The organism is Paenibacillus sp. GM2 (assembly GCF_900069005.2).
GTDB lineage: Bacteria > Bacillota > Bacilli > Paenibacillales > Paenibacillaceae > Fontibacillus.
Genome location: NZ_LN831272.1, coordinates 104226 through 161896, shown reverse-complemented (window position 1 = coordinate 161896; position 57671 = coordinate 104226). Strand labels below are relative to the sequence as shown.

Below are 57671 nucleotides of genomic sequence, written 5' to 3'. Positions count from 1 at the left end.
GAGGCGATCCATTTTATTAATGAACAGCATCGACGGGATTCCCAGATCGGTCAATGTGTTCATCAGCACTTTGGTCTGCGACTGTACCCCTTCAACCGCGGAGATGACGAGAATTACCCCGTCCAGGATACTGAGCGAGTGCTCTACTTCGGATATAAAATCGGCATGACCCGGTGTATCGATCAGGTTGATTTTTACGTCGCCGACCCAGAAGGATACCGCAGAAGCTTTGATGGTGATTCCCCTTTTCCGTTCAAGTTCCAGGGAATCCGTTATTGTGTTCCCTTTATCTACGGAGCCAACCGCATTAATAATGCCGGTTTCAAGCAGAATACGTTCCGTTAAAGTCGTCTTTCCAGCGTCAACATGGGCCAGTACCCCTATATTTATCGTTTTCATGATATAACCTCACTATTATATTCATTGGATAGAATGTTCCTTTCGTCATATCATTTTTGAATTGCCGCATGTACAACGCCTCCATTTATTTAGGTTGAATTTAGTGTAGCATCATTTCTAATATTTTAATTGCATAGCATGTGAATTAATGTAAATTATGAATGGAAACTTTAGTTATAGTTGTTTTCGGAATGTGAGAACACGTAGAATAAGGAAATAGAACTTAGAGGAAGGCAGGTGGACGGATTGATCATCAGCGCCAGCAGAAGGACGGATATTCCCGCTTTTTTTGGAGATTGGTTCATGAAAAGGATAGAAGAAGGTTATTTCTACAGGGTGAATCCGTTCAATACCAAGCAGGTCAGCGGCTTTAGCCTGAAGCCAGAGGATGTGGACATAATCGTGTTCTGGACGAAAAATCCGCGGCCTTTTCTGAAGCATCTGCCTACACTGGATGACAAGGGTTATAGCTATTACTTTCAATTCACGTTAAATGATTATCCGTCTGAATTCGAGCCTAATCTTCCGACGCTGGACAACAGGGTGGAGGTATTCAAACGGCTAAGCCAGCAAATTGGTTCCAACCGGGTAATATGGCGTTATGACCCCATTATTATTAGCAGCTTAACGCCAGTGGAATATCATCTGCAGCGGATTGAAGCTCTGGCCCGGCAACTGAACTCGTATACTCATCGCCTAGTAATCAGCTTTATGGATTTCTATGGGAAGACGGAGAATAAAATCAAGAAGCAGCCCGGCCTAAATGATGTTTCTTTTACGGATATAACGAAACCCGAATATCAAGGGCAGCTTGAAGAGATAGCACAGCAGATCAGCCGCATTGGTAATGCTAACGGAATGCAGGTCGAGACCTGCGCTGAGGCTGTTGAACTGGCGCATTGCGGTATTCAGCATGGGAGTTGTGTAGATGGAGAATTGATTTCCGGACTGCTTGGTAGCGATATTCAGGCCAGGAAGGACAAAAACCAACGGGGAGCCTGTCAATGTGTCGAATCGGTGGACGTTGGAGTATACAACACCTGCAAATTTAATTGTATTTACTGTTATGCGGTGCAAAGCGAACAAGCGGTGGATAAGACGTTGAAGCACCATAATCCCGACAGTCCGTCCCTAATTTATCAGTATGATCAAGAGATTGATATCAGAAAATCTTAATTCGATAATTCCTTCAAGGCTGCTTGTCAAGTGTCCAGCATCACCGTACAAATTTTTTCGTTATGTTATACTCTCTGGGCATATTCGAAAATCGTTGGTTTGGCCCCTTAGCAGGAGGGTTTTACAAAAAAAATTGTATGAAGGATGAACGAAATGCTAGTAATTAAGCGAGATGGTTCAGAGGTTGCGTTCAATCAACAGAAAATTATTGATGCGATTTGCGCAGCTATGAACAATACGGAGAAGAAGGTAGATTTGGAGCTTGCACATAAATTAGCGGACAAGGTGACGCACAAGATCTCCAAACTCGATAAAGTAGACATTGAGCATATTCAGGATGAAGTTCAGTCTGCACTTATGAATAGTAGAAGAAAAGACGTCGCTGAGGCATATATCGCCTATCGTGAGGTCAGAACCTTGAAGCGGCGCGAGCGCAGCAGCCTGGATCGGAAGGTGCTGGGATTGCTCGAGCTGACGAATGAAGAGGTGCTGAAGGAGAATTCCAATAAAGACGGGGCGACGATTCCGACGCAACGCGATTTGTTGGCCGGAATTATGGCCAAGGATTTCGCTCAGACCTACATGATTCCTAAACGGGTGGTTGAAGCTCATAATAGCGGTGATCTGCATTTTCATGATCAGGACTACAGCCCGTATTTTCCAATCTACAATTGTATGCTGATCGATCTGAAGGGGATGCTTGAGAATGGCTTCAAGCTCGGCAACGCTCAGATCGAGACGCCAAAATCAATTACTACAGCGACTGCGATTACTGCGCAGATTATTGCCCAGGTAGCCAGCCACATCTATGGTGGGAATACGATTAATGAAATCGATAAAATTCTGGCGCCTTATGTCCTGGAATCCTTCAAGAAGCACTATCGCAAGGGATTGGAATGGCTATATATGCTGGAGGAGTCCGAGATCAACGAGCTCGATATCTCTTGGGAGAATGAAAAATTGCACGAGAAATACCCTCGATGCCTGGACTATGCGAAGAAGCTGACGGAAAAAGAGACCTTTGATGCCTTTCAATCTCTTGAATATGAGATTAATACGCTCGTGAGCGCTAATGGGCAGACCCCGTTCAGCACGTTTGGCTTTGGCCGCGGCTTGTCTTGGGCTGAGCGTCAGATTCAGATTTCTATTCTACAGAACCGGATCCGCGGTCTGGGCAGGGACGGGAAGACGGCTATTTTCCCGAAACTGATTTTTGCTATCGAGGATGGCGTTAATTTGAAGCCCAGCGATCCTAACTACGATATTAAGCAGCTGGCTTTGAAATGCAGCACGCTGCGCATGTATCCGGATATTATATCTGTTCCGAAAGTGAAGGAGATTACGGGTTCCTTCAAATTTCCAATGGGCTGTCGTTCTTTCCTGGGGGTATATGAGGAGAATGGAGAGCTGCTGCATGACGGACGCTTCAATATGGGGGTTGTGACCGCTAATCTACCTCGTATTGCCATCCGTGCTCAAGGTTCGGAGGAGAAATTCTATCGGCTTCTGGACGAGCTGCTGGAGGCTTGTAAAGAAGGGCTGCTCTATCGGATTGAGCGGCTAAAAGGGGTTAAGGCCAAGGTGGCTCCGATTCTGTACATGGAGGGGGCGGCGGGCAGCCGGCTTCATGCGGAAGATACGATCGATCACTTGCTAGAGAATGGCCGGGCTAGCATTTCGCTTGGTTATATCGGTATTCATGAGACGATGATGGCCCTATACGGCAGATCTATCTTTGAAGATGAAGTGCTCCGTGCCAAAGGTTTGGAGATCGTCAAATATTTAAGTCGTAAAACAGCGGAGTGGAAGGAAGAGACGGGGTACGGCTTCAGCTTGTATTCAACCCCTGCGGAATCCTTATGCTATCGCTTCTGCAAGCTGGATGAGGAGAACTTCGGTGTAATTCCTGGCGTGACGGATAAAGGGTATTACACGAATTCCTTCCATCTTGACGTAAATAAGAAAGTGACTCCGTTCGAGAAGATTGAATTCGAGCGGGTATATCCGCAGCATGCAAACGGCGGCTTTATCACTTACTGCGAGTTCGATTCCCTGGTGAATAATCCGGAAGCATTGGAGGCCGTATGGGATTACGCCTATGAAAGAGTGCCTTATTTCGGGACCAATACACCAACGGACAAATGTCTCGAATGCGGCTATGAGGGGGAGTTCGAAGCGACTAACAGCGGATTCAAATGTCCGAACTGCGGCAATAGCAACCCGAAAACTTCATCCGTCATCCGGCGCTGCTGCGGTTATTTATCGGAGCCAAGCCAACGCCCGTTCAACGTCGGTAAACAGAAGGAAGTTCTGTCCCGTGTTAAGCATATGTGATGGCTATGTATATTGCTGATTATAAGAAGTTTGATGTCATTAATGGAAAAGGGCTGCGCCATTCGCTGTTTACTTCGGGATGTACGCATCACTGCAAGGGTTGCTTCAACGCGGCTACCTGGAATTTTAACTACGGGACGCCTTATACCAAGGAGCTGGAGGATCGGATCATCGCCGATTTGAATATGCCGGATGTGAGGATAGCGGGGCTATCCATATTAGGAGGCGAGCCCTTCCAGAATGTGGAAGGCCTGTCCCCGTTAATCTCAAGGGTCCGCCGCGAATGCCCGGGTAAGGATATTTGGATCTGGTCCGGGTATACCTTCGAGGAGATTGTTGCGGATGCCCCTAAGCTAAAGCTGCTGTCAGACTGCGATGTTCTGGTCGACGGCAAATTTATACTGGAAGAGCGAAATTTGAAGCTGAAGTGGCGTGGTTCAAACAATCAGCGAGTCATTCATATTCAGGAAAGCCTGAAGGCGGGGCAAGCTATTTCATATGAATAAATAAGGAGAAGCCGCTCTTTCCGTGATCAATGGAGAGAGCGGCTTCTTAATTAGCTTTTGATCGTGATTTCACTATGGGGATCGCAATTTTTGACAATGGATTTGAGACGGTTGAGCTCCCAGCGATGGCATTTGCAATGGAGCGCAGCCTCCTGACCCGAGGACGGTTCCTCATAGCTTGGGTCGCGGTTCAAATAAAGTGCGATCTCTTGCCGAATTTCTTCGCTTTTACGGCTGCTGATCATTACAGAGACATGCAGCCTGATACCGCGGAGCGATAGTTTGACCGATTCAAATACAAAAATATAAGCGATAACGGAATGCGTTGCCTGTTCAAAGCCAAGCAGCCAAATGGCACTGATGAATATAAGGCAGTTGAACAACCAGATCATTGCCTCTGTCGAGATTGGCAATTTGCAGTGTAGCCAATCGAATAGCTTCTCCGAAGCATCCAGAGCCCCACCGAAGCGAATGGCGATTCCGACCCCAAAGCCCAATGATAATCCGCCAGCGAGTGCAGCCGGAACGGGGTTACTGGTAAGCGCAGGGAAGGGATGGAGCATAAATGATCCGAGCGAGAGCACAAGCAGCCCGAGGATGGATAGAGATGTGAAGCCGCCGATTCGCTTCCAGCGCTGCAGCATAAGCAGCGGCAGATTAAGCAGAAATAAGAACAGGCCAAGCCTCATCTCTGTGTAAAAGGCGAGTAATGCCGATAGTCCGGTCATTCCGCCTACGATGATTCCGTGTGGCATCAGGAATAGCTCCAGGCCGATAGAAGCGAGCAACGCTCCGGCAATGACACCCAATACCCTCGTAAGCCGCCGGGAGTCGGGAACTCTGGTGTGAAGCTGTCGCTTCACAGGAGAGAATAACGTGAATTTGCCGTTCAAGTTCATTTCCCCTTTCCAAACCGTATTGCCTGGCGAGATAGTGATAAAATGCTATCCGAAAAGCAGCGGTTTAGGAAGGAAGGTTCTCTTCCTGAAGTATGCTTTGTTAGACCAGGCGTTGGTGATAGGGTACATCAAGTCTGTGAACATATTGCCCATGGAAAATATTAATCGATAAAAGAACGCCGCAGAGCGACGAGGAAACGCTGAGGACAAGGACAAGGACAAGGACAAGGGCCGGACAGAACGGAAACAAGCGCGAGGATAATATCTTCAAACATGACATGCCAAGCACTTTCTCCGTTGCCGGATGGACGGTCCGTTTGAGATCTGCTACAACTTTTATAGTAATGGAACTGGAGGAAAATGTTGATACGGATTGATCTGCCGGATGAACTTCAGGCTGGCGATAGCCCAAGGTTCTCTATACGCCAACCTGACTTTAAATCCGCTATATGCTCTAAATCATGAAATTCCACTCAATAATATCTGTCTAATCTGCTGCTGGTGAAGACGCTCGCCAAGAACGACTACCAATGCGTCCGAAGTAAGCAGTAAATCCGGGCCTGGATTGATGTGCTTGGAGTGGTTCTTCTCAATCACCGCGATAATAGTGGCTCCGGAGCGCTGGCGAATGCGCAGGTCACCGATCGTCTTGCCGATCGCTTTATATTGAGGATCAAGTCTGTACCATTCAATAATAAGATCACCAAGAGCAACTTCGATATTTTCGAGAGCGGTCGGTTTATAGGTTATTCCACCAATAATGGCTGATACATATCTTGCCTCATCATCGTTAAGCGTAACCAGCGAGTTAATCTCGTCATGGTCATCTCTGTCATAATGGAACACTTCACGTCTGCCGTCATCATGAATAATAATGGCAAGCTTATCACCGCTTTTGGTTTCGACTACGAATTTTTTACCGATTCCGGGCAAATCCGTTTCTTTGAGATTCATTTTACTTCAGGCCTCCAGTTATAAAAATGACAAATAAGGAAAAGCATATAGCCATAAATCCCTCGGAATTGTTACAGGCAACAAATCGGCAAGGATTCTTGTGCTTAAGCTACAAACTTGCTGGTAAATTTAATTGGTGCTAACAGGGTGCGCTTGAGACGCAGAGAGAAAAGCGGTCGAAAGGAATCTCTAGGTATGGTCAGCAAATAATATGCCGCAATTGACAGTACCAGGAGAAATTGAACAAATGCCTTCTCGAGAGGAAGTTTATTCGGGAAAAAAGTACTGGCTCTTACAAAATGTCGGGTAGGATGGTTCGTCTTATAAATATGCTTATAGACCGACTTTTGATGCTGCCCCTGTTCGGGGGCCGTTTCTCCCGAGTAATTAACAAGAGAGACAGACATGATCAAGGCGAGACAAATCAGAAAAATGATTGCGACATTTCCTCTATTGCTCCTCGTCACGGCTGCCCCCCCTTTTTGATAGCTAGGTACTTTAAAGATAGCATAAAACGCCTGATATCACAAAAGAAAAGAGTAGCTAAAAATACCTCAGCAGGATGTAAACGCTCGATATCACGATTGACAACAGCATAAACGGAAAACCGTACTTCAAGAACTTCATAAAGCTGATGGGCTCATGCTCTTTGGCTGACATTCCGGCTGCGATCAAGTTAGCGCTGGCCCCGATTAGTGAGCCGTTGCCGCCAAGGCATGCTCCCAGCGAAAGACTCCACCATAATGGTTCAAGATTGGAAATCCCCATGTTGCCCATATCCTGAATCATCGGGATCATCGTGGCTACAAATGGAATATTGTCGAGAAAAGCGGAAGCGATCGCGCTGAGCCACAGAATTAACATAGAGCTAAGCAGCGGATCTCCACCTGTCAGATTTACGGTACGCTCTGCAAGCAGCTTGATGGTTCCCGTCTCAACCAGCCCGCCAACAAGCACAAATAACCCAATGAAGAAGAAGATCGTCGGCCATTCCACAGACTGGAACGCTCTTTCCATGACCTGTTCTCCGGTTAGAAGCAGGAGCAGAAAAGCACCGGTTAAGGCTACTGTTGCTGACTCAAGATGCAAGCTCTGATGCAAGAAGAAACCTAATAAGGTCAGGCCCAGGACAATTAGTGATTTTATCATGAGCCTGGAATCCGTAATGAGGTCGTCCAGCTTCATATTCATGATAGCTTTGCGGTTCTCCTCAGAGGTCGTCATCCCCTTCTTGAAAATAACAGTAATTAATGGAATCGTGGCGGCCATGATAAAGATGACTACCGGTGTAAGATTCATTATGAAGGAAATAAACGTCAATTCTTTAGCTGCGCTTCCGATCATAATATTAGGCGGGTCACCGATTAAGGTCGCTGTTCCCCCGATATTGGATGCAATAATCATCGAGAACACATAAGGGAATGCCCTAATCTCGAGCTTGCGGGTCATGCTGAAGGCGATCGGTACCATAAGAATGATAGTCGTGACATTATCAAGAAAAGCAGAGCCCACGGCTGTTATAATCATTAATAAGCACAGTATCATTACGGGTTTGCCCTTAGCCTTTTTGGCCGTCCAGATTCCTATATAATTGAAAAGCCCTGTCTCGGCCATCGTATTGACGATAATCATCATGCCGATCAATAGCCCAAGTGTATTGAAATCGATGTGATGAATCGCCATATCCTGATTAATAATACCGAGAATGAGCATAAGTGCGGCGCCGATCATGGCGATTACGGTACGGTGAACCTTCTCTGAAATGATGAGCGCATAGGTGAGCAAGAATATACCGATGGCCCATATAGCTTGATGTTCCATATTTTCCTCCTAAACGATGACAGATAGGATTGCCGTTATTTTTCCACATGAAGGATGTATTATCCAGAGAATGGATTTCAAAGACAAAAAAAGAGCCCGCAACATGGCAGGCTCCTCCGTTAACTGTCGTCTTAAGTTGTAATGAATCCTTTGTGCAAATTGCACTGCTGTTTATTCTATTATAAATCGTTTTGGATGTAAATATGGAATTTGCAGAATTTCGAATCATGTTGGAGACTGTGAATTCATAACTGTGCGTTCCCCGCGATCCAAAGCGAGCTTGTTGAGCTGCCTCTCTAAGGTCTGATTGAGTCCCCGACTTAGGTCTAGTATAAAGAACCGTCCGCGGTCCGTTTTGAGAAAGCTTGATTCCACCTACAATATAGACATAAGGTTAATCAATTTGAAAGGCGGTGAATATGAAATGAGAACCAACCGGTCAAATGGTTTTGCGGTAATACTTATTGCTCTGGGCGCTTTGATCCTGCTCGGCAAGTTGTCTCCGCTTCTGGGAAGTGTGCTTGGCGGCTTGTTCGGAATATTGTTCGCAGTAGCGATGATTGCACTAGGGTATTATGGAATCCGCCGTGGAAATGCATTTTTTGGATGGATCGTCCTGTTCTTCGGGATCCTGTCCTTGATCTCTAAATTAGCCTGGTTGATCGTACCGGCAATCGGTATCGGTATTATCATCTACGGTGTCTCCTTACTTAGAGGGAACCATGGATATTGATATGAATAACGAATTTACTTACGAACGAATGACCGATCGTATAGGAGGGATGGAAAGCCATGAGCGTGTTTCGTAGAGTGCGGGATATTACATTAGCGAATTTGAATGAATGGTTGGAGGAGTCACAGGATCCGGTCAGATTGATCGATCAGTTTCTGATTGAGACTCGCCAGGAGATAGCTGAGGCAGAGAAATTGCATTATCAATATGCCGGCCACACCAAACAATTGAAGCAGCAGGTTGATCAAGCTAAAGTGATGCGCGATAAACGCGAAGAACAAGCGCTGCTTGCCCTCAAGGCTGAGGAGGAACATCTGGCTAAGCTCGCATTGCAGGAGAAGATGCTGTATGAAGAGAAAATTACCCAGTACGCCGACCTGTATGAACAAAGCCGGCAGTCCCTGCAAGATCTTGAGAGTCAGTTGAATGAATTAAAGACCGAATATCAGGTAGTCTATAGCAAGAGACAATATTATTTTGCAAGAATGGAAACACTTCGCTTGCAGCAGCGCATGAATCAGCGGATGAATGGCTTCGGAACACAGGATGTGCCCAAGATGTTCAATCGCTTGGAGGATCGGGTGTCCGATATGGAATGGGAAGCCCGCAGTCTTCGCGAACTCCGCAAGACAGGACAAGATTTCGTAAGCCAAGCGAACTCTACGCTGGATGAAGAGCTCTCCCGTCTGAAGCAGAAGCTGCAAGACAAGGGAGAGGAGTGAGACGTATGGATAGATTGTACCGCTCAAGACGTGACAGATGGTTCACCGGTCTGCTTGGCGGATTAGGTGAAAAATTTGGAATAAGTCCTGCTCTACTTAGAGTAATAATGATCTTCAGTGTATTCTTTACGGGCGGGACGACGATCATGATCTATCTGATTGCTTCCCTGGTCATATCGAAAGAACCTTATATTCCTCATGACCCGTATTTTAACGGCGGGTGGCAGCAGCGTGGTGGTTACGGCAACGGCGGCTTCGGCGGTCCGGGTGGAGGAGCACCAGGCGGCCCAGGAGGGTATGGAGGCAGCTTTGGCGGGAATTGCCGGCCTAACGGCGGCAACTTTTATAACGGTCCATCCGGACAGTTCAGCGGTCCAGGAGTGAACTCCGCGAACCGCGGCAATTCGGATCTGGACTCCATGATGGAAGACATTGAGATGAAGGCAATGAAAAAAGAAATCGAGGAGCTTCGCAAGAAGGTCTCCAAATATGAGAAGGGAGATTTGTAAAATGGGAGTTTTTAAAAGAATTAAGGATATCACAAAGGCGTCGGTTAACGATATGCTCGATAAGGTGGAAGATCCAATTGTCATGTTGAATCAGTATTTGCGTGACATGGAGAAGGAAATCCGTGATGCTGAGGTGACAGTAGCCAAGCAAATGGCTGATGAACGCAGAATGAAACAGCGCTTGGAAGAAGCTGTACGCATCTCTGCACAGAGAGAAGCTCAAGCGGAAGCTGCCCTGAAGAATGGTCAAGAGGAAGTTGCCCGCAGATTGCTGGAAGAGAAGCTTCATTATGATCAGAAGCAAGTGGAATTCAGCCAACTGCATGCCAGCTCTGAAGCGCACGCTGCTGAATTGAAAGAACAGCTTCATGAAATGAAGGATGAGTTCTACAAGCTGCGCAACAAACGCAATGAGCTTGTAAGCCGTGCTCAAATGGCTAAAGCAAGAAAGCAAATGTCACAGGTCAGCAGCTTGCATTCGATCGACAGCGGCGGCGCATCGCTTGGTTTCCAACGTATGGAAGAGAAGATCATGCAGTTGGAAGCAGAAGCTGAAGTCGCTGGCGTAGTATACCGCAGAGATCCATCCTCGACTTATGTAAATCCTGCAGATGCTGAGAAGCAATTGAAGGTAGATGCTCAATTGGAAGCCTTGAAAGCTAAACTCAACACAACCCCAGCGGGTAAGGATAGCGCTGAATAATAGCTACAAGTCTTATGGACAATATGTTATGCTAGACGTGGTGAAGCCATACGGTAGAATATACCTTATGGCTTTTCCAACTCTTAGAACGGCAGGAGGTGCGACATGGATAAGCGAAAAAGACTCTTAGCCGCGGGATTGATTGTGCTCGGCGTCATGATGATATTCGGGAAAGGGCTAAGCTTCTTTACCATTGTTGCGCTCTTCTTATTGGGATACGGCATCTATAAGGTCCGTCAAGGAGAAGAAACGAAAACAGGATATATCCTGCTTGCCATTGGTGTCGGTTTGATCCTGCTCAACAATTTCATGCTGGTCGTTGCCATCCTGATGATCTCACTTGGTCTTTATTATGCGAAGGTACGTAAGGTTCAGCCGCATGGCAGCTATACGCAAAGACAGAATATCACTTCTTCCGTCCATTGGGATCGTGATCCCTGGGTATTACAAAATACAAGCATGTGGCATATTCTTGGCGAATTGGATATTGATCTGTCGCTGGCCATTGTGGAAGGTTCTCATAACGTATTGATGTTCCAAGGGGTTGTTGGGGACATTGATATGAGCTTGTTTGAGGGATATGGAATCGAGATCGAAGCTTTTGTACTGTTCGGACAAATCGAATTGGGACAGGAGCGTCGCACAGGTATATTTAATCGGGTGAACTGGAGATCGCCGAACTATGATGTCTGTGAACAAAAAGTGAAAATAATGATTTCCTACATTATAGGAGATATTGATATACGTCTATCTTAAAGAGGTTGCATTAAATTTCGAAAGAGAGGATCTACGCCGCATGAAGAGAAAAAAGCCTGTCAGTATGGTCTCACGCAGTATGCGCGGAGGGATCCTCTTCTGTTTTATTTTATTAGCGGTCATTCTATATGTTCTGTATACATATGGTTATTTCCAACTGACCGATTCCTGGAAGAAAGCGATTATGGCAGGGCTTACTCTGCTGACGCTATTGATCAGCCTGGGTTCGGTATACGGCTTCTGGCAAGGCTACAAGTATAAGAAAAAAGTAGATACGATGCGCAATGCGCTGCTGCAATGGGAGAAGGGGAACCAGACCGGGACCGTTCCGGAGTTAGGTGAGGATGAGATCGGACAGTTGGGCGAGCAGCTTGTACGAATCGGCAAGCGCTGGGAGGAGCAGGTATCCTCCTTGCAGCGTCTCTCGACCCATAATGCGCAGCTTGCCGAGCAAGCCCGTGTATCAGCGATCGTCGAGGAGCGCCAGCGTCTGGCTCGTGAGCTTCATGACGCAGTCTCTCAGCAGTTATTCGCCATATCTATGACCGCTACGGCAGTAGGACGGACCATGGATAGGGATTTCGAAAAAGCCAGGCGTCAGGTGGAGCTGATTGAGGAGATGGCTTCCGTAGCCCAGTCCGAGATGCGGGCATTGCTGCTGCATCTGCGTCCGGTATATCTAGAGGGCAAGCAATTGTCTCAGGGCTTGCTGGAGCTCGTTAGCGAGCTGAAAGCGAAAGTGCCGATTGAGCTGATGCTGGAGATGGACGAAGGGCTTAATCTCGGGAAAGGGATCGAAAATCATCTGTTCCGCATTATTCAGGAAGCAATGTCGAATACGATGCGCCATGCCAAGGCCGACAAGATGGAAATTCGTATCCATCGGCGGGGGGATGTCGTCAAGGTCACATTAAGGGATAATGGGGCGGGCTTTCAGCTCGATGACAAGAAGCAAGCCTCTTACGGCTTATCAACTATGCAGGAGCGGGTGCTTGAGGTTGGAGGTTCAATCCAGATTATCACCGCTCCGGGCAAAGGTACTCGTATAGAAATCACAATTCCGTTAATGAACGAAGAGAACGGGGAGGATCAGCAGCATGGAGAATGAGATAGACAATGAAAGAGACATCAAGGTACTGCTAGTCGATGACCATGAGATGGTGCGGATCGGGCTGGCCGCCGTGCTGGGAACCGAAGATGGAATCGAAGTTGTCGGAGAAGCAAGCAGCGGGGAAGAAGGTATCCGTCTCGCTCAGGAATATAAGCCCGATGTGGTTCTGATGGATCTTGTGATGGAGGGGATGGATGGAATTGAAGCAACAAGACAACTGCTGAAATTGTATCCGGACTGCAAAGTCATCGTGCTGACGAGTTATCTGGATGATGAGAAGATGTACCCTGTTATTGAAGCGGGAGCCTTCAGCTATTTGCTGAAGACGTCGCGCGCTTCGGAGATTGCCGAAGCGATCCGGGCAGCCGCCAGAGGGCAGTCTGTGTTGGAATCGCAGGTGGCCTCTAAGATGATGAACCGGCTGAGACAACCGAAGGCGGAGACGCCTGCCCATGAAGATCTTACGGATCGGGAGATGGATGTGCTCCGGCTTCTGGCACAGGGCAAGTCCAATCAGGAAATTGCCGATGATCTGATCATTGGTGTGAAGACGGTCAAATTCCATGTTACGAATATTTTGGCCAAGCTCGGTGTAGATGACCGCACTCAGGCGGCAATCTATGCCTACAAGAATGGGCTTGCAGAATAAATAAAACCATCTGTATCCTTGTGAACAAGGACCTGGCATATAGCCGGGTCTTTTTGGTTTGAGGGACAATCTGTATAAAAGAGTGATACATAGAACAGCTTATGCGAGTATAAATCTTTTCTGGCAGGGAATCCTAGATTTATAGATTAGTAGATTCCAGAATCGGGGGATTTAAGATGCCGGGAAGAGAACGAGCAGGACTTGATATTTTGAAGCGTTTTGGCTTCTTTATGATTGGTTTTGCACTTATTATAATGATAATTGGCTTTGCTGGACGGGATGAAAGCAAGGTGAATAAAGTGGATGCGGCGGATCAACAATGGAAGAGCGTACTTGCACTGGCACAGAATTCATCGGAGGGAAAGCTGCAGGCCACTGTGAAATGGCAGGGAACATGGAATTCGCTGCTTGAGCCTGGCGAGGCTGCTTATGCGCTAACCGCCAGGCTTGGATTGTCCATACCGGAGGAGAATGAGGTCCAAGGCCATACCGTTTACAACGCCCAGGGTTCTAATAGCGGCGTCTATTCAAAGTTGTCTGTTATGCCCGAAGAGGGAGGGACCTCCTATTATGTCATCCTGCTCATGGAAGGGGATGCTCGTGCGAATGCTGATGCTTTCCGTGAATTGCAGACCATTTATGGCCATTCGCTTCAGGATGAGGGGGTCGATGTGAACTGGAATGTGGCTCTGCAAGGTTCCGTAGCTTCCGGCTTTACCAAAGGCCTGGGGATGGATGCTCAGTCACCTGAGTATTCAGGCAACTCGATTCAGAAGTTATTGAATAAGATTGAACAGCAGACAGGGTCCACATTCAAGCTTCATAAAGCTGAAGAGTATATTGATGAAGACTCGCAGACGATAAGCCGCTCCTATGAAGCTGGAGGACTGCCGATATCTGTCCGCAGCGGAGATTACAATGTCTCCCTTCAGATGGCAGTGCATTATAATGTGGACACCGGCGAGCAGGAAATCTCCTTTGGATCCCCGCTGCTTACGGTAGAATATTAAAAACGAAGTATAAGATGGACTTAAAATTAATGTTAGATTAATATTAGATGAATTTTCAGGAAACCCAACAATTTTTGATATGAATGTGATGGCAACCTTCGCGTTAATGTGCTAAAATTACATCACTACCTAGTCATGCCTTGTAAGGTGATGGTATTGATAGGAATTGTATAAATATACACTATAATATATAGAAAGAATGAGGAGCCATGACTGAAAATCAAAATCTAGAATCACTTCAGACACCGGGAGCGGTATTTTTTATTTTTGGTGCTACTGGGGACTTGGCGCGTCGTAAGCTCTTTCCTGCTATCTATTCGCTGTATCGCGAAGGGAAGCTGGCTGAGGATTTTGCAGTTATCGGCGTTGCCCGGAGACCACGCACTCATGAAGAATTTCGGGACGATCTATATCGTTCCATTCAAGAGTTCTGCCGTTACAAAGTCAAAGAGGCTGACCTTGAGGCTTGGACGAAGTTTGCGGAGCATTTCTCTTATAAATCGCTGGATATTCACAATATCGATGGGTATCATGAATTGCGGGATTTAACGGAATCCGTGGAAGACCGCTTCAATATACCGGGTAACCGCTTGTTCTATCTCGCGCTCGCTCCTGAATTGTTCGGCAGCGTATCCTTCAATCTGAAGAAGGGCGGCATGCTTGCCAGCGAAGGCTGGCATCGCCTGGTGATCGAGAAGCCGTTCGGCTACGATCTGAGCTCTGCTCAGAAGCTGAACGAAGAATTAAGCCAAGTGTTCAAGGAAGAGGAGATCTTCCGGATTGACCACTATCTCGGCAAAGAGATGGTTCAGAATATCGAAGTTATTCGCTTCGGGAATTCCTTCTTCGAGCCATTATGGAACAATAAACATATTGCCAACGTGCAAATTACGCTGAGTGAGACGGTCGGCGTGGAAGAGCGCGGAGGCTACTACGATCATGCGGGGGCATTGCGTGATATGGGTCAGAACCATATGCTGCAAATGCTGACGATGATTGCTATGGAGGCGCCTAGCCGCCTGTATCCAGAGGATATCCGCGATGAGAAGGTTAAAGTGCTTCGCTCATTGCGTCCATATGAGTCTGAAGAAGATGTGAAGGCTCATGTCGTTCGTGGTCAATACAAGTCCGGAGAGAGCCAAGGCAAAGAGATGCCGGGCTATCGTCAAGAGGACAAAGTAGATCCGGAATCCACTACAGAAACTTACTTTGCGGCTAAGGTATTTGTAGATAACTTCCGCTGGGCTGGGGTGCCGTTTTATATTCGTACCGGCAAGCGTCTGCCAGTGAAGACCACGGAAGTCGTGGTGGAATTCAAACAAATGCCAACGAACGTATACTTGGGCCAGAAGCATAATCTTGAGCCGAATCTGCTCGTCATCCGCGTTAATCCGATGGAAGGCATTTATATTAAGATCAATGCCAAGAAGCCGGGGTCAGAGTCAAAGATCGAGCCATTCGCGATGGAATTCTGCCAGAGCTGTCAGGTAGGCATCAACTCGCCTGAGGCTTATGAACGCCTCATCTATGATGCGGCCAATGGCGATTCCACTTACTTTACCCGTTGGGATGAAGTAGCTGCAGCTTGGTCCTTCGTGGATCGCATCGCTTCCGCTTGGGGTCAGAACCCGTCTGACATCCAAATGTATCCTGCAGGATCATGGGGACCTGAGCAGGCCGATGAGCTGCTTGCTTTGGATGGATTCCACTGGTGGCCGGTGAACGGACAGGAAGAAGACAATGTAATCTGGATCAAGCAGTAAGTATATCTGATCCCGGATTTAACGATAATAAGCTATATAGAGAGTCGCGCCAAACGAAAAACAGTTTGGTGCGTCTTTTTTTGCTAAATGTCCGTGAAGGAATATGCGTACTTGCGTAAAAAAATATGTTAAAATAAAAGGCATGAATTTGTGAAGCGAGAGGAAAGTGAGAATGAGCAAAGCATTGGAGCAAGAGCTGCAGCAGGAAGTGGACAAACGCAGAACGTTTGCTATCATTTCCCACCCGGATGCCGGGAAGACGACCTTAACGGAGAAATTGCTGCTGTTCGGAGGAGCGATCCGTCTAGCCGGCTCGGTTAAGGCGCGTAAGGCAAGCAAGCATGCAACGAGCGACTGGATGGAGATTGAGAAGCAGCGGGGGATATCAGTAACCTCTTCCGTGATGCAATTTGATTATAAAGGACACCGCATTAATATTCTGGATACGCCCGGTCACCAGGATTTTAGTGAGGATACGTATCGGACATTAACGGCTGCCGATAGCGCCGTTATGTTGATCGACGTGGCCAAAGGCGTCGAGGCGCAGACCATCAAGTTGTTCCAGGTCTGTGCCAAGCGGGGAATCCCGATCTTTACATTTATTAATAAGCTGGACCGTGAAGGACGCAGTCCGTTTGATCTGATGGAGGAAATTGAACAGGTTCTAGGTATTCGTTCTGTACCGATGAACTGGCCTATCGGCTCCGGACGCGAGCTGTGCGGTGTATACGACCGGATGAAGAATCAGGTGGAGCTGTTCCAGGGAGACGATCACGATCATATTGAAGTGAAGAAGGTCGAAGGCTACAATGATCCACTCATCCGTGAGATGGCTGGAGAATATTTGCATGATCAGCTATGCCAGGACCTGGAGCTGCTTGATGTAGCAGGAGACCCATTTGATCTGGAGAAGGTTAAGAATGGGCAGCTTACTCCTGTGTTTTTCGGCAGTGCGGTAAATAACTTTGGGGTTCAGACCTTCCTGGAGAATTTCCTGCAGCTGGCACCTAAGCCTGAGCCGCGTCGCAGCACGGATGGATCCGTTGAGCCTACAAATGAGAAGTTCTCGGGTTATGTATTCAAGATCCAGGCGAATATGAACCCGGCTCACCGTGACCGGATTGCCTTCTTGCGTATTGTATCCGGCAAATTCGAACGAGGTATGTCGGTGAAGCAAATGAGAACCGGCAAGGACATTAAGCTCTCTCAGCCACAGCAATTTTTAGCTCAGGACCGGGATATTGTGAGCGAGGCTTATCCGGGCGATATTATCGGTCTGTTTGACCCGGGTATTTTCCGTATTGGGGATTCGTTAAGCCAGGGCGGGGGCGTTGTCTTTGATGAGATGCCGACCTTCTCACCAGAGATATTTGCCAAAGTTACTGTAAAGAATGCGTTGAAGCATAAGCAATACCAGAAGGGGATTGACCAGCTGACCGAAGAGGGGACGATCCAAGTATTCACAACCGTTGGGTTTGAGGATACGCTGTTGGGCGTCGTCGGACAGCTTCAGTTCGAGGTGTTCGAGTACAGAATGAAAAATGAATATGGGGTGGATGTACAATTACAGCGTATGCCATTCCAATTCGCACGCTGGATCGTTGCCGAGAAGGTGGACCCGTCCAAATTCCGGATTAATTCAACGCTTGTAACGGATAAGAAAGGCAACTATGTGGCCTTGTTCGAGAACGAATATGCGATGCGTACCGCGATGGAGAAAAATCCGGATGCGAAGTTCCAGGAGACTGCTCCGTAAGCAACCTTTAAAAAGCTTGCAACAACGTTATATAAAACAAGCCTTTACTTGGCCGAATTTCGGTTAGTAAAGGCTTGTTCTATACATGGGGCAGCCATCTTATTTCAAAGGCTTTATTTCCATTTGAGCAAGCTGCTGATTGAGAATGGCGAGCAATTCATCCTGCTTGGTCTGATCGATGTTCTTCCAGATGATCTCGAACATGACACCAAGCCCGGGCAGCGCTGCTTCCTGAGCGTCGATGGAACCCTCAATCATCTCGCGCAGCCCCTCCTTGTCCTTGCCATGTACCTTGTGAATGACAGCCTGACGCAGATCAAGCATAATTGACATGGAGAACCCTCCTTGAAATAGTATAGGCCCAGTGGTTAATGTTCCCGATCCGGCCTGTATAAATTCAAGTTTTGAATCGAATATGGTATACTAGATCGAATCCAAAATTTCGGGGTGAAAATAGTGGCACGCACAGAAAAGAAACAATTTGCCGTAATAGGTATGGGAAGATTTGGTCTTAGTGTCGCGAGTGCTCTTAGTGGCATGGGATTCGATGTTCTTGCAATCGATGCGAATGAACAAAGAACCCAGGCTGTATCCAATATTGTAACACATGCGGTATCCGCTGATTCTACGGATGAAGAAGCGCTGCGAGCGCTCGGTATCCGAAATTTTGATGTCGTAGTTGTGGCGATTGGCCAGGATATCCAGGCTAGTATTCTCACGACTCTAATATTAAAGGATCTCGGGGGACCGCTGATCGTTGTAAAAGCGCAGAACGAGCTGCATGGTAAAGTGCTGAACAAAATCGGAGCCGATAAAGTCATATATCCGGAAAGAGATATGGGACTTCGAGTAGCGCATCATCTGACTTCACCTAATATTCTGGACTATATTGAGTTATCCGATGAATATAGTATCGCCGAGATGCGGGCGACTTCCGGCATGCTCGGTCAGAACCTGAAGGAACTGGACGTTCGGGCCAAATTCGGCTGTAACGTAATGGCGATCAAACGGGGCACGAAGATGAATATTTCACCTACAGCGGATGACCGTCTTGAGGAAGGCGATATTCTGATTATCGTAGGGCAGAAGAATGATCTTACGAAGCTGGAACTGGCTTATGCAGAATCTTGATCGGTTAGGATGAAATAAATATGATGGAAATTTTATCGCCGCAAAATGCCCGAGTGAAAGAGTGGGCCCTGCTGCTTGAGAAGAAGCAGCGGGACAAGCAGCATAAATACCTGATCGAAGGCATCCATTTAGTGCAGGAGGCGCTTCGTTCAGGTGCGGACATAGAGTGTATTTGTTATGAGCAGGAGAACGGCATTCCGGCGGAAATATCTTCGGCAGCGGCAGCGCGGCTTGATGTGAGCTGGATCGCTGTGTCAGCGGCGGTGATCGCCAAATGCAGCGACACGAAGACGCCTCAGCCGGTATTTGCCGTTCTGCGCAAGCCGGATGAGCAGGTGCAGATGAAGTCGCTGCTGAACAAGGATCGCAGCCTTGTGGTGGTGCTCGACGGAGTCCAGGATCCCGGCAATGTTGGTACAATTATTCGTACGGCGGATGCCGTGGGAGCCGATGGTGTTATTGTCGGCTCAGGGAGCGCTGACATTTACAGTCCCAAGGTGATTCGTTCCACGATGGGGTCGTTATTTCATCTGCCGATTTTGCGAGATCGGTTAGCGGAAATTTTACCGCAAGCCAAGGAACGAGGCATTCGTCTTGCCGGCACTAGTTTGCAGGCGGCGGTGAACTGCTACGAATATGATTTCACAGGCCCTGTCTGGCTGCTGTTCGGCAGTGAAGGCGGCGGGCTGAGCGAAGAAGTCCGTGCGCTGATGGATGATGGACTGATCATCCCGATGCGCGGCCAGGCGGAATCGCTTAATGTGGCCATGGCCGCATCGGTGCTGTTGTATGAAGGGCTGCGGCAGCGGTATTTTAACTAATAAAAAACCGTTCTTTGGCAGCCCAATCCTAAAATGCCCTTAGGAAGTTAGACGATATTTATTTAGGCCGCCTGTTGAGCATATGTTCGGTTTTAGGTTTTTCTCTGCAGAAATTTAGTCATGAAAACTGCACCTCCAATCCTTAGATGTTGTCTAACAATGGGGGGTGCAGTTTATTTTTTTACGTATTTTCTAATGTCGCAACATATATAAGCTGCAACTGCTCTTCTTAGTTCTTACCGCCATAGCCCTTATAGGTAGCGTACACTTGATTGGCATATTGATCTGCGAGAATTGGGCGCCCATAAGAATCGGTAGCTCCGGGATACCAGTTATCTCCTCCGTTATAATGTAATAGCCCATTATATATGCTGCCGAATCTTACTATCTTTTCATTTAAGATGAGTCCGCCCAGGCGTACCTGATCTAGTTCACTGCCATGATTATATGCATGACCAAACTTAGAACTGAATTGAGATAAATAGGCTGCGCGAGTATTAGGTTCCACCTGCATTAATCCGTCACCCCCGGATGGGCTGCCAGGCAAGCCGGCTCCAAAGCTGCTCTCCTTCTTGATCACCGCACTTAGTAACAAGGCAAAATCCCCGCCTTTACCATATGCATTATCTACATCCATCACGTATGACCAAATATGACTTGGTACCTCGCCAGGTTTTGTCACTGAAGGAGATGGCGAACCAATATAAATTTTAACCGATGACATCTTGTCATTGATCTCGCTGCCGACCCAGGAAGAACTTGCGGTAAAGGTCCATTTTGTTCCTCCAAAGTCATTGTGCTCATACACCTCAACAGTCCAGCCGTTAGGGACCTTGAGCGAGGACATCCAGTCATTCGGAATGCCTGCCGCGTTCAGCTGAGACAGCGTATAATTGCCTACTCCAAGGGTTATGGCTGCTCCTCCGTAATTGATATCGGCATAGAATGTCACTCCATTGGCAGGTGGAGGAGTTGTTGGGGGAGTTCCACCTCCTCCTTGCGCCCATAAGGCAGGGACGACAGGGGGTTCCCAGCCGACGATAGAGGTATGGGCCTGAAGGCAGGTGTACGTACTTCCGTTATAAGTAACGTTATCATTTACTGCGTATGCTGTGTTGGGAGCCCAGGCCCCTCTACTGGCAGCACTTGCCTGTAAGGGGGGAAAGGCTGTAGAAATAAACACGGCTAAAATGACTAAAAGAGATAAAACCTTAAGAAACAAACTTAACCTTTTTTGATTCATATTCTTACCTCCTGATCAATGGTTTGTTAGCTGGCGACTTGAAGTTTTACAACTTATCACATTATATCGGTCTAATAAAGGTAATTATGAGTAAAAATAACAGTTTTAGTTGTAGATTTCTATATCAATAATCAGTTTGAAATTAATTAGAAATAGTGGTGCGGGCTTGAAGGGCAGTCCTTCTTTTTTGGCCAGGTCCGGCATAACTTGTATAGAAGTGTGTGTTCAAGAGCGGGCTTGAGCAACAAACCTCTAGAAGTTGCCTGCTGGCTGGGAGGGTGAGAGATGCTGCGATTCAGAAGGGGTTGGCGTAGCCGGAGGAGACGACCAAGAAGAAAGTCTGGGACCAGGCGGTGGTTGTGGCTAATCATCGTGGTGATCACTATATTCGGATTTTTGCAGTTCTATAATTATGTAGAGAAGCATATGAAAGGCCCGATTATGCATTTGGCCAGTATCCGTGTGAAACAGATGGCCACGGAGGCGATCAATGAAGCGATTACTTCACAGGTAGCGAATACGGATCAAGTCGACCGATTGATCGATTGGAAGATGGATGGCAATGGGAAGGTGTCCGGATTCATGTTGAACTATTCCTCCCACATGAAGATTACATCGGATACGATCGCAACGGTGCGTGACACATTGGAGGAAGTATCGCATTTATCGGAGACGATTCCGCTGGGGCAAGCGCTAGGCAGTCCGATTCTCGCTTCATTTGGACCGCGAATCCCGATTAAGATTGAGCCGCAAGGGGACGTGAAGGTCGATTTGAGCACCCGTAAACAGGATGCCGGGATTAATATGATTCTGGTGGAGGTGTATTTGCGAGTTAAAGCGGAGCTGGCGGTTGTCGTTCCATTTGATATGGAGCCGCAATCGGTCGAGACCGAAATTCCCGTTTCGTACTTGCTCGTTGTCGGCGATGTCCCGATGTATTACTACGATAGCAAAGGCAATCCCGTAGGCAATCAGGCGGGAGCGCCCAATATTGCAATACCGGCTCCTAAAACAGGCGAGCAGCAGCCTCAGGAGGGCAGCAACTCGCCTATAGAAGGAACCGTCCCCTCGACAGAGGGGCAGGGGGACGGGCAAGATACGACACAATCGTCACAGCATTAAAAGAATAGGCTGATGCGAGTCCGTAGCTAATAAGTTATTCCGCTAATCCGGTGCTTATTTGCTGCGGCTACGCTCGGCCTTTTCCCATTGCTTAAGCAGGGGGTATGGATTGAAGGCCCACTCTGTAGTGCCGGTGTCACGGTAAATCCCGTAATGCAGATGAGGAGGGAACCTCCCCTGTGTTCCCGGCGGACCATAACCGCTGCTGCCGACCCAACCGATGACCTGGCCAGGCGTGACCATGTCGCCGATCTCAATCTTCTTCTCATATCCTTGTAGATGGGCGTAGTAATGATATCGATTATTCAGGTCGCGAATGCCAATGCGCCAGCCGCCATAAGGATTCCATCCCTTGGTCTCGATGATTCCATAACATACACTCCGAACCGGGACGCCGTAGGAGGCGAACAGGTCCGTCCCTTCATGCGTGCGCAGGCCACCCCAGCCGCGCCGGTCTCCCCACGTATCGCGATAGGTGTAGATGCTCTTGATTGGCAGCGGAAACGCGCTGGCGGTAGGATTGATTGGTCCAAACGTTTTGTAGATTTTGGCGAATTGTCGAATGCGCTTCACCGCAGAATCATTTTGATAATAACGCCATAAAGCGATTTGAAAGTCTTCTTCTTCATAACCGAGACTGATCAAATAAGAAGCCATCGTGAACATGGCGTCATGATCATCCGTTGGATCGGCGGCTCCATCCGCAGATGCATCCTTGCCAATTCCGCCGAACAAGGCAATCGTGGTCAGATTTTTGTCGGTCGGATCGGGATTAATCGGCCCGGACCAGATACCTTCCTTAAATCGGATGCTTGTTAAGCGATCGATTTGATCTTCCGACTTCACCTTTTTGCGGGAACGCGGGGTTATGGTCCGTTCATATTGATCGATAGCCGCAAGCCAATACCACGGAATTTGCGTCTGAATGCCGATTTTCTCATACAGGTCCCGTCTTAGCTCATAGACACTCAGGCTGGTCTGGGCTGCCCCGGGTTTCTCCGGACTGGCGGCATGGGCTGTAGTGACCGGGGACTCACGAAAAGACCAAGGCACCGTCACCAATGAAGCGGCGATAAGGCAGCTTATCGTCTTGCTGTATAGGGATGTTAAGGTTATCTTCAAGGTATCCGTCTCCTCCTTAGTGAGAGGTTTGTAGAGGTGGCTCAAAAAGGTCCGAGTTCGCATTGAATCAGAAAACCGATCGAAGTCATTCGAGAAGGAACCGCGATACAAAGGCCGGTTTTCACGCGATATCGAATTTTTCATCAGCTGCACTGATAGTTTATCAATCCGATATTTAACACAAAGTGAATCGGAAGTAGCTTTTTTGAGCACACGCTTATCGTCGATAGACGCAGGCCTACACTTAGGTTGGATCAAATGTTGTGCTTTTATTCCAATTTATTAAGTAGGTATTCCCAGTGGATTCATGGTATAATAAATGTCATTGTGGGATTACAATGTTCTTCAATACAAACCTATAAAGAAGGAAGGTTTCTATCTTGTCGAAGCTCGCAAATGAACCGAAACCGGACTGGATTAGAATTAAACTGACGACCGGCGATAACTATCAAGACATCAAGACAATGATGCGTTCCAAAACCTTACATACTGTTTGTGAAGAGGCACGTTGTCCAAATATATATGAATGCTGGGCGAATCGTACAGCAACTTTCATGATTCTGGGCGATATTTGTACACGCGCTTGCCGCTTCTGTGCTGTAAATACGGGAATGCCTACCGAACTGGATCTGCAAGAGCCGGAACGTGTTGCTGAAGCTGCTGAAAATATGAATCTGCGCCATTGCGTTGTTACAAGCGTAGCCAGAGATGATCTGAAGGATGGGGGCGCTTCGATCTTTGCAGGAACAGTCGCTGCCATTCGCAAGCGCCTGCCTCTTTGCTCTGTTGAAGTATTGATTCCCGACTTTATGGGGGATGAGGATTCCCTGCGTATCGTAATGAATGCGAAGCCTGACATTTTGAATCATAATATCGAGACGGTAGAACGCATGTCCGATCGTGTTCGCGCTAAGGCAAAATATCGTCGCTCCCTGGAGCTCCTGCAAAGAGCGAAGCAAATGCAGCCTGACATCCCTACAAAGTCCAGTATTATGCTTGGCGTAGGCGAGGAATGGGACGAAATTCTGCAAGCGATGGATGATTTGCGGGCGATAGATTGCGATATCCTGACGATTGGCCAATATTTGCAGCCGTCACCGAAGCATCTCCGTGTTGAGAAATACTATACACCTGAGCAATTCGCAGATCTGAAGGAAGAAGGCATGAAACGCGGCTTCAGCCACGTTGAATCAGGTCCGCTCGTCCGCAGTTCTTATCATGCGCATGAGCAGGTTAAATCGGCGAAGAGCCACAAAGATGGCGCGACTGCGTTGTCTTAAGGGCGATTAAGGAGGGAAAGCCAATGATCCACATTGGCGGCAGAACGTATGAACTGATATACAATCATAAGAATGCTTGGGATCAGGAAGCATTCAAGCAAAGATACAGCGAAGTGTTGGATCGTTATGATTACATTATCGGCGATTGGGGCTATGAGAAGCTGCGTTTGAAGGGTTTCCTGCGTGACAATCATCCGAAGGCAACACGCGATACTGCATATTCCAGCATTACTGAGTATATTAACGAGTACTGCAATTTTGGATGTGCCTACTTTGTTCTGCAGAAGATGAAAGATACTCCAAAAGAACCTTCCAACAAAACAGTCCAAGAAGAAGAGAAAACGGCTGCCGAGTAACTCGGCAGCCGTTTTATTATGTTATTTATTAATAAGATAAATGAATAATGCCTTGTTGAAAGCTCCATTTCAAATCAGGGAATTTCTGCTTGAAATCATGCAATTCCACATAGGATTCATCGTCGATAATTTTGATACTTTTGGAGGCTAGGGTAAATCCTGTCTTCTTGCCGCTTAGCTCGGTGACAACCAGCTTCTGAGCCGTTTTGTTCCAAGTCGTGTTGCCCTGGACGAGCGCCGCGAGCACTTTGGACGGTATGTAGACTTTGCTGCCGCTCTGAACGGTGTCGATATAACCGCTTAGTTCAACGCCATTCACCTTCAATGAATAGGCGCTGCCGCTTAGCTCCATGTGCTTCAGGCCAGCTTTATACAGTCCAGTGACGAGCTGAGCAACAGGATGGCCTGTAATCTCGATGTCAGGCTTCAGGCCGATATAATTGAAGTCTTCTTTATTTGGCGTTAAGTAACGCTCAATGGTCATCTTAAGGTAACCGCCATTGGATAATTGGAAGACGTTCTGGATCCGGGCTTTTCCATAGGTTTGGGCACCTACGACCTTGGCGATTCCATTATCATGCAGCGCGCCCGTAAGAATCTCAGAGGCGCTGGCCGTCCATTCATTCGTCAGAATGGTGACCGGCATTCCAATGTCTTTGCCGTCCGTGATATTTACCTTCTCCAGCTTGCCGCTCTGATCGGCTGTATACATAAGTGTACCGTTCTTCATGAATTGGCTGGCGATATTTTGCGCGGATTCCACATAGCCGCCCAGATTATCACGCAGGTCGAGCACCATCGATTTCATGCCTTGATTGCGCAATGAAGTTAATACTTTGGCGAACTCCTCATCCGCATTTTCCGAGAATGAAGCGATGGAAATATAGCCGATCTTGCTGGACGGAATGAGCTTCCCTGTTACCGATGTGAGTGAAAATTCAGTACGCTTGACGGGAAAAGTAAGGCTGTCAGATCCACGCTTGATCGTAATGCGGATGACGGTACCTGCTTGTCCGCTCAGGTCGATATCCTCCATGTCGGCAACGGGAACGCCGTTAATTTTGGTGATGATATCCCCTTGTTTAAGACCTGTATTCTTGGCTGGAGAACCGTCCAGCACACCTGTAATGTACAACTTGTCCTTAGCATACCTAAGCGTGATGCCGATGCCGATATATTCCTGGTTGATGCTGCCGGCAAATTGCTCCATATCGTCAGGAGTTAGATAATCACTGTATGGATCATCAAGGGTATAGATCATTCCGCGTATTGCATTATCGATAAATTCCTGCCTTTGTGTCCCCTCGATATTGTAAGCATCTAGATAATCGAGTACCTCTTGCAGAATCTCAAGCTCTGAATCCTTGGTCTGTTCCGTGCTTTCGGCAGCGGCGCTGGCCGCCTGCGGGAGGGTGAGCATCAGGACCAGCAGCGGAACGAGCAATCTCCTACCTAACTTGTTCAACTTCATTATTGTCCATCCTTTGCAAAATAAGATTAACCTAAAAAGGCATTGCGTACCCGATTCCAGAATGGAAAAGGACGATAGCGTACAAAACTGATCTTCTGCTTGGCAACCTGACAGCGAACCGAAATAAGGTCTTCCACAGGCGTATTGATATGATCAATGGTAAGCATTAAATTTTGTTCTTTGCGTGAATATATATCACAATGGTGATGCTTAGGCAGCACCAGCGCTGAGCCCATCGTACGGAATACACGGTTGTTGATCGAAGCAATCTCAGAAATCTGCATAGCTTCTATGGAAGGATGAACCATGGCGCCCCCAAGGCTCTTATTGTAAGCCGTACTTCCTGAAGGGGTGGATACGCAAATGCCGTCCCCTCTGAACATTTCGAACATCTGGTCGTTAATGTCAACCTGGGCTACGATCGTACCGCCATCCACGCTTTTGAGAGTAAATTCATTGAGGCAGATGAACGAGGAGGTACCGGATTTCTTGACCACTTCCACTTCCAGCAGGGGATAATGGACGATTCTGGGATTCAACTGCCGGCGGTCTTTCTGTCCGCTCATAAGTAGGATGAGTTCGGGGATTTCATCCGCTTTCCAGTCGGCATAGAAGCCGAGATGGCCAGTATGTATTCCAACAAAAGCGATGGAAGATACGCGGTTAATGAAGGAGTGGAATGCATGGAGCATCGTGCCGTCCCCGCCAATAGACACAACAATATCAGGGGATTCGGCATCCAGTATCAATCCATGCTCCCCCGCCAGCTTGTGAAAGGACTTGCTAAGATCTCTGGATAGTTGATCTCCGCGGTCCAGAACGTAATATCTCAAGGTGAAAGGCTCCTTTGCAAATCTTTTATAATACCTGTAAAGATCATAATCAATTATGAAAAATAACACAACGTTTCATTTTTTTCGCTTTTCTTTCTGCCAAGGCAGGGATGACAGCAGCTGCTGAATGATTCGCGCCAAAAGAGATAAAATAAGCAGTATTACTACAATTTTTACGAAGACGATAAACAGGCTCGGCACTTCGTTCCATCGTTGCAGCAGCTGTTCAGGCTGCTCCAGCGGCTTGAAGGAGGGGCTTGCACCCATTAATGGCTTCCAGGCCAGAAGCATAAGAGCTGCGGCCAGAAAAGCATGAATCAGCCTGGCGAAGAAGAACGGAAGGTAACGCAGATCCGCATCATTCAAGATGCTGGCTACCTGTGCGTGGACCGACAGACCTCCCCAGGATAAAATGAAGGCGGCCGCAGCTGCCTTGAACATAAATGGGACATCGGCGGGGGCTGCAGCTGCTTTAGCCCCAAGCGTGACCTCGAACGTTCCGCCTACAAAGGCTTGGGCCAACTCAGGGGGCAGGTGCAGGATAGCTAGCAGCCCATGTACCATGCTATAGAAGAAGCCCATTACGTTTGCGGCGGTCAGCACCTCGAGGATGACGGAGAAAAAGACGACCAGTCCGCCCACGACGACCATGAGCTGAAGGGACGAAGTGACCGCTTGGCGCAGCAGTTCTCCCAGGCTTCGTCCGTCTACAAGTCGGGCTTCATGCATGGCCCTTAGAGCAAGCCGAATACTAAAGCGTGCTTCGCTTGACTTCTTGTTCGCGGAAGCCGCTGATTTATCGGTACTTTGCTTCGTGCCGTAGAATCTCATGATCAAGCCAACAAGGATGGCGCTGCCGTAATGAACGAGGGCGAGAGCGCCGGCCAGCTTCGGATTGCCGAAGAAGCCGACGGATACAGCTCCGATCAGAAAGATCGGATCCGAGGTCGTAGTGAAGGCGACCAGCCGCTCCCCCTCTTCGCGTCCGATCAGCAGCTGTCTACGCAGCTTGGTGGTGAGCTTGGCGCTGACAGGATAACCGGAGGCGAAGCTCATGGCGGCGACAAAGCCGCCGGTTCCAGGGATGCGAAATAAGGGCTGCATCAAAGGGTCCAGCAGTTTACCTATAAAATGGACAATGCCAAAACCGAGCATCAGCTCGGAAATTACAAAAAAGGGGAACAGGGACGGGAACAGCACGTCCCACCAAATAGCTAATCCGCGTACACCTGCCTCCCAGGAGGCCGAAGGATAGATCAGCATCAACACGATGAGAATAAGTGCTAATAGAGGAATAATCGCTCTTGTCCAGCTTTTGTTCATGGATAACGCCTCCACATGAGTCATAGTCCAGTGTATGAATCCGGAGGGACAAACATCACCAAAAAAACAAGAAAGCGATTACATAAGGTGCTGTTTTTTTCGCTTTCATATGGTAAAATAGAACTATAAATTAATTTCTGGATGGGGTGTTGAATATGAGTTTTGTTGCCGGTATTCTCGTATGCGCCTTTGTATACGTTATTCGTGCCTCTCTTGTCCACCCTGGTGAAGAGGACTGGCGTAGCTACTAACGAACTAAATTTACTACTTGTAATAAGCTCCGATAGGAGCTTTTATTTTTTTTTGGTATAATTTATCTAAGTACAACCTTTATTTGTGCGATTGAGTTACCTCTACAGAAGAAGATAGGAGATGAATGCAGGGTGAACCCCAATCTGAGTATTTACGAGAATCTTGGCGGGGCAGAGACGATCAGACGTATAGTCGAGGCTTTTTATCCGCGCGTTGTAGTTGATCCGCTTATCGGTCCGCTATTCCCTGCAGATATTAACCCGGTCATGGAGAAGCAGTATATGTTCCTGACTCAGTTCTTCGGGGGGCCATCTCTTTATTCCGATATGCATGGTCATCCGATGATGCGGGCACGCCACATGGCCTTTCCTGTTACATCAGAGAGGGCTGAAGCCTGGTTGGCATGCATGAGTGCGGCGCTTGAGGAGGTCGGGGTGGATGAACCGCTGCGAGCCATCGTTATCCAGCGTCTGTCAGGCCCCGCGCATCATTTTGTGAATACACAAAGCAGCATGAATGATTAAATTGTGGAGTAACCCCGATCAGTTTTTCTTTCAAAGGGGGACTTTGTAAACAACTACTTTTAGTGAGAGATGGAAAGGAAGTATGCAGCTTGGAACTAGAACCTCTCTTTACGATTAAAGTGACATGCAACTATTGCGAGAATGAATTCACGACATCTCGTGTCCGCCCCAGCTTCAAAAGAGCGATAAAAACGGATACCGATTTTTGCGGCTATTACCGCAATGAGAATCCGGATTATTACGTGGTTCGGGTGTGCCCGTTCTGTGGATTTGCTTCTACGGAAAACTCAACCGAACGTCTCAATGAACGACAGACTGCCCGTTATCATGAGGAAATCGAGACGCGCTACATTAAGCGGGATTATGGAGGCAAGCGGGACTGGAGCACGGCGCTTGAGACATACAAGCTTGGATTGCTATGCGCCCAGACGATTAATGAGAAGGAGAGGATCATTGCAAGTCTTCTGCACCATATAGCATGGCTGTATCGATATAGAGAAGATCGTGAGCAGGAGCGGCGTTTTTTACAGTACTCATTGGAATCCTACATACGTGTATTTGAGACGGAAAGCAATCTTGGCAATGACGCCAGACTGATGTATCTGATCGGAGAATTGAATCGCCGCACGGGCAATTATAATGATGCTGTGAAGTGGTTCTCGAGAGTGATTAATGACAAGAAGATTATGGATGCCTCTATGATTCGGGCTTCAAGGGAACAGTGGGCAGTATTGCGTGAGGAAATGTTGAATGATGGGCATGAATTGCCTGAGGAGATGCAAAATTAACCGAAAATAGGGGCTGATTCGATCCTGGATCACTCAAATCCGAATAAGAATAGCCCCTATTTTTTTGCATATTAATTAACCGTTGGTTATTTAATCCTTGCGTACGATAGTATCGGTTAATAAGTAATCGTTGTCGCTGTCCAACACCGTAATTTTATTGCCGCAGCAAGGGAAGACCAGGAGTTTCTTCTTGCCTTCCCTCACGCGGACGATGTCGTCCGGCTTAAATTTTGCAAGCAGAACGTTGTCACTATGGCAGAAAGGGCATTGCGGGAGATAAACATCGCCCATAATGATGTCATAAGGCAGGGCTTTATTAAAAGGAATCATTTTGGTTCATCCTTAACATCAGAAGGGTTGCTCCCGTTGTTTTTGCTGGCTAATTCAGCGAGCTTCTGCAGCAGAATATGCTGTGGCATATGCATCAGGTGCTCGATGGGAACTTTCAGTTCCGCGGCCAGCTTCACGGCCGTCTCCGGCGAGATTTGCAATGGTTTCATAGTGGAACATGCCTCCTGTCTTGAATGTTAGAATAAGCGTATACCTATAGTTATACACTTTTACTCGGATCAGTTCCACAATTCCTGCAACACAGGTTGAAGAAGAAAGGATGATATATCGATGAAACAGGTATCTGTAAATGATCAGCTTGTAGAAACTTGGAATCTGGACTCCATCTTTCCTGGAGGATCTGCCTCAGCGGAATTTGCGAAATTCCTGGATGAATTGAGCCGCAGTCTTACTGAACTTTATTCAGCATTGAAGCAAGCATCTGCACCAAGAAATGTAGAGGAGACGCGTGCTTTGGATCAGACGATTGAGGGGCTGCAAAGTGCGCAGGCCAGAGTGCTCGAGGCCAGTTCCTTTGTCGAATGTCTGACGGCTCAGGATCAGCACGATAAGAAGGCGGTTCAGCTAACGGGCAAAGTGACCTCTCTAAAAGCAGCAATGCAAAATGTGCTGACTTTGTTCGAAAGTTTGCTGCGTGATACAGAGGATCAGGTTTGGCTGGAATGGATCGCTCGGGATGAGATCGCTCCAATCGCCTTTATTATGAATGAAAAGCGGGATTCCGCTCGTGAGAAGCTTTCCCCGGAATTGGAAAGTCTGGCTGCAGATTTGGCTGTAGATGGGTATCATGGCTGGGGCCAGCATTACGATACAATTGTATCCAAGGTTGGTGTTGATTTTACGGATGACGAAGGGAAGAAGTCTACGCTCTCCGTTGGGCAGGCGGCGAATAAGCTAAGCGATTCCGATCGCTCGGTTCGTGAGAGAACATTCGTGGAATGGGAGAAGGCTTGGGGGGATGTGGCTGATTATAGTGCAGACACATTGAACAGATTGGCCGGATTTCGTCTGAAGCTGTATGAGAAGCGCGGCTGGGAAGATGCGTTGAAGGAGCCGCTGCAAATCAATCGTATGTCTAATGAGACATTGGATATGATGTGGCAGGTGATCGAAGAGAACAAACCGATTTTTGTCTCGTATTTGGAACGTAAGGCTAAAATGCTTGGAGTGGAGCAGCTTAGCTGGAGCGATGTGGATGCACCGCTTGCCAAGTCAGAGACAAAAATAAGCTACCAAGCGGCGGCGGAAGATATTGTGAAGCAATTTGGCAAATTCAGTCCGAAGATGGCTGATTTTGCGGCGGAGGCATTTAATCGCAGCTGGATTGAAGCTGAAGATCGCCCAGGGAAGCGTCCGGGGGGCTTCTGTACTTCACTTCCAGTTAGCAAACAGACGCGAATATTTATGACCTTCGGCGGTAACTACTCGAATGTATCTACTCTGGCTCATGAGCTGGGACATGCGTACCATCAATATCTGATGGAAGAGCTGCCGCAATTCAATCAGGATTACGCTATGAATGTAGCCGAGACGGCATCAACCTTTGCTGAGATGATTTTGGCGGATGCGCTTCTGAAAAATGCGGAAAGCAAAGAAGAGAAGCTGGCCCTACTCGCTGAGAAGGTGCAAAACAGCGTGTCCTTCTTCATGAACATTCATGCCAGATTCCTGTTTGAGACCCGCTTCTATGAGAAGCGGAAGTCTGGTATGCTCGATGCTTCTGAACTATCTGCTCTGATGGAGGAAGCACAGCGTGAAGCTTTTCATGGAGTGCTTGGCAAATATCATCCGCTCTTCTGGACATCCAAGCTGCATTTTTACATTACGGATGTACCGTTCTACAACTTCCCTTACACCTTCGGCTACATGTTCAGCACCGGGATTTATGCTCGCGCGCTGAAAGAAGGAGAGGGCTTTGCAGAGAAATATGATGCGATTCTTCGTGACACAGGCCGGATGACCGTAGAAGAATTGGCCTCCAAACATTTGAATGCAGATTTAACGAAACCTGACTTTTGGCGCGAGGCGATGGCCCTTGCTGTTGCGGATGCGCAAATGTTTCTTAATTTAACCAAATAAATGGAAATCCAATCCTTAGATTGATTTGCTTAACAGCCTTGTTCCTGAATCCGGGAAACCAAGGCTGTTTTTTTGACTTTATTTGTTGAAGGGAGGGAAATGCCTTAACGATTCGGAGAAAAAATGAGCAATATTTTTATTTTTAAAATTTCATTGATAATGATTCTCATTCTATGTATAATGATTATCATTATCAATGAAATTTTATACTTAGGGGGAAATTATGAACAAAATTAGCAAAATCCTAGTTATTATCTCACTTATTGTATTGATATCCGCTTGTGCCAACTCCAAAGCTAACAATACGAACCTAAAGTTAAATAATAATCAGCAAGTTAATGCAGCGAATAGGGGGAGTAATAACGAAGCTGAAGCTAGTACAGAGAGCTCCTCAGAAATAGATCTAGGTCTTGATGAGGCAAAAGTGCAGGAAATTGTAGATCAATTTGGGGGTCAAACTCCTACAAAAACGGTGACCTTGTCTGTCGCTATTACGGAACTTTACAATGCGCTTGGATTGGAGCTGGCAGGCGTGCCAACTACGATGAGTACATTACCGGCAGCCTATGACCAGGTTCAGCGGATCGGATCGTCTCATGCACCTGACCTGGAACAAATCGCAAAGCTTGAGCCTGATGCGGTAGTTGCACCTGCATCGATCAAAGATAGCATTGCAAAAATGATTGAGCCGGCAGGATTGCCAGCGGTATACTTGCCGGTTGATTCTCTGGATGAGCTTAAACAGTCGATGGCAGCGCTTGGTAAAGTCTATGACCAAGAAGAAAAAGCTAATGAAGCCTTAACCAATTTTGCCGCCCGGGAAGCGGAAGCCCTCAAGCTCTCCGAAGGAAAAGAAGCGCCAACCGTCATGTTCCTGTTCGGATCGGTTGATTCATTGATGTTAATGAATGAAGATACATTTGCAGGAAGTTTGGCGAAAAAATTAGGTGCCTCCAATGTATTAAGTAATGTATTGAAGCAAACTGAAACTTATGTTCCGATGAACATGGAATCCGTTGTTCAAGCCAATCCGGATATAATCCTACTGGTCGCCCATGGCGATCCCTCCGCCGTTGCCAAAAAATTTGAAGAAGATGTCAAGCAAAACGGAGCCTGGGAGAAGATGGATGCATTTAAAAACAACAAATTGATTACGCTCGACTACAATCTTTATGGGATCGCTTCGCTTGTCAAAGCACCAGATGCCTATAAAGATATGGCTTCCATCTTGTATAACGACTAGGCTAAGGGGAGCACTGTGTTGACAAAATACTTAAAAAACAAACAAGTTCTTGTGATAGGAGTAGCCGTAGTGCTGCTCCTTCTATCCATCATATTGGCCATTGGAATAGGCAGCGTACGTTTTACACCCTATGAGGCCTGGCAAACCTTAATAGGAAAAGGTAACTCTTCATCCAATACTATCCTCTGGGATATCCGGATTCCAAGGGTTCTGATGGCTTTGCTCATCGGTGCCAATCTGGCCGCTTCGGGGATATTGCTGCAAGCGGTTATGAATAATCCGTTAGCTGATCCAGGGTTAACAGGAGTATCTAGCGGTGCGGCTGTTACCGTCTTATTCATCATGCTGGTAGCTCCTGAATACACTGGGTTCATTCCAATAGCAGCGATCGTAGGAGGCGGGGGCGCTGCCATCATGGTCTATGCCTGGGCCTGGAAAAAGGACAGCGGATATACGCCAATTCGCATTATTTTGTCAGGTGTCGCAGTCAATGCAGTATTCGGTGGTGTCATTGGACTGCTATCGATTCTGTATAGCGACAAATTACCCGCTGCCCTGCAATGGATGAACGGCAGCTTGTCAGGGAAAGGAATGAAAGATGTCCTAAGCATTCTTCCTTATTCCATCGTTGGCTGGATTATGGCAATCCTGTGCATTCGTCAAGCGAACATTCTTCGATTGGGAGAACAAGCAGCGCATAATCTAGGACAAAACTTGAACCGGGTTCGGTTTATCCTCTCCTTTGTTGCTGTATTTCTCGCGGCGATCTCCGTATCCAAAGTAGGTCTTGTCGGTTTTGTTGGCCTGATAGTGCCGCATATGGCTCGTATGATTATTGGATCTAATTATAAACATAGCCTTCCTCTCAGCCTTATGTTGGGCTCTATCATTTTGATCGTAGCGGATACAGCAGGCCGTTCACTGTTTAGTCCGCTGGAAATACCGGCCGGTATCATTATGGCCATGGCTGGGGGGCCTTATTTTCTATATTTGATGCGAAAAGGAGGTGCCTGATTTGTTAAAGGTACATTCTCTTTCCATACGGTATTCGGATCGAACCATTGTAAGTGACTTTTCTATCGACGTGAAGGAAGGAGAGGTAGTATCCATTATCGGGCCAAACGGTTCCGGAAAATCCACGATATTAAAAGGAATGACGGGACTTGTTCCTTGCAAGAGCGGACAAATATGTATTGCTAATCAGGAAGCCAATCATCTGAGCAATAAACAAATGTCGCAATTGATGTGTATGTTGTGTCAGTCTAATGTAAGTCCAGTGGATATGACCGTCGGGGAGCTGATAAGCTATGGCCGCATGCCCCATAAGAAGTGGTATGAACGGCTGGATGCCGAGGATCATGAAATTATCGAGTGGGCGTTGATGAAGACAGATATGAGGAAGTTCAAGGATCGCAAAGTAACCTCCTTATCAGGCGGTGAATCCCAAAAGGCATGGCTGGCCATGGCGTTGGCTCAACGTCCTAAGGTGTTGCTTCTGGATGAGCCGACGACGTATCTCGATATCGCTCATCAGCTTGAAGTGCTTGATCTTGTGCATTCTTTAAATCGCGAGTTGAAGCTTACGGTACTCATGGTGCTGCATGATTTAAATCATGCAAGTATTTATAGTGACAAAGTATGTGTGATCCGAAACGGCGCTATACAAACCTATGGAAGGCCACAGGATGTACTGACACAGGAATTAATTCGCAATGTATATGGTGTAGAGACGGAGATAAATCATTTGCCCGGCAATCCGCGGCCTCGCATTCAAATACTTCATAAAATATAAACTGAAATGGGGATGAACATGAACGTATTAGATATAGCTTCCATCAAAAATCAATATCTGGAATTTTCGAACAGTCTTAAAACGGTGATGATGAGTACCATTGATGAACAGGGAAAGCCATTTGTATCCTATGCACCTTTTGTGAAGCACAACGGAAAGTTATATGTTTACCTAAGCAGGGTTGCCAATCATTATGATCATCTGGAAAACAATCCATTGGTGGATGTTATGCTTATTGAAGATGAAGGCAATACAGCAAATTTGTTTGCACGACAGCGTGCGCGGTTTGAATGTACTACTCAAAATGTCGGAAACGATGGATATGAAGAAGTGTTCGAGTTATTTAGTGAAACATTCAATAAAAAGATGTTCGGAATGCTGAGAACTTTGGATTTTTCACTTTTTGAGATTACACCCAGGAATGGACGTTATGTTGTGGGCTTCGGGTTAGCTTTTGACATTGATCTTATGGGGGATCGATTTGAACATGTAGCACGCGATGGACATGAGCAAAATGAAAAAACAACACAGGCCACATAAAAAGGGGTGAAAATAGATGAAGACAGTTTCCACCGTATTGCCCGTTTGGAATGCCATTCAAAATCGATTTCATGATATGGTTAGGAAATTACCGGAGGAGAGCTTGTCATTAAGCTTGGGCGGTTCCTCCATTGGTCAAATGCTGCGCCATAATGCGGAAGTAGAGTATATGTTTGCAGAATGGTTCTTTGAATGTCCCATGCCCGAAGGATTAGAAATTGTCACAGGGCGGGGGGCAGCGAGGAGCACGAGGGACTTTACAAACCTTCAGGAGCTTGTTGCTGTGCTTGAAGCATCCAATAAGCATTTGATAGCAGCGATGGAAGCACTCCCGGAGGAACAATGGCATGAGCAAAAGGACTGTCCGATCGGACCTTCAACCCCACTTGAATCGGTGGGACGCCTAATGTATCATGCTGGGATTCACTCTGGACAAATATCGCTTATCCAGAAATGCTCGGTCAATAAAGAGAGTGCAGAGGTAAATCAATAAGGAAAATGAGAAAAGCCCAATTGTTAGATGATCTCTAGCAGTTGGGTTTCGTTCTGTCGAGAAAACAAACAATTTGAAAGTTATATTTTGGAATATAATGACGTAAATAGGCATATAGTTGGTTTAATATAGTAATAAATAACCAATTTTTCTTTTAAATGTTGAATGATAGAATATACTGGAATATAATGTGACATAAGCCCTAATTTAAGGGGATAAATGGGAAGGGAGGGGGAGTATGCTTACAGCCGATCAGCTCTCCTTGGCAAGACAAGTCGATATCGTATTTAAGGAGTTATCCGTAGAACTTGGCGGTATGACTTCAGGCACCGTATTCATCCAAATTCGCAATAATATCATTGGTAAATTCGGTATTCGCCATAATCCGATCGCCGGCCGCAACGGTCATTTGCAGGAAGAAGAACAGGGGTTATCTTCGGAACAGATCCAATCTTTTCGCGTGATGGCAGTGGAAGCCTTGAAGTACAAGCGCTATTGGACCCATGGGGAGATTAGCTATGAGTTTGCTTTGAACAAAGGTACCATAATGGTTGATGCTACGCTGGAGTCCAATTATAATATGGCAAACCTCATGATTCAGAGATATCCGAGAGTAAATGCTGCCAATACATACAAAGAATCTGATCTATCTTCATAATTGATTAAGTGAATTTATGAACTTTGGTTATTATAGTGAAAGACAGGCGACCTGCCGATGCAGATCACCTGTCTTTCTATAGGTGTGAATAGGAGAGAGCGAATTACATGTTAGAACGACCTGACAATTGCTGCTCTGCCATTTGAACCAGACGTTTAGTGATGTATCCTCCTAAGGAGCCGGTTTCACGAGAAGTATAGTTCCCCATGTAGCCGTCTTGCGGGATCGATACGCCCAACTCTTGCGCTGCTTCATACTTCAATTGCTGCAAAGCAGCATTTGCTTGAGGAACGACAAGGTTGTTAGAGCGGTTTCCGCGGCCTTGGTTTTGACCTGCCATGTTTGTCACCTCCTTTGGCCTTTGTGATGTTAGTATGGTTTTTGCAGAATAAAATATTCAGTATAACTGCTACTTTGCAAAGTGGTAATTATTTGAAACCAGAGAACCTGTATATATAAAAATAAGAGCCCTCCGATTAAGGAAGGCCCACTTGAATATTATTCCGTATCTTAGCTGGGATAGATCATATCCAGGTTCACATAGAACTCCAAAGTCTGTGCCGGCTGCAGGTCAATCAGACCTGTGACAGAGGCTGGATGCTTGGAATTTGGGGCATCAGGCAGCCAGGTATAAGGCTCGATACACAGGAATTGGTCGGCTTCACCTTTGGTATATAGTACCCAATGCTTGAAATAAGCCGGGTCTGCGGTGTAATGAAGTCCGTATCCGTCTTTGCGCAGCAGATCAGCCGATACGGGTTTGTCTCCAATTTGGAACATCGTATCGAAGTTGGTTCCGCTCAGATTTAATCCGTCATTGAGGGCATCAAGCTCGCCCAAAGGCACGATATCTCCGGTAGTAATAAGCTCCTCGTTTGAGGAATAGATGGCGGATACCGGTAATTTGAGCGTCCACTCCTCGGGCTTGCCGTCTAGCAGGAACCAGGTATGTAAACCTAAGCCGAACGGAGCTGGCTTGTCGCCTAAATGTGTTACCTTGAAAGTCTGCTTTAGCGAAGCGCCCTGGAGCCTAAGCGTCATTTCCAATTTGAGCGGAATGGGATATTGACGCATCCAATTCGGGTCATCGGAAGTTAAAAACTCAGTAGTTACTGCACAGCCTTCATCGTCTTCCTCGATATCGCTGACACACCAGCTCTGTGTACGGTGAAGTCCGTGAATATGATTGTCATTGGCCGTGTTGCGGTCAAATTGATACTCCTGTCCTGCATAGGTGAAATGTCCTTTGCGAATACGACCCGGTGGAATGAGCATCGGAATGCCAAAATGGTAAGGCTTCTGCAAATAGAATTCAAGCTCACTTTCCTCAGGATGACGAAGAACATGACGCTTCTCAACATGATCCCAAATGCTAATTACATTATTACCAAGGCGGGGTAGCAGTGTGACTTCAAGTTCACGGCTATTTAAAATGTACGTGTCATAACCGTTCCATTGTCCTTTGGTCACTTTTTTCATATCGTTGCTCCTTTTCCCACATATTCATCTGAAATAATCGGTTTTAAAAAAGCTTAGCACTATCATAACACTTTTTTTCAAGGACGAAAAATAGATTTGACAATGTATAATAAGCCAATTATGATGAGTATAATTTAGAATATCATAAATGAACACGATGATGGGGACAAGTAGACAATGTTTTTATTTCCTTGCAGAAAGCCGGTGGTTGGATGCGAACCGGTAGAGATAACTTTGCTGAATGGACCCCGGAGTTCCGGATGAACCCAAAAGGAATCAAGCCTTTTGCAAGTATTACCGGACGGCCAATCCACGTTACGGATATTAAGGTGTAGTTCTCAGCGGCCTAGGGCGAGCAAATCGTCGCGGCTGTTGTTTTATCGTTCTATACGAATAAGGGTGGCACCACGGTCTCACGTCCCTTCACAGGGATGTGGGGCCTTTTTTGCGTTTTTGTTATCAAACTTTAAATCTAAATATATGGAGGAGGCTGTTTTTTATGAAAAAAGTTCTGTCCGGCATTCAGCCTAGCGGAAAGCTTACGCTTGGTAATTATATTGGAGCTCTGAAAAATTTTGTCACGTTGCAGGATGATTACTCCTGTAATTTCATGGTTGTTGATCTGCACGCGATTACAGTTCCGCAGGATCCGGCTAATCTGCGTGAGCAATCCGAGGCCGTAGCAGCACTGTTCGTAGCTGCTGGCATTGATCCGAATAAATCCAACGTGTACATGCAGTCCCATGTTCGTCAGCATGCACAATTGGGATGGATTCTTACAACCTTGACATCCATGGGAGAACTGGAGCGGATGACCCAGTTCAAGGATAAGGCAGCAGGCAAAGAATCTGTAGGTGCAGGATTGTTTGTCTATCCGTCGCTCATGGCTGCGGATATTCTGGTCTACAATGCAGATCTGGTACCGGTAGGAGAAGACCAGAAGCAGCATCTTGAATTGACACGTGATTTGGCCGGTCGCTTCAATAGCCGCTTTGGCGAATATTTTACACTTCCTGACCCATATATTCCGAAAGTGGGCGCCAGAATTATGTCGCTTGACGATGCTTCCAAGAAGATGAGCAAGAGTAACCCGAATCCGGGCAGCTATATTGCTCTCCTTGATCCCCCGGATGAAATTCGCAAGAAGATCAGCCGGGCGACTACGGATTCGGGACGCGAAGTCAGATTTGACACAGCGGCGAAACCGGAGGTAAGCAATCTCATTACTATCTACAGTCAATGCTCCGGTATGTCAGTGGCTGAGGTAGAGCAGAAATATGAAGGCCAAATGTACGGGCCATTCAAGAAGGACCTGGCTGAAGTTGTTGTTAGTGTGCTTGAACCGCTTCAGCAGCGTTATCATGAGATCCGCAGCTCGGGAGAAATTCATGACATTTTGCGTCAAGGCGCATCGAGAGCTAATGAGGAAGCGGAGAAGGTACTGCAGGATGTACAACGAATGATGGGCTTCATACTCTAAGCGGCAGTTCAAAAAGTCCACTTTTGATAATAAAGCCGTCATCGAGGTCAACTCAGGGTGAGCAATAGCGAATCCAAGGTATTCGCAACAAGCTGAGTTTTAGCTGCGAAAGCGCGTAGCTTTGCTCCTCATGCCTGGGCACATCCCACTCTTTTGGGGCTGAGAACGGGGCTTTTTCTGAAATATAATTTTTTGCATAACTTAGCCCGGGCATTGCAGATGCCCGGGCTTTTTGAATAGTAAAGCGGCCATTCTGTTATACAGCTTCTGTCATTAAATTGTCACAAACCCTGCTTTTTATCAGATGATTGTCAAACATTTCTGCTTCTTGGTATGATAAAGTTTATAGTGTAATATGGATTCATTGAATTATTCGTGAACTTCTTTATATAGGAAGACAAAATTTATAGTTTAGGGGGAAATAACCGACATGGACAGAATTTCTTATACTGCACCTTCAGAATCGGCAGCATTGTCCGTGAGACCTACTCCTCCAGGAAAAACAGCGACTTGGAAGGATTTTATCGCGCTAACCAAACCAGGTATTTTGCGTTCAAATCTCATCGCGGCTTTTGCTGGCTTTTGGGTGGCTTCTCAATGGCATTTACAATACGGCAAACTAATCCTCATGTTGCTGGGAACCGTACTGGTTATGGCTTCCTCCTGTGTATTCAACAATTATTTTGACCGTGATCTGGATATGAAGATGGCCCGCACACAGGATCGCGTGCTGCCTACTGGGAAAATGTCGCCAAAGACGGTGCTCTGGTATGCCATTATATTAGGTATATTGGGATTGTCTGTACTATTTATTGGCAACGGCCTGCTGGCCGGTGTATTTGGTGTCATTGGCATGCTTGTGTATGTCGTTGTGTATACGTTATGGCTAAAGCGCTCCTCGACCTGGAGCACCTCAGTTGGAGCGATCTCAGGAGCAATGCCCCCGGTGATCGGGTATGTAGCGGCTGCGGGCAAGGTTGATCTTGGTGCTGTCCTGTTATTTGCGATGCTGTTCTTATGGCAGCCTCCACATTTCTGGGCGCTGGGCATCCGGCGTGTAGAGGAGTATCGGGCCGCAGGCTTCCCGTTATTGCCCGTGGTGAAGGGCATTCCGAGAACGAAATTGCAAATGATTCCTTATCTCGTTCTGCTCCTGCCTATTCCAATATTAATGTATGTCTACGATTATACAGGAATATGGTTCCTTATCATCGGTGAGCTTCTGTCCGTTTCCTGGCTGCTAATGGCGCTAAAAGGCTTTCGTTCTCAGGAAAATGATGTTTGGGCGAAGCGGGTATTCTTGTTCTCAATCAACTATTTGACAGTAAGCATGATCGTCATGATTCTCGATACAGTTCGATTGTAATGGAGGTTTGAGGATGTCGTTGCTTAAGAAATATAAATGGACCTGGATTTTGCTGGTTTTATGTCTCATCATGGCGGGGTATCTGCTCTGGACTACCTATGCCAAGCCCAAGCTGCCGATTATTCGGCCGGTGGAGAGCTTCAGCTTGGAAAATGTAGATGGCCGCAATATTACGCTGGAGGACACGAACGGCAAGGTTCGGCTATTTTATTTCTTCTTCTCCAGTTGCCCGGATGTATGTCCGGTCACGACTTTCCGCTTAAGTCAAGTGCAGGATCTGCTCAAGGATAAAGGCATGTTTGGCAAGGACGCCGAGATCATCTCGATTTCCTTCGATCCGGAGCGAGACACGCGCGAGGCTATTAAGGCGTTTGGGGACAAATTCAAGGCCGATTATTCCGGTTGGTATTTCTTGCGAGGAGATCAGCAGAAGATCATGGATCTGGCCATGAACTCATTCAAAATTTTAATTAATGAGGATCAGAATAACAATTTTGTCCACATGGATCTGATTGGTCTGGTTGACCGGGATGGCAATTTGCGAAATATTTACCGTCCGGAGTCTACACCTCAGGAGATCGCTCAAGGGGTTATCGATCTGGCCAAATAATAGCAATTTATATTGGCTTGTTGATTATTCAAACGAAGCCGGGAGGAGGATATTCAATATATTCCTCTAGCCCGGCTTTTTCTAATTGGGAGATGATATATTCGTCAGGTGTACCCTCCACACCGGCGTAGCCTCTTCTCGTATAGATCTGGGTGGCGTCCGGGAAGCTGTCCAGTAATAGGGCGCGAATCTTCTTGCCAGATGCGTCATTGTCCATAAATAAGTATACCTCATCATCACCTACCTGCTTCCGGAGCGACTCCAGCTTGAGATTGTTCAAGGTTCCAAAGGTGCAATGAATATGGATCTCTCCATGAAGCAGTCTGCGCAGCTTGCTGCGATCATTTTTGCCTTCGACGATAATGCTGATCGGCATGGCGGCTCACCTCGATTAGGTTGGATGGTTGATTCTTATAGAGGTTGTCCCAAAAGTCCGATTTTGATCAGAAAGCGGACTTTTTAGAATACGCATTTCGCATTTATAGTGTATACTTGACCGTCATCTCATGCAAAAACATAATAAAAGCGGCCTGTCGGGAGGGGGACAGACCGCAACCATGATTTCATCTTACCAGATAGGGGCACGAAGGATAATCACCAGCAAAATATACAGTACCAAGATGGTACCTGCTGATGACCAGCAACCGCCAGCTCCAGCTCCTGGGCCGATGACGGGGCCTGGTCCGCATGGTCCACACGGCTCGATATGACCCACTTTGGATCACCTCCCTTTTTTAAGCTTGGGTCGGTAACTACAAAATATATTATGTTTTATCTACGCCCCTGCCCTGTGCAAGGGCCTAACCGTGTTCAAAATTATATGTGAATGCCCTTATTGCTCATCTTTCCGTTGGTATGGTGAAGGAAGCAGGCATATTTGCTTTCCAGGCAGGAACCACGATAATAACGAGCATTAAGAGCAAGAAGGCAAAGAAGTAGGGGGAGTAGTTATTATGCATCGTTCCCGCAATAATGGGGCCGAGGAAAGAACCGATCGACATCGCAATAGATTGCAGTGAGAATACGGTTCCCAGCCGTTTGCCCCCGGATAAGTCGATAAAGACGGAGGCCATAGCAGGGAAGACGATGCCTTTGGCCAAACCAAGCGCAAATAGCGAAATGACAATCGGAACCGAGTCGAGGGCTGCCAGCGAGAAGAAGGATAGAGCAATGCCGAGTATTCCAAGATAGGATCTAATATACGGCGAGAAATGGTTCAGAAATAACAACGATAGGGTCGCCAGGGCCCCGAGGCTAATAATCGAGAAGTAGAGCCCGGTATGCATGATCCCGGATAATCCGCCTGCCTGGAGCGGGAGTTCAAAATATAGAATCCCTTGGGCGCAGGATACGGCGAAAGGCAGCAAATAGAAATAAATAGGAATAATATTGAGCTTCACAGGCGCTTTTTTGATAGGCTGCTGTAGAGGGGCCTTTAATTTGGGCAGTTCCTTGATCGTAAATATGGCGATAACACCGGTAACGATCATAAGCCAGCCAAGCGTCTGGAATGTAAGGGTGAAGCCGGCGCGGGCGACAAGAAAGGCCCCGGCAGCCGGGGAGACGACGGAAGCAAGGGTATGCATCACCCCGTGTCCTGCCATCAATTTCCCTTGTTTCACCGCGTTGCTCGACAGGGAAGCGAGCAGGGCCAGACAAGCCGGGGACAGGAAAGCAAGCACAAATCCGCTAATTGAGCGCAGCACAAGAAGCTGCCATGGCTCCGTGACATGGGCTTGCAGCAGGAGGATGGCTCCACCAGATAGCAAGCTAAATATCATATAGCCACGGCTTCCATGCCGATCTACGCCCTGTCCGGCAATAAGATTGCCAGGCAGATGTGTTAGCGCATATATCCCCATCATCCAGCCAATGAAGGCAGGCGCAGCCCCTAGTGACAATGCAAAGGGCGTCAGAATAGGATATTGCGCATGCAGGTCGAAGAAAGCGAGGAACATAAAAAAATAAAGCCAGAAAGCGATTTTCACTGCCTTGCCCTCCTCTAAAAATGAGTTGTTCAAAAATTCATCATGCTATACTTGTACGTCGCTTGGGACGAACTTATACCCCCTTTCGGTACATGATGTACATAATTTTCTGTGATTTCCTGTTAAATTGGGGTTAAGCTGTCATTGGAACTGGCCATCATGTATAATAAGGGAGCGTCCGCTTGACCGGGTGGCTCTGACATAGGCAAGGTAGTTCAATAAGTGCTGGATGCAGTCTTTTTGAATACGAATGATTAAGAGTTTAGGGGTGTTCATGAATATGGATTTGAATGTTGATGTATGGATTGAATTTCTAAAACAAAACTGGCTCGTCATTGTTGTAGCCCTGGTTATCCTATTTCTGGTGCTGAATTTTGTTAAGACCGTAGTCAAATGGGCGCTGGTCCTTGTCATCGCTGCGTTCATCATTATATACAGCGGCATATCTCTCAAGGATATTGGCAATGCGGTGGAGACGGTGAAAGATCAGGCTGCTGATATCACCAAGTCGGAAGTTCTGCAGATGATGAAGAAGGAAGCAGCGGAAGCGGAAATTACACAGAATGGCGATGGAACGTTTACGATTAAGACGCCTAATCTTGAAGTTACAGGCAGTGACGGCGATGGCAAAGTAAAGGTGAAGTTCCATGGCGTATCTTTGGGTGAATGGAAGGTTAATGATACGATAGAGGCGTTTATTGAAGAAGCAAAACGCAAGTAGTGGGTAAGGTCTGCCTTAAATATTATGACCATAAGTCATCAAGATAGGGGGCAAGCATGACGATGGTCTTGGCTCAACAATTACAAGAAATAAACTGGATTAACGCATTGCTCATCTGTATTTTGCTTATATCTGTACTGCAAGGCTGGGCGCGTGGGGCATCCCGTACGGCGGGCAGGTTGTTCACCCTGGTTAGTGGGGGAATTCTGTCTGTAGTGAGCATAATCGGGGCGATTCCACTCACTATATGGTTATCCCCGAAGGTTCAGGACTGGCTATCCACCATTGCGTACCCGCAGCGTGATATGGCAACATGGGAACAAGTATATTACACCTTCATCACCGCGATCCGCGACTTTCCATTGATGCGGTTCGCTGTGTTATTTATTATTAGCTATTGGTTGATTCGTACTGTTCTGGGGTTGCTCTCGGCATTTTTACTGGGCAATTCCTCGCTGGAGCGCGTTCCGTCCGGAGGAGGGGGCAGGTCCTCGTTCCTGAGCAGGCTGCTCGGCGCATGCATCGGCACCGTAATCGGTACGGTCAGATGCATGATGATGATCGTCCTTTTATTTATCGTTGTTACACTATTTCCGAATAGTAGCTTCAGTCAATATGTGCAGGCTTCCACGGTATATCAGCAAGGAGCTCATACGGTAATTGAACCCCTGACCGGAGACTTGATCAAGGAGAAGCTGCCGGTGTTTACTCGCAGTGTGGAGGCGGAACTCAACGGTATTTTGCAGCGGAAGTATGAGGTGATCGATGCCAATATTCCGCAGGATATTGAACTGGCTGCGGCTAAAGTGACGGAAGACGCAGGTACGGATGAAGAGAAGGCAAGGCGTCTCTATGATTGGGTCGGCTCCAGAGTGAGCTATGATTATGGCAAGGTCAAGGATTATGAGGAGCGGGGGGACTGGCATGAACAGACGCCGCAGATGACCTTTGATACGAAAAAGGGAGTATGCATCGATTACTCGCGTCTGTATGCGGTTATGGCCAGGTCGCAAGGGCTTAAAGTGAAGGTTGTGACTGGATTAGGGTATGACGGTAGAGGAGGATACGGCCCTCACGCTTGGAATGAGGTCTATCTGACAGAGAAGGACAAGTGGATTCCGCTTGATTCAACCTGGGCGCAAAGTGGGGATTGGTTCAATTCGCCAGCCTTTTATGATACGCATGTTCCCGACAAAACGGCTTAAAAATAGAAGTACCGGGTGTAACCTCGCATCGGATTGAATCGTTATGTTAATATAGTTGATGAAGTATGGAAGGATGAAAGAGGAGAAACGCCCATGAAGAACTCATACAATGACGATCCTCGCGAGCAGGAAGCCAAGCTGAAGCGTCATTTTAATATTCGCTTGAATTTATTTTTTTTCAGTACTTTTATAATATTTACCGTCATTATCGTACGTCTGGCGATTTTGCAATTTGTAGAAGGGCCAAGTTTGTCCCAGCAGGAGACGAGTATGCGGGTCAAGGATGTCCCGCTATCACCGATTCGTGGCTCTATATTAGCGGCAGGCGGCGAGAAGCTTGCTTACTCGACTCCGGTTCAGTCGCTCTACATTACACTGCAGAAGGATTATAGCAAGTCGGACCGGGGCATGAAAAACCGGCCTGAAGCGCTGGAAATTGCCAAGAAGCTGAAAGAGGTATTTGATAAGTATGGCGATAAGGTCAACGAGCCGATGACGGAGGAAGATATCGTTAAGGCGATGGACCTGGATTATACCAAGGGCAATGGTTATTCGCCAAGGCTGATCAAGTCGGGGTTAAATAAGCAGGAGGTTGCTTATTTCCTGGAGCGTAAATCCGAATTCCCTGGTATCGATATCGTCGAGGATAGCGTGCGGCACTATGATACGGATACGGTGGCTGTACAGACCATTGGATACCTCAAGAAATATAAATCCATGGATGACGTTAAATGGTATGACCCGATCCGGGAAGCGAATAGTTCATTAGACAAGGACCCTGCCCTGGATTATACATCCGAGGAGCTTGTTGGTGCGGACGGATTGGAGATGTATTACCAGAATGAGCTTCGCGGCAAGAACGGCTACAAGAAAGTGCCGATCGATCCGCGAAATATGGCCACGGGCGTCTCCGAGATCGTACCTCCGGAGAAGGGGTATGATCTGCATACGAATATTAACAAGAATATTCAGCTTATCGCTGAGAAAGCCATTTTGGATCAGATTGATTGGGTCCATAAAAATCCGGTATCCGGTGAAGTTCACCCTAATGCGAAAACCGGTTATGCTGTTGCGATGGAAGTGGACACCGGTAAGATTGTGGCCATGGCGAGCATGCCGGACTATGATACGAATGTATGGCAATCCGGTGGGATTGATCCCGATGACTGGGCTAAAATAAACACAAATTATCAGAATGGAACGATTACCCCGTATAGTTCGGGGCAATCGGGACATAATTTTGGCTCTAATGTATTGCTGGGTTCAACGATTAAGCCTTTGTCTGTATTGATTGGTCTGAATGAGGGATTATTCAAGACAACTGATTATTACTCTGATAGAGGTATCGCTTACTTTGGTAAGAATGATTCTTCCAGTGTACGTAACTCGGGAAGGCATGTTTATGGCTCTATTAACCCTTCACAAGCGATCCGTGTTTCCTCCAATGCCTTTATGGTCGATATGGTGGGTGAGAGATTATACAATAAATACAAGGGCGATGGAATTGGCGTCTGGGATGAATATATGAAGAAGTTCGGTCTAGGGGTATCGACGGGAGTAGACCTGCCTAAAGAGTTCCTGGGTCAGCTTGGCTATAACAATGAATCAGAGACAGCACTTTCCCGATTGGTATATGCTTCTTTCGGACAGCAGGGCGGTTATACAACCATGCAATTGGCTCAGTATATAGCCACTCTCGCAAGCCGAGGTTCGCGAATGGAGCCACATATCGTCAACAAAATTACGGATGAGAACGGAAATATCATCAAAGAATTTAAACCGAAGGTATTAAATAAGGTTGAGTTTAAAGATGCTTATTGGGATGCCGTGATCAACGGTATGGAGACCAATGTCCAGGCGGCCTTTGCCGGATTCCCGTATGATTTTGCCCGGAAGACAGGGACCTCACAGCAATGGGGAGCGGGAGCTAACCGCGATAACGGAGTATTTATCGCCTTTGCCCCACGCAAAAATCCGAAGCTTGCTGTCGCGGTCATTATTCCTGAAGGCGGCTTTGGTGCCTGGAGCGCCGCGCCGGTCGCCCGGAAAATCTTCGATGCTTATGATCAAGAGTATGGGCTTGATGGCATTCCGAAGAAGACGCAAAATCAGCAGACGGATAATCAGAACACGGATCAAAAAAATAACACGCAATAAGAAAAATTTAAAATTGAATAAAGACGATACATCAGCGATCTTTCATGGCATGGCTTGGGAAAGATCGCTGTTTTTTTATCTATAACAACATGTCCAAGACTTTGATCTCAACAATGACGTGGAAAGAAAGCAGGGATATATATTGAAAATCGTCTATCCGTTAAATCGACGCGAGCAAGAAGCGGTGATGAGGAGTCGGTTTAATATCAGGCTGAATCTTTTCTTTTTCAGTGCGTTCGCTATTTTTACGGTTATCATTGTTCGCCTGGCGATCTTGCAATTTGTAGAAGGTCCGGACTTGTCCAAGCAGGAGATGCTGTTGAGAGTGAGGGATGTGCCGATGCAGCCCATGCGAGGGGATATCCTGTCTGCTGAAGGGGTAAGACTGGCCTATTCAACGCCGGTGCAAACCCTGTATTTAACTTTGCAGCAGAGCAATTATCATCCAGCGACAGAGTCGGGCAAAGGGAACTATAAGCAGGCCGTTGAATTAGCCCGACAATTAAAATTGGCTTTTGATACATATGGTGCAGCGGATAAAACATTAACCGAGCAGGATATTATCGACAGTATGGATCTGAGCTTCCGAATGAATGGGGGATTCGTACCACGGCGGATAAAGGTGGGATTGACTCCTGAAGAGGTGGCCTACTTCCTGGAACGAAAAAGTGAATTTCCCGGAATTGACATCGTTGAAGAGAGCGTTCGTCATTACGATAAGGACAGGGTAGCAGTACAAGCGATCGGATATTTGAAAAAATATAAATCAACTACAGACCTGGGATCGTACGAGGCAATCAGGGAGTCGCAAGGCAAAGATCCGGCACTGCAATATACGGAAGAGGAGTTCGTCGGCTTTGATGGTCTGGAATTATTTTATCAGAATGAGCTTCGGGGCAAGAATGGATCCAAAAGCGTATCGATTAATCCGCGGAACATGGTGGATGGGGTAACGGACTTAACCCCACCGGAGAAAGGCTATGACTTGCACACAACCATTAATAAAGAGGTGCAACTGGCTGCACAGCAAGCGATCCTCGATCAGATTCATTGGGTGCATACCAACCCGGTATCCGGGAAGGTACATCCTTATGCGCAGACGGGTTATGCCGTGGCCATGGAAGTGGATACCGGCAATGTGGTCGTCATGGCCAGTATCCCGGATTACGACACGAATTTGTGGCCGACAGGCAACATGACAAATGAACAATTTAGCAAAATTCAGGAAAATTACAGAAACGGAACTATTTCTCCTTTTAGCTCCGGACGTTCGGGGCATCATTTCGAATCGACGGTCCTGCTTGGTTCTACCATCAAGCCGCTATCCGTCCTGATCGGATTAAAGGAGGGGCTCTTCAAGACTAGCGACTATTATACCGATCGCGGAATAGCTTACTTCGGGAAGAATAATTCCGCGCGGGTAAGGAATTCGGGAAATCGGGCATATGGGAAAATTGATCCATCGATGGCGATTTTGCACTCTTCAAATGCCTTCATGGTGGATATGGTAGGAGAGAGGTTATATAACAAGTACAAGTCCAAAGGCATCAAAATCTGGGATGAGTACATGAAGGAGTTTGGGCTTGGAACTTTGACAGGGATCGATTTGCCGGGGGAATATATGGGGACGTTGGAATACAATGCAGAGTCGGAAACCGCGCTCTCCCGCCTGGCCTATGCCTCATTTGGACAGCAGGGCAAATATACAGCGATGCAGCTGGCACAGTATACGGCAACCCTGGCCAACCGAGGTAAACGAAGGGAGCCGCACCTTGTAAATAAAATCACGAATGCGGATGGCAAAGTCGTCAGACAATTCGAGCCAAAGGTACTGAATGAAGCAAAATTTAACGAGGCCTACTGGGATGAAGTAATTAGCGGTATGAAGACGGAAGTTAGCGCATTTACGAATTTTCCTTATGACTTTGCACGCAAGACAGGGACATCGGAGCAGGATTATAGGGGCGAGCGAATGGAAAATGGTGTATTTATCGCCTTTGCTCCACGCGTAAATCCGAAGCTGGCTGTAGCTGTAGTTATCCCGGAGGGTGGCTTTGGCGCCTGGAGCGCGGCACCGGTCGCGAGGAAAATCTTCGATGCTTATGATCAAGAGTATGGGTTGGACGGTATCCCGAAGAAAAGCCTGCAGCAGCAAGACGGTAAGCATGAATAAACTAAAGTTAATTTAATCATTTAAGGGCCAAGGTGAGAACTATTTTCAGTAAAAGTGAAAATAGTTCTTGCTTTTTGGCCTGTTTATCATTTAAAATTTGCATTAGGGAAACTTTTTTAGGAAAACGAAACAATTATATCTCTATGAAACATTTATTCTACTAAGCAAAAAAACAGAGCGCGCTGCTCGAGATATTAGGAGGACTAATCTATGGAACAAATTCGAGTTAAGAAGAGCCCTTTGCAAAGGGCAAAAATTACACTAAGTGTACTGGTGCTGGTAATTGTTGCAGCCTGCTCCAAGGTGGATGGGGAAGCGTCGCGTCTCCAAAGAGCCGAGGACAGCAGCAAAATTCAAGTTGTCTCCACGATTGGGATGATCACGGATGTTGTTCAGGAGGTCGGCGGGGAAGAGGTCGAAGCGATCGGCTTGATGGGGCCCGGGGTAGATCCGCACCTATATAAAGCTTCTCAAGGAGATATGACACGCCTGGATCAGGCGGATATGATCTTCTACGGAGGTCTCCACCTGGAGGGGAAAATGACGGAGATCTTCGAGAAGCTGGAGCGTAGCAAGCCGACGGTGGCCGTATCCCGAGGGATTGATACATCGCTGCTCCGCTCCGGAGAGGATGCAGGCGGTACGCAGTATGATCCTCATATCTGGTTCAATGTGAAACATTGGATCTCCGCAACGGAGACAATCTGCGATGCCTTGACCAGCTATGACCCGGCCCATGCCGATCTCTATAAGGACAATGCCGAGAAATATATTCAACAATTGAAGGAACTCGACGAAGAGGTACGAACGGCGATTGCCGAGATTCCAGAATCTGGCCGTGTACTTGTAACTGCGCACGATGCCTTTGGATATTTTGGAGAAGCCTACGGGATTAAAGTCATGGGATTGCAGGGGATCAGCACGGCCGCGGAGTATGGCTCAAAAGATGTAAGCGAACTTCGGGATTACCTGGTCGACAATAAGATCAAGGCGGTGTTCGTAGAATCCAGCATTCCGACAAAATCGATGGAGGCGGTCATTGCCGGAGCCAAAGAGAAGGGACATGAGGTTGAGATCGGCGGGGAACTGTATTCCGACTCATTAGGGGAGCCAGGATCCGATGCGGATACTTATATAAAAATGGTGCGGCATAATGTAAGCACGATCGTTAATGCTTTGAAATAAAATATAGGCGGTGACTAACGCCAAGGAGATAAGGAGCGATATAACCATGGGTGTGTACCCGCTTGAAGTAAGTAATTTGACGGTAGCCTATCAGAAGAAGCCGGTATTAAATTCGGTCTCCTTTCGGATTCCCTCCGGGAAGCTGATCGGGGTGCTCGGCCCCAACGGGGCGGGGAAATCGACGATGCTAAAGGCGGTGCTGGGGCTCATTCCGGCCGTTGAAGGTAACGTAAAGGTATTTGGCCGCAGTTATCAAGAGAATCGGAAGCAGGTCGGCTATGTGCCGCAGCGTGAATCTGTCGATTGGGACTTCCCGACGAATGCGCTGGATGTAGTTATGATGGGCAGATATGGACATCTGGGCTGGATTCGCCGACCGGGGATCAAGGAGCGGCAGATTGCCATGGAATGTCTGGCCAAGGTCGGCATGGCGGATTTTGCGGGCAGGCAGATCAGCCAGTTGTCCGGAGGCCAACAGCAGCGGGTCTTTCTGGCGAGAGCATTGGCGCAAAATGCCACTCTCTACTTCATGGATGAACCTTTCGCCGGGGTCGATGCGACAACGGAAAAAGCGATCATCCGCCTGCTGCATGAGCTTAAGGAGCAGGGCAAGACCGTGCTTGTCGTTCACCACGATCTGTCCACCGTGAAGGAGTACTTTGACGAAGTCGTGCTGCTTAACGGCAAGCTAGTAGCTGCAGGGCCAACCGAGGAGATCTTTACTTCCTCCAATTTGCAGAAAACGTATGGCGGACGAATTGCCATGTTGCAGGATGTAGCGCAGGAGGCGGTGAGTCTTACATGATGTCTACTTTGTTAGGCTGGCTTACCGATCCTAATATGCAGTGGATTTTAATGGGGTCCTTATTGCTTGGGATCGGCAGCGGAGTGATTGGCTCTTTCACTTATTTGCGCAAACAGAGTCTGCTGGGAGATGCGCTTGCCCATGCCGCACTTCCGGGGATTTGTATCGCCTTTATGTTAAGCGGTGTAAAATCAATTGGATTATTCATGCTTGGCTCGATCGTGTCGGGGATGATAGCGACCTTCGGGATATATGCCATCACTCGTTATTCGCGCATTAAGCAGGATGCAGCGCTTGGCATAATATTATCGGTTTTCTTCGGAATCGGGGTCATGTTAATGACGAAGATCCAGCATAGTGGGAACGGAAATCAAAGCGGACTCGATAAGTATATGTTCGGGCAAGCGGCATCGATGATGAAGTCCGATGTATATATGATGGGCGCTGTCTCACTGCTGCTGATCTTGATCTGCTTCCTATTTTTTAAGGAATTCAAGCTTGTCAGCTTTGACCCTGGTTTTGCCCGAGGAATGGGCATGAAAGTAGGGTTGCTGGAGCAGGCGCTCTTATTTATGACGGTGATTGCTGTCGTCGTAGGCATTCAAGCGGTTGGCGTTGTATTGGTAGCAGCGCTGCTTATCACTCCAGCCGTATCGGCCCGGTACTGGACGGATTCGCTTGGGGTGATGGTTATTATCGCCGGAGTGATCGGTGCATTCTCGGGTGCAACGGGGACGTTGATTAGCGGAACGCTGTCCAATCTTCCTACCGGACCGGTTACTGTTCTGGCGGCAACTTCGATGTTCTGCGTCTCGGCGGTGTTTGCTCCAAACCGGGGTCTTATAGCCAAGTTATGGCGTAGAGCGAGGACCAAGCAGCATATACGTCAGACTCAATCGCTCGAGACAGCTCGTCATCGCGCGGGAACCGTAGAAGGGAGGCTCGACGGATGATGGATTTCTGGATTATACTTACCGGCACCTTAGTTGCGGCAACCTGCGGAATTCTTGGCTGCTTCCTCATCCTGCGCAAAATGGCGATGGTGGGAGATGCGATAAGCCATTCCGTACTTCCCGGCATTGCGATTGCTTTCCTCATCGGCGGCTCGCGCGATTCGTTCCTGATGCTGTTTGGGGCCGCAGTGCTTGGACTGATTACCGTGTTCCTGATTCAATTGCTGCAGCGTAGTGGCTTGCAGTCAGATGCTTCCATCGGCATCGTATTTACGGCATTGTTCGCGATCGGGGTTATTCTGATCAGCCGAAATGCCCAGCATATAGACCTGGACCTGGATTGTGTGTTGTTTGGAGAAATTGCCTATGTGCCATGGGACTCTTTGATCTGGAATGGCTACAATCTGGGTCCCGTCGCTATCTGGATGCTGGGAGCAACCTTCCTTATTGTGCTGATAACGGTCGTGTTATTTTATAAGCAGTTCAAAATATGCGCCTTCGATCCTGCACTCGCTGCAGCTTTGGGCATACCTGTGGCGCTATTCCATTATTTATTGATGGGGCTGGTTTCCCTATCAACGGTAGCTTCCTTCGAAAGTGTAGGAGCGATTCTCGTCGTCGGGATGCTTATCGTCCCTGCAGCGACGGCCTATCTGTTGACCGATCGTCTTGGCTTGATGCTGCTGTACAGCGTCTTGATCGGGGCCATCAGCTCTACCGGCGGTTACTATATAGCGAAGCTGTTCGATGCTTCGATTGCCGGGTCGATGATCACGGTATGCGGAATACTGTTCGTTCTGGCGTTCCTGTTCTCACCTTCGCATGGGCTAATCTCCCGATGGACGAAGCGGCAGCAGATGCGGATGGGCAGTTTGAAACAGGCAGCAGAATGAATGAAGCAGGTAACAATGTAAAAGATATAGAGAATCCCTCTCGCGGGGGATTCTTTTTTTGTTTTTGTTCTGCGAGGTGGGATGACCGGGAAGTTGGATAGATATCTATAATAAATGGTGGATTTGCCGATTATATGCTCTCCTGTGAGCAGCGTCTATGTGATGCGGTGAGGATTATGATAAAATGACGGTATGTTGTGCCTACACTCCCGAATATCAGATTACAAATTACAGACAGGGGGATTACTTGTTGAAGTATAAATTGCTGGCATTGGATATGGATGGAACCTTGCTTACAGACCAACATCAGATTTCTCCGGATACGGAAAAATGGCTGCACAAAGCGATGGCAGCCGGTGTGCATGTATGCTTGTCAACGGGCCGCAGATTTGTTGATGCGGTGCCGTTCGGCGAACAGCTTGGTCTGGGTACACCGATGGTAACGGTTAATGGAAGTGAAGTATGGCGTTCCCCGCATGAGCTGTATCGCCGGGAACAACTCGATCAGTCGATCGTGAAGCGAATGCATCAAATGTCTCGGAATCATGATGTATGGTTCTGGGCGGATGCGGTAGAAGGAACTTATAATGAGAAGAACTGGAGGCCGGAGCTGCTGGAGCAGAATCATTGGCTTAAGTTCGGATACCATACTGAGGATCATGATTTGCGCCATTCCTTATTGACGGAGCTGCAAAATATCGGCAGACTTGAGATTACGAATTCTTCCCCTTATAATTTGGAGATCAATCCTGCCGGGATTAATAAGGCGACTGGGATTCGTACGGTCTGCGACCTGCTCGGCGTGAGGATGGAGGAGGTCGTGGCGTTTGGGGACAGCTTGAACGACCTTGCTGCTATTCAAGCGGCGGGTTTGGGTGTAGCAATGGGCAACGCGCAATTGGCGGTGCAGGAGCTGGCGGATATCGTAACGGCTTCCAACAATGATGATGGGATTGCGCTAGTTATTCGCGATTATATTTTGGCTTAGGAGTGATCGATGCATGGCAGTGCTGGGCTGGATATTGGTCATCGCTTTATTTGCAGTCGGGATGGCAGGGGCGGTATATCCTGTTTTGCCAGGGGTACTTGCTGTCTATTTTGCCTTCTTCGTCTACGGCTGGTTCTTCTCATTCGAATCGTTCGGGTGGGTGTTCTGGACGGTTCAAACCTTAATTGTCGTTGTACTGATGGTGGCCGACTATGCGGTTGGCGCCTGGGGTGTGAAGAAGTTCGGCGGCAGTAAGCTATCGGTCTGGCTCAGTACCATCGGCATCATTATCGGTCCCTTCGTCATACCGGCCTTTGGGCTTGTACTTGGTCCGCTGCTTGGGGCGATGATTGGGGAACTGATCCGAGGGGAAAGCATAGATAGAGCTTTTAAGGTAGGGATCGGCTCTGTGGTAGGTTTATTCAGCAGCTTTGTGGTTAAAATTATCCTCCAGCTTGTCATGATTATTCTATTTATCATTTGGATTCTCTAACTTATTATATCGGCGCATTACTCTTGCAGTAATCCTGGAAAGAAGGAATTATTTTTGTCCAAGAAAGAATCTTTCATCAGAGGCACGTTAATTCTTGCCGGAGCGGCATTGATCGCCAGAGTGCTGGGCTTGTTCCAGCGCGTTCCCTTGGAGCATATATTGGGCGATATCGGGAACGCCTCTTACTCCCAGGCGAATGCCGCTTATTTCATGCTGCTGACCATTGCAACAGCGGGAATTCCTAGTACGCTTAGTAAAATGGTATCGGAGCGACATGCGTTGAACCGCCCGATGGAAGCAAGGCGAATCTATCATGCCGGGCTGATGTTTGCCGTGATTTCCGGGATTGTTATGTTTGTACTCCTGTATATTTTTGCCCCGGTGTATGCTCGGGCATCGGGCATTCCGGAGACGGCCGTGACGATTCGGGCGTTAGCGCCGGCCTTGCTGTTATTCCCGCTGATCGCGATTATCCGCGGATATTTGCAAGGACGGAATATAATGATTGCCGGCGGTATTTCGCAGGTTATTGAACAATTCGTTCGCGTCGGAACCGGTTTGATTCTAGCTTTTCTATTCTATCATTGGGGTTATTCGGGTGAGAAGATCGCTGCCGGGGCTACATTCGGAGCGGTCATCGGCGGCGTCGCCGCGCTGCTTGTTATGCTCTATTACAATATGAAGGTTCGCCGCAAGGATCGCAGCGAGCTGCCGCTTCAGGCTCATGATGGACAGGCCAGGATTTCCTATGGGCAAATCTATGCGGAGATCTTCAAGCTGTCGATTCCAATCGTCGTCTCTTCGATGACGGTATCTGCAGTCAATTTCATTGATAACTCAATCCTGAAGCCGCTCTTGTCGGGACAGATTGGTCCGAATGAGGCGACTTATGTACTCGGAATCCTCGGCAATCGGGCGCAAATGATCGCGGGGATCCCACCGATTCTGGCTATTGCGTTAAGCCAATCGCTCGTTCCGATCATTTCGGCGGCCTTTGCCCGCGGGGATCAGGCGCATTTGAAACGGCAGGTTACGCTGGCGATGCAGGTCGCTGTGCTTACCGGGATGCCGATCATTCTTGCTCTCGGGACGGCAGCTTACTCGGTTAACGGTTTGCTGTTCAGTACGCGTGACGGAAGCGGAATCGTAGCTTTGCTTACTTTTGCCACAATATTCCAGATTACGATGATGACGAGCAACTCGATTCTGCTTGGAATTAATAAGGCGACCTTGTCGATGGTGCATGTTATCATCGGAATTATCGTCAAGCTGGCAGCCAGCTATGCTCTGGCTCCGCTGCTTGGTATCTACGGGATTATTATTGCGACAGCCCTTTGCTTCCTTGTTATTACGCTGCTTAACCTGCGTTCGATGAAGAGGATCGTACCGTTCTCGATTATGGGCGGGCGCTGGGCAGGCTTCCTGCTTACCGTCGTTGCTTTGACGGGAATTGGCTATGGGCTGAATCAGCTTGGCATCGGGATGGAAGCCTTCATGCCAGGCCGCGTGGCCTTCTTCCTCACCTGCTGCATCGTCGGGGTAGCGGTGGTTGCTCTTTATCCGGTATTGCTCGTTGTGCTGCGCGTTGTCCGCAAGGAAGAGCTGGGTACTTATCCGCGGGCGCTGCAAAAGGTCTTCAGACCGCTTATGCGCCTGCAGCGCGGTTCGGCAGGCACAGGCGGAACCATGTAAGAAGCTAGTCGGCGGCGTTCTCCGGGAGCGCCGCCTTTGTTATGTCGTACCGGTGCTCGCGACTGATGTCGCACAGGTACGGCGACTGCGGCGCGCTGATCCCGTTCAGCGCGCTCGGGTCCTTGAACCAATCCTCCCGCAGGATGGGTTCATAGGGGGCATCGACCCAAGCCTCCGTCAGCTTGGGGCTATAGAGACGCTCGCCGCCAGGCCGCGTCTCGCCTTCGGCAAGCGCTGACCCCCGGGCAGGCGGGGTCAGC

The 57671-nt window shown here is 47.6% G+C and carries 59 protein-coding genes and 1 pseudogene (1 of these 60 only partly in view); 42 read left to right on the top strand and 18 right to left on the bottom strand.

The genetic code is table 11. The features are described 5' to 3' along the window. Window positions 1-399: the 5' portion of an elongation factor G gene (locus BN1360_RS00880; RefSeq protein ID WP_068778043.1), read on the bottom strand. Its footprint begins 1560 nt before the window's first position; the window shows 399 of its 1959 coding nt (coding positions 1-399); the start codon lies at window positions 397-399; the stop codon falls past the left edge of the window. A gap of 237 nt (window positions 400-636) precedes the next feature. On the opposite strand from BN1360_RS00880, the gene BN1360_RS00875 reads away from it, so the two are divergent. From BN1360_RS00875 to nrdG, 3 genes are all read left to right on the top strand, one after another. After that, window positions 637-1575: a DUF1848 domain-containing protein gene (locus BN1360_RS00875; protein WP_267490875.1), complete on the top strand. Its 939-nt coding sequence runs from the start codon at window positions 637-639 to the stop codon at window positions 1573-1575. A gap of 153 nt (window positions 1576-1728) precedes the next feature. Next, window positions 1729-3909 carry an anaerobic ribonucleoside-triphosphate reductase gene (gene nrdD, locus BN1360_RS00870; RefSeq protein WP_148466493.1) on the top strand — a complete coding sequence of 727 codons (2181 nt, stop codon included), beginning with the start codon at window positions 1729-1731 and terminating at the stop codon, window positions 3907-3909. A gap of 5 nt (window positions 3910-3914) precedes the next feature. Next, window positions 3915-4415: an anaerobic ribonucleoside-triphosphate reductase activating protein gene (nrdG, locus tag BN1360_RS00865; RefSeq protein ID WP_256872394.1), complete on the top strand. Its 501-nt coding sequence runs from the start codon at window positions 3915-3917 to the stop codon at window positions 4413-4415. 50 nt (window positions 4416-4465) lie between these two features. On the opposite strand, the gene BN1360_RS00860 is transcribed toward nrdG, so the two are convergent. From BN1360_RS00860 to BN1360_RS00850, 3 genes are all read right to left on the bottom strand, one after another. After that, entirely contained in the window at window positions 4466-5308 is an 843-nt protein-coding gene (locus BN1360_RS00860; RefSeq protein WP_195714211.1) for a YitT family protein, read from the bottom strand. Between the two features lie 465 nt (window positions 5309-5773). After that, window positions 5774-6268, bottom strand: a complete 495-nt coding sequence (locus BN1360_RS00855; RefSeq protein WP_068778038.1) for a cation:proton antiporter regulatory subunit — start codon at window positions 6266-6268, stop codon at window positions 5774-5776. Between the two features lie 543 nt (window positions 6269-6811). Then, window positions 6812-8089 (bottom strand): ArsB/NhaD family transporter, encoded by a 1278-nt coding sequence (locus BN1360_RS00850; RefSeq protein ID WP_068778036.1) that lies wholly within the window; start codon window positions 8087-8089, stop codon window positions 6812-6814. A 424-nt stretch (window positions 8090-8513) separates the two neighbouring features. Here BN1360_RS00850 and BN1360_RS00845 point away from each other — a divergent pair, with 424 nt between their 5' ends. The 10 genes from BN1360_RS00845 (at window position 8514) to BN1360_RS00800 (ending at window position 17801) form a co-directional block, all read left to right on the top strand. Beyond that, window positions 8514-8822: a hypothetical protein gene (locus tag BN1360_RS00845; RefSeq protein ID WP_068778035.1), complete on the top strand. Its 309-nt coding sequence runs from the start codon at window positions 8514-8516 to the stop codon at window positions 8820-8822. A gap of 59 nt (window positions 8823-8881) precedes the next feature. Continuing rightward, on the top strand, window positions 8882-9544 hold the full coding sequence (locus BN1360_RS00840) for a PspA/IM30 family protein (protein ID WP_068778034.1): 663 nt from the start codon (window positions 8882-8884) through the stop codon (window positions 9542-9544). A 5-nt stretch (window positions 9545-9549) separates the two neighbouring features. Then, on the top strand, window positions 9550-10053 hold the full coding sequence (locus BN1360_RS00835; protein ID WP_068778033.1) for a PspC domain-containing protein: 504 nt from the start codon (window positions 9550-9552) through the stop codon (window positions 10051-10053). A 1-nt stretch (window position 10054) separates the two neighbouring features. Next, the gene (locus BN1360_RS00830) at window positions 10055-10756 is read left to right on the top strand and encodes a PspA/IM30 family protein (RefSeq protein ID WP_068778032.1); all 702 of its coding nucleotides are present in this window, start codon (window positions 10055-10057) and stop codon (window positions 10754-10756) included. Window positions 10757-10861: 105 nt separating this feature from the next. Then, a complete protein-coding gene (gene liaF / locus BN1360_RS00825; RefSeq protein WP_068778031.1) occupies window positions 10862-11512 on the top strand; it encodes a cell wall-active antibiotics response protein LiaF in 651 nt (216 codons plus the stop codon). A 40-nt stretch (window positions 11513-11552) separates the two neighbouring features. Next, window positions 11553-12620 carry a sensor histidine kinase gene (locus tag BN1360_RS00820; RefSeq protein ID WP_068778030.1) on the top strand — a complete coding sequence of 356 codons (1068 nt, stop codon included), beginning with the start codon at window positions 11553-11555 and terminating at the stop codon, window positions 12618-12620. Next, window positions 12610-13272, top strand: a complete 663-nt coding sequence (locus BN1360_RS00815) for a response regulator transcription factor (protein ID WP_068778029.1) — start codon at window positions 12610-12612, stop codon at window positions 13270-13272. The genes BN1360_RS00820 and BN1360_RS00815 overlap by 11 nt, the downstream gene beginning before the upstream one ends. 176 nt (window positions 13273-13448) lie before the next feature. Next, window positions 13449-14282 (top strand): hypothetical protein, encoded by an 834-nt coding sequence (locus BN1360_RS00810; RefSeq protein WP_068778028.1) that lies wholly within the window; start codon window positions 13449-13451, stop codon window positions 14280-14282. Between the two features lie 209 nt (window positions 14283-14491). Continuing rightward, the gene (gene zwf / locus BN1360_RS00805; protein ID WP_068778027.1) at window positions 14492-16045 is read left to right on the top strand and encodes a glucose-6-phosphate dehydrogenase; all 1554 of its coding nucleotides are present in this window, start codon (window positions 14492-14494) and stop codon (window positions 16043-16045) included. 172 nt (window positions 16046-16217) lie between these two features. Next, entirely contained in the window at window positions 16218-17801 is a 1584-nt protein-coding gene (locus tag BN1360_RS00800; RefSeq protein ID WP_068778026.1) for a peptide chain release factor 3, read from the top strand. 99 nt (window positions 17802-17900) lie between these two features. Here BN1360_RS00800 and sspI read toward each other — a convergent pair whose 3' ends face one another. Beyond that, window positions 17901-18134 carry a small acid-soluble spore protein SspI gene (gene sspI, locus BN1360_RS00795; protein WP_068778025.1) on the bottom strand — a complete coding sequence of 78 codons (234 nt, stop codon included), beginning with the start codon at window positions 18132-18134 and terminating at the stop codon, window positions 17901-17903. 123 nt (window positions 18135-18257) lie between these two features. Between sspI and BN1360_RS00790 the strand changes: the two genes are divergently transcribed. Then, window positions 18258-18932 carry a potassium channel family protein gene (locus BN1360_RS00790; RefSeq protein ID WP_148466492.1) on the top strand — a complete coding sequence of 225 codons (675 nt, stop codon included), beginning with the start codon at window positions 18258-18260 and terminating at the stop codon, window positions 18930-18932. 23 nt (window positions 18933-18955) lie between these two features. After that, complete coding sequence (locus BN1360_RS00785; protein WP_068778049.1) at window positions 18956-19753, top strand: TrmH family RNA methyltransferase; 798 nt, start codon at window positions 18956-18958, stop codon at window positions 19751-19753. A gap of 229 nt (window positions 19754-19982) precedes the next feature. Here the strand turns inward: BN1360_RS00785 and BN1360_RS00780 are convergent, their stop codons facing one another. Continuing rightward, a complete protein-coding gene (locus tag BN1360_RS00780; protein ID WP_068778024.1) occupies window positions 19983-20996 on the bottom strand; it encodes a carbohydrate-binding protein in 1014 nt (337 codons plus the stop codon). A gap of 372 nt (window positions 20997-21368) precedes the next feature. On the opposite strand from BN1360_RS00780, the gene yunB reads away from it, so the two are divergent. Then, window positions 21369-22118 carry a sporulation protein YunB gene (gene yunB / locus BN1360_RS00775; protein WP_420707862.1) on the top strand — a complete coding sequence of 250 codons (750 nt, stop codon included), beginning with the start codon at window positions 21369-21371 and terminating at the stop codon, window positions 22116-22118. Between the two features lie 54 nt (window positions 22119-22172). On the opposite strand, the gene BN1360_RS00770 is transcribed toward yunB, so the two are convergent. Continuing rightward, window positions 22173-23240 (bottom strand): M23 family metallopeptidase, encoded by a 1068-nt coding sequence (locus tag BN1360_RS00770; RefSeq protein ID WP_068778023.1) that lies wholly within the window; start codon window positions 23238-23240, stop codon window positions 22173-22175. A 380-nt stretch (window positions 23241-23620) separates the two neighbouring features. Here BN1360_RS00770 and lipA point away from each other — a divergent pair, with 380 nt between their 5' ends. After that, window positions 23621-24520, top strand: coding sequence for a lipoyl synthase (gene lipA / locus BN1360_RS00765; protein ID WP_068778022.1), 900 nt, complete (start codon window positions 23621-23623; stop codon window positions 24518-24520). Window positions 24521-24543: 23 nt separating this feature from the next. Further along, on the top strand, window positions 24544-24876 hold the full coding sequence (locus BN1360_RS00760) for a YutD family protein (protein WP_068778021.1): 333 nt from the start codon (window positions 24544-24546) through the stop codon (window positions 24874-24876). Window positions 24877-24904: 28 nt separating this feature from the next. Here the strand turns inward: BN1360_RS00760 and BN1360_RS00755 are convergent, their stop codons facing one another. The 3 genes from BN1360_RS00755 to ylbJ all read right to left on the bottom strand — a co-directional run bounded on the left by BN1360_RS00755 (window position 24905) and on the right by ylbJ (window position 28503). Continuing rightward, entirely contained in the window at window positions 24905-26347 is a 1443-nt protein-coding gene (locus BN1360_RS00755; RefSeq protein ID WP_068778020.1) for a S41 family peptidase, read from the bottom strand. Window positions 26348-26373: 26 nt separating this feature from the next. After that, window positions 26374-27180, bottom strand: coding sequence for an NAD kinase (locus tag BN1360_RS00750; RefSeq protein ID WP_068778019.1), 807 nt, complete (start codon window positions 27178-27180; stop codon window positions 26374-26376). Between the two features lie 75 nt (window positions 27181-27255). Beyond that, window positions 27256-28503: a sporulation integral membrane protein YlbJ gene (ylbJ, locus tag BN1360_RS00745; protein WP_068778018.1), complete on the bottom strand. Its 1248-nt coding sequence runs from the start codon at window positions 28501-28503 to the stop codon at window positions 27256-27258. Between the two features lie 383 nt (window positions 28504-28886). Between ylbJ and BN1360_RS00740 the strand changes: the two genes are divergently transcribed. Together BN1360_RS00740 and BN1360_RS00735 are read left to right on the top strand one after the other, a co-directional pair. Next, window positions 28887-29279, top strand: a complete 393-nt coding sequence (locus tag BN1360_RS00740; protein WP_068778017.1) for a globin domain-containing protein — start codon at window positions 28887-28889, stop codon at window positions 29277-29279. Between the two features lie 89 nt (window positions 29280-29368). Beyond that, window positions 29369-30067 (top strand): DUF2225 domain-containing protein, encoded by a 699-nt coding sequence (locus tag BN1360_RS00735; RefSeq protein WP_068778016.1) that lies wholly within the window; start codon window positions 29369-29371, stop codon window positions 30065-30067. 90 nt (window positions 30068-30157) lie between these two features. Here BN1360_RS00735 and BN1360_RS00730 read toward each other — a convergent pair whose 3' ends face one another. Continuing rightward, window positions 30158-30397 (bottom strand): hypothetical protein, encoded by a 240-nt coding sequence (locus BN1360_RS00730; protein WP_068778015.1) that lies wholly within the window; start codon window positions 30395-30397, stop codon window positions 30158-30160. Next, the gene (locus BN1360_RS00725; protein WP_069188260.1) at window positions 30394-30567 is read right to left on the bottom strand and encodes a YycC family protein; all 174 of its coding nucleotides are present in this window, start codon (window positions 30565-30567) and stop codon (window positions 30394-30396) included. Before BN1360_RS00725 ends, BN1360_RS00730 begins: the two co-directional genes overlap by 4 nt. A 121-nt stretch (window positions 30568-30688) precedes the next feature. Between BN1360_RS00725 and BN1360_RS00720 the strand changes: the two genes are divergently transcribed. The 7 genes from BN1360_RS00720 (at window position 30689) to BN1360_RS00690 (ending at window position 37223) form a co-directional block, all read left to right on the top strand. Further along, a complete protein-coding gene (locus BN1360_RS00720; RefSeq protein WP_068778014.1) occupies window positions 30689-32497 on the top strand; it encodes a M3 family oligoendopeptidase in 1809 nt (602 codons plus the stop codon). Window positions 32498-32720: 223 nt separating this feature from the next. Then, window positions 32721-33740: a helical backbone metal receptor gene (locus BN1360_RS00715; RefSeq protein WP_068778013.1), complete on the top strand. Its 1020-nt coding sequence runs from the start codon at window positions 32721-32723 to the stop codon at window positions 33738-33740. An 18-nt stretch (window positions 33741-33758) separates the two neighbouring features. Further along, the gene (locus BN1360_RS00710; protein ID WP_068778012.1) at window positions 33759-34754 is read left to right on the top strand and encodes a FecCD family ABC transporter permease; all 996 of its coding nucleotides are present in this window, start codon (window positions 33759-33761) and stop codon (window positions 34752-34754) included. After that, window positions 34747-35532: an ABC transporter ATP-binding protein gene (locus BN1360_RS00705; protein WP_324254216.1), complete on the top strand. Its 786-nt coding sequence runs from the start codon at window positions 34747-34749 to the stop codon at window positions 35530-35532. The genes BN1360_RS00710 and BN1360_RS00705 overlap by 8 nt, the downstream gene beginning before the upstream one ends. 18 nt (window positions 35533-35550) lie before the next feature. Beyond that, window positions 35551-36072: a HugZ family pyridoxamine 5'-phosphate oxidase gene (locus tag BN1360_RS00700; protein WP_068778010.1), complete on the top strand. Its 522-nt coding sequence runs from the start codon at window positions 35551-35553 to the stop codon at window positions 36070-36072. Between the two features lie 16 nt (window positions 36073-36088). Continuing rightward, window positions 36089-36565 carry a DinB family protein gene (locus tag BN1360_RS00695; RefSeq protein ID WP_068778009.1) on the top strand — a complete coding sequence of 159 codons (477 nt, stop codon included), beginning with the start codon at window positions 36089-36091 and terminating at the stop codon, window positions 36563-36565. A gap of 238 nt (window positions 36566-36803) precedes the next feature. Beyond that, window positions 36804-37223 carry an O-methyltransferase gene (locus BN1360_RS00690; RefSeq protein WP_068778008.1) on the top strand — a complete coding sequence of 140 codons (420 nt, stop codon included), beginning with the start codon at window positions 36804-36806 and terminating at the stop codon, window positions 37221-37223. A gap of 103 nt (window positions 37224-37326) precedes the next feature. On the opposite strand, the gene BN1360_RS00685 is transcribed toward BN1360_RS00690, so the two are convergent. Both BN1360_RS00685 and BN1360_RS00680 read right to left on the bottom strand, forming a co-directional pair. Next, complete coding sequence (locus tag BN1360_RS00685) at window positions 37327-37563, bottom strand: alpha/beta-type small acid-soluble spore protein (protein WP_068778007.1); 237 nt, start codon at window positions 37561-37563, stop codon at window positions 37327-37329. Window positions 37564-37733: 170 nt separating this feature from the next. After that, window positions 37734-38702: an aldose 1-epimerase gene (locus BN1360_RS00680; RefSeq protein ID WP_068778006.1), complete on the bottom strand. Its 969-nt coding sequence runs from the start codon at window positions 38700-38702 to the stop codon at window positions 37734-37736. A 212-nt stretch (window positions 38703-38914) separates the two neighbouring features. Here BN1360_RS00680 and BN1360_RS26165 point away from each other — a divergent pair, with 212 nt between their 5' ends. From BN1360_RS26165 to BN1360_RS00665, 4 genes are all read left to right on the top strand, one after another. Next, window positions 38915-39037, top strand: coding sequence for a hypothetical protein (locus BN1360_RS26165; RefSeq protein ID WP_267490873.1), 123 nt, complete (start codon window positions 38915-38917; stop codon window positions 39035-39037). A gap of 164 nt (window positions 39038-39201) precedes the next feature. Continuing rightward, on the top strand, window positions 39202-40182 hold the full coding sequence (gene trpS, locus BN1360_RS00675) for a tryptophan--tRNA ligase (protein WP_068778005.1): 981 nt from the start codon (window positions 39202-39204) through the stop codon (window positions 40180-40182). Between the two features lie 430 nt (window positions 40183-40612). Then, complete coding sequence (gene cyoE / locus BN1360_RS00670) at window positions 40613-41548, top strand: heme o synthase (protein ID WP_068778004.1); 936 nt, start codon at window positions 40613-40615, stop codon at window positions 41546-41548. Window positions 41549-41561: 13 nt separating this feature from the next. Beyond that, window positions 41562-42158 carry an SCO family protein gene (locus tag BN1360_RS00665; RefSeq protein WP_068778003.1) on the top strand — a complete coding sequence of 199 codons (597 nt, stop codon included), beginning with the start codon at window positions 41562-41564 and terminating at the stop codon, window positions 42156-42158. Window positions 42159-42186: 28 nt separating this feature from the next. Here BN1360_RS00665 and BN1360_RS00660 read toward each other — a convergent pair whose 3' ends face one another. The 3 genes from BN1360_RS00660 to BN1360_RS00655 form a co-directional block, all read right to left on the bottom strand. Then, complete coding sequence (locus BN1360_RS00660; RefSeq protein ID WP_068778002.1) at window positions 42187-42534, bottom strand: toprim domain-containing protein; 348 nt, start codon at window positions 42532-42534, stop codon at window positions 42187-42189. A 192-nt stretch (window positions 42535-42726) separates the two neighbouring features. Further along, window positions 42727-42828 carry a sporulation protein YjcZ gene (locus tag BN1360_RS26350; RefSeq protein ID WP_148466494.1) on the bottom strand — a complete coding sequence of 34 codons (102 nt, stop codon included), beginning with the start codon at window positions 42826-42828 and terminating at the stop codon, window positions 42727-42729. Window positions 42829-42997: 169 nt separating this feature from the next. After that, complete coding sequence (locus BN1360_RS00655) at window positions 42998-44146, bottom strand: MFS transporter (protein WP_068778001.1); 1149 nt, start codon at window positions 44144-44146, stop codon at window positions 42998-43000. A gap of 250 nt (window positions 44147-44396) precedes the next feature. On the opposite strand from BN1360_RS00655, the gene BN1360_RS00650 reads away from it, so the two are divergent. The 11 genes from BN1360_RS00650 to BN1360_RS00600 all read left to right on the top strand — a co-directional run bounded on the left by BN1360_RS00650 (window position 44397) and on the right by BN1360_RS00600 (window position 57411). Continuing rightward, window positions 44397-44867, top strand: a complete 471-nt coding sequence (locus tag BN1360_RS00650) for a hypothetical protein (RefSeq protein ID WP_229520734.1) — start codon at window positions 44397-44399, stop codon at window positions 44865-44867. Window positions 44868-44923: 56 nt separating this feature from the next. Next, window positions 44924-46072, top strand: a complete 1149-nt coding sequence (locus BN1360_RS00645; protein ID WP_068778000.1) for a transglutaminase domain-containing protein — start codon at window positions 44924-44926, stop codon at window positions 46070-46072. 93 nt (window positions 46073-46165) lie between these two features. After that, complete coding sequence (locus tag BN1360_RS00640) at window positions 46166-48229, top strand: peptidoglycan D,D-transpeptidase FtsI family protein (RefSeq protein WP_068777999.1); 2064 nt, start codon at window positions 46166-46168, stop codon at window positions 48227-48229. A gap of 187 nt (window positions 48230-48416) precedes the next feature. Continuing rightward, window positions 48417-50402 (top strand): peptidoglycan D,D-transpeptidase FtsI family protein, encoded by a 1986-nt coding sequence (locus BN1360_RS00635; protein WP_068778047.1) that lies wholly within the window; start codon window positions 48417-48419, stop codon window positions 50400-50402. 210 nt (window positions 50403-50612) lie between these two features. Beyond that, window positions 50613-51587, top strand: coding sequence for a metal ABC transporter solute-binding protein, Zn/Mn family (locus tag BN1360_RS00630; RefSeq protein ID WP_068777998.1), 975 nt, complete (start codon window positions 50613-50615; stop codon window positions 51585-51587). Window positions 51588-51633: 46 nt separating this feature from the next. Then, window positions 51634-52392: a metal ABC transporter ATP-binding protein gene (locus BN1360_RS00625; protein WP_068777997.1), complete on the top strand. Its 759-nt coding sequence runs from the start codon at window positions 51634-51636 to the stop codon at window positions 52390-52392. After that, window positions 52392-53345 carry a metal ABC transporter permease gene (locus BN1360_RS00620; RefSeq protein WP_068778046.1) on the top strand — a complete coding sequence of 318 codons (954 nt, stop codon included), beginning with the start codon at window positions 52392-52394 and terminating at the stop codon, window positions 53343-53345. Before BN1360_RS00625 ends, BN1360_RS00620 begins: the two co-directional genes overlap by 1 nt. Continuing rightward, the gene (locus BN1360_RS00615; protein WP_068777996.1) at window positions 53342-54238 is read left to right on the top strand and encodes a metal ABC transporter permease; all 897 of its coding nucleotides are present in this window, start codon (window positions 53342-53344) and stop codon (window positions 54236-54238) included. The genes BN1360_RS00620 and BN1360_RS00615 overlap by 4 nt, the downstream gene beginning before the upstream one ends. A 184-nt stretch (window positions 54239-54422) precedes the next feature. Beyond that, window positions 54423-55226, top strand: a complete 804-nt coding sequence (locus BN1360_RS00610) for a Cof-type HAD-IIB family hydrolase (protein ID WP_068777995.1) — start codon at window positions 54423-54425, stop codon at window positions 55224-55226. Window positions 55227-55239: 13 nt separating this feature from the next. After that, entirely contained in the window at window positions 55240-55719 is a 480-nt protein-coding gene (locus tag BN1360_RS00605) for a DUF456 domain-containing protein (protein WP_068777994.1), read from the top strand. Window positions 55720-55773: 54 nt separating this feature from the next. Further along, window positions 55774-57411 carry a putative polysaccharide biosynthesis protein gene (locus BN1360_RS00600; RefSeq protein ID WP_068777993.1) on the top strand — a complete coding sequence of 546 codons (1638 nt, stop codon included), beginning with the start codon at window positions 55774-55776 and terminating at the stop codon, window positions 57409-57411. 4 nt (window positions 57412-57415) lie between these two features. Here the strand turns inward: BN1360_RS00600 and BN1360_RS00595 are convergent. Continuing rightward, window positions 57416-57671, bottom strand: a pseudogene (locus BN1360_RS00595) (DUF2515 family protein); the annotation flags it as partial.

Coding starts and splice junctions, on each gene's coding strand:
- nrdD (WP_148466493.1), top strand. CDS start 1,729: ATGCTAGTAATTAAGCGAGATGGTTCAGAGGTTGCGTTCAATCAACAG.
- nrdG (WP_256872394.1), top strand. CDS start 3,915: ATGTATATTGCTGATTATAAGAAGTTTGATGTCATTAATGGAAAAGGG.
- BN1360_RS00855 (WP_068778038.1), bottom strand. CDS start 6,268: ATGAATCTCAAAGAAACGGATTTGCCCGGAATCGGTAAAAAATTCGTA.
- BN1360_RS00850 (WP_068778036.1), bottom strand. CDS start 8,089: ATGGAACATCAAGCTATATGGGCCATCGGTATATTCTTGCTCACCTAT.
- BN1360_RS00845 (WP_068778035.1), top strand. CDS start 8,514: ATGAGAACCAACCGGTCAAATGGTTTTGCGGTAATACTTATTGCTCTG.
- BN1360_RS00840 (WP_068778034.1), top strand. CDS start 8,882: ATGAGCGTGTTTCGTAGAGTGCGGGATATTACATTAGCGAATTTGAAT.
- BN1360_RS00835 (WP_068778033.1), top strand. CDS start 9,550: ATGGATAGATTGTACCGCTCAAGACGTGACAGATGGTTCACCGGTCTG.
- BN1360_RS00830 (WP_068778032.1), top strand. CDS start 10,055: ATGGGAGTTTTTAAAAGAATTAAGGATATCACAAAGGCGTCGGTTAAC.
- liaF (WP_068778031.1), top strand. CDS start 10,862: ATGGATAAGCGAAAAAGACTCTTAGCCGCGGGATTGATTGTGCTCGGC.
- BN1360_RS00820 (WP_068778030.1), top strand. CDS start 11,553: ATGAAGAGAAAAAAGCCTGTCAGTATGGTCTCACGCAGTATGCGCGGA.
- BN1360_RS00815 (WP_068778029.1), top strand. CDS start 12,610: ATGGAGAATGAGATAGACAATGAAAGAGACATCAAGGTACTGCTAGTC.
- BN1360_RS00810 (WP_068778028.1), top strand. CDS start 13,449: ATGCCGGGAAGAGAACGAGCAGGACTTGATATTTTGAAGCGTTTTGGC.
- zwf (WP_068778027.1), top strand. CDS start 14,492: ATGACTGAAAATCAAAATCTAGAATCACTTCAGACACCGGGAGCGGTA.
- BN1360_RS00800 (WP_068778026.1), top strand. CDS start 16,218: ATGAGCAAAGCATTGGAGCAAGAGCTGCAGCAGGAAGTGGACAAACGC.
- sspI (WP_068778025.1), bottom strand. CDS start 18,134: ATGTCAATTATGCTTGATCTGCGTCAGGCTGTCATTCACAAGGTACAT.
- BN1360_RS00785 (WP_068778049.1), top strand. CDS start 18,956: ATGGAAATTTTATCGCCGCAAAATGCCCGAGTGAAAGAGTGGGCCCTG.
- BN1360_RS00780 (WP_068778024.1), bottom strand. CDS start 20,996: ATGAATCAAAAAAGGTTAAGTTTGTTTCTTAAGGTTTTATCTCTTTTA.
- BN1360_RS00760 (WP_068778021.1), top strand. CDS start 24,544: ATGATCCACATTGGCGGCAGAACGTATGAACTGATATACAATCATAAG.
- BN1360_RS00755 (WP_068778020.1), bottom strand. CDS start 26,347: ATGAAGTTGAACAAGTTAGGTAGGAGATTGCTCGTTCCGCTGCTGGTC.
- ylbJ (WP_068778018.1), bottom strand. CDS start 28,503: ATGAACAAAAGCTGGACAAGAGCGATTATTCCTCTATTAGCACTTATT.
- BN1360_RS00730 (WP_068778015.1), bottom strand. CDS start 30,397: ATGATTCCTTTTAATAAAGCCCTGCCTTATGACATCATTATGGGCGAT.
- BN1360_RS00725 (WP_069188260.1), bottom strand. CDS start 30,567: ATGAAACCATTGCAAATCTCGCCGGAGACGGCCGTGAAGCTGGCCGCG.
- BN1360_RS00720 (WP_068778014.1), top strand. CDS start 30,689: ATGAAACAGGTATCTGTAAATGATCAGCTTGTAGAAACTTGGAATCTG.
- BN1360_RS00715 (WP_068778013.1), top strand. CDS start 32,721: ATGAACAAAATTAGCAAAATCCTAGTTATTATCTCACTTATTGTATTG.
- BN1360_RS00700 (WP_068778010.1), top strand. CDS start 35,551: ATGAACGTATTAGATATAGCTTCCATCAAAAATCAATATCTGGAATTT.
- BN1360_RS00695 (WP_068778009.1), top strand. CDS start 36,089: ATGAAGACAGTTTCCACCGTATTGCCCGTTTGGAATGCCATTCAAAAT.
- BN1360_RS00690 (WP_068778008.1), top strand. CDS start 36,804: ATGCTTACAGCCGATCAGCTCTCCTTGGCAAGACAAGTCGATATCGTA.
- BN1360_RS00685 (WP_068778007.1), bottom strand. CDS start 37,563: ATGGCAGGTCAAAACCAAGGCCGCGGAAACCGCTCTAACAACCTTGTC.
- BN1360_RS00680 (WP_068778006.1), bottom strand. CDS start 38,702: ATGAAAAAAGTGACCAAAGGACAATGGAACGGTTATGACACGTACATT.
- BN1360_RS26165 (WP_267490873.1), top strand. CDS start 38,915: ATGCGAACCGGTAGAGATAACTTTGCTGAATGGACCCCGGAGTTCCGG.
- trpS (WP_068778005.1), top strand. CDS start 39,202: ATGAAAAAAGTTCTGTCCGGCATTCAGCCTAGCGGAAAGCTTACGCTT.
- cyoE (WP_068778004.1), top strand. CDS start 40,613: ATGGACAGAATTTCTTATACTGCACCTTCAGAATCGGCAGCATTGTCC.
- BN1360_RS00665 (WP_068778003.1), top strand. CDS start 41,562: ATGTCGTTGCTTAAGAAATATAAATGGACCTGGATTTTGCTGGTTTTA.
- BN1360_RS00660 (WP_068778002.1), bottom strand. CDS start 42,534: ATGCCGATCAGCATTATCGTCGAAGGCAAAAATGATCGCAGCAAGCTG.
- BN1360_RS00650 (WP_229520734.1), top strand. CDS start 44,397: ATGATTAAGAGTTTAGGGGTGTTCATGAATATGGATTTGAATGTTGAT.
- BN1360_RS00645 (WP_068778000.1), top strand. CDS start 44,924: ATGACGATGGTCTTGGCTCAACAATTACAAGAAATAAACTGGATTAAC.
- BN1360_RS00640 (WP_068777999.1), top strand. CDS start 46,166: ATGAAGAACTCATACAATGACGATCCTCGCGAGCAGGAAGCCAAGCTG.
- BN1360_RS00635 (WP_068778047.1), top strand. CDS start 48,417: ATGAGGAGTCGGTTTAATATCAGGCTGAATCTTTTCTTTTTCAGTGCG.
- BN1360_RS00630 (WP_068777998.1), top strand. CDS start 50,613: ATGGAACAAATTCGAGTTAAGAAGAGCCCTTTGCAAAGGGCAAAAATT.
- BN1360_RS00625 (WP_068777997.1), top strand. CDS start 51,634: ATGGGTGTGTACCCGCTTGAAGTAAGTAATTTGACGGTAGCCTATCAG.
- BN1360_RS00620 (WP_068778046.1), top strand. CDS start 52,392: ATGTCTACTTTGTTAGGCTGGCTTACCGATCCTAATATGCAGTGGATT.
- BN1360_RS00615 (WP_068777996.1), top strand. CDS start 53,342: ATGATGGATTTCTGGATTATACTTACCGGCACCTTAGTTGCGGCAACC.
- BN1360_RS00610 (WP_068777995.1), top strand. CDS start 54,423: ATGACGGTATGTTGTGCCTACACTCCCGAATATCAGATTACAAATTAC.
- BN1360_RS00605 (WP_068777994.1), top strand. CDS start 55,240: ATGGCAGTGCTGGGCTGGATATTGGTCATCGCTTTATTTGCAGTCGGG.